This is a genomic window from Streptococcus sp. V869, from assembly GCF_054353515.1.
Genome location: NZ_JBTHHW010000003.1, coordinates 57,672 through 112,814, shown reverse-complemented (window position 1 = coordinate 112,814; position 55,143 = coordinate 57,672). Strand labels below are relative to the sequence as shown.

The following is a 55,143-nucleotide window of genomic DNA, read 5'->3' as shown; positions in this document are numbered from 1 at the left end:
CTTCACTTCATCCATGCTCACATCTTCAAATCCAGAGAGATGAAGAAGGGCGTAGAGGAGCATTGACCCGTGACCAGCTGAAAGAATAAAACGGTCGCGGTTAATCCAGTTTGGTTGAGCTGGATTGATACGAAGTTCTTTAGTGAATAGGCTGTATGCCATCGGTGCAGCTCCCATAACCACCCCTGGGTGACCTGAGTTTGCTTTATTGATAGCGTCAATACCTAGAAAACGAATCGCATTAACAGATAGATTTGACATAGAAATTCCTTTCTCTTTGAGGTGATAAGTATACCACTCATCCTATTTTACTATTATATGAAAAAATACCTAGAATAGCAATAAAACAATTTACTATAAAATGACTCAGCCGATTAAACTAATTTCTAGTCGCTTGATAAAAAGGCAATAATTTTTCAAAAGTTTGGTCCAGTTCATCTAAAACTGTATCCAGAGTTTCTTTATCAATTACTAGAACATCCGCTTTTACTAAAACCTTACGAATCTCCTGACTGGATAATTCTTGCTTCAAAAGTTGCCTATTCTTCTCTGTGGCTTGTACTCTATAACTCTCATCGTTTTTCTGAACCCAATAATAGATTCCCTCAACCACTGGCACATCCAAAACTTTAGCCTGTTTTGATAAGGTAGCTTCATCCTTCTTTCTCTCTATAAAGCTAACTTCTAAAGAGATTCCCCAATTATTCTGACTTCCATACAAACGAAGAGCCATCATGGGGTCCGCAACTGATCCTTCTGCCTGTAAATAAGCCCAAAAATGAGGGCGAAGACGTTGAGCTTGATTCATCCATTGACTGGTTGGGTGTAATTTCCAATCGGAATGCCTAGCTTGAAAACATTCAGCTAGGTGAGTAAATGACTTTCGTGCTCCCTGCCCTTTGCTACGCATGGATAACATTTTATCTCTTTCAACTCCTGCTTTGTCAGGGTTCCGGTACTGTTCTCCTTGATAAGCAAGATAATCTTTGATTTCTTTCATTTGATTCCTTCTTTAGTTAGAAAAAAATCAGGAAAACCTGATTTTTCATTTATCTTATTCTGTATCAACTACAACGTAACGGTTTGGTTCATCACCTTCCGAGTAACTCGTTACACCTTCCATTCGTGAGATGATGCGATGAATAATTTTACGCTCGCTACTTGACATTGGATCTGTCATCTGACTACGTCCTTCTTCCAAGACACGTGTAGCCAATTTTTGCGCATAGCTCTGCAACACTTCTGCACGATGTTCCACATAGTCATTCACGTTAATAGTGATGTAGAAAGTTTTTGAATAACGGTTATAAAGGTAATTTTGTGCCAAAAGTTGAAGAGATTTCAAAACTTTACCATGATAACCAATAATACGACCTGGCTCATTTGTATCAATTTGCATATTGATAGAGCGACGGTTAGAGGTACTAGAAATAGTTCCCTCAACATCCATATCATCGATGATTGCTTGAACATAGTCCGTCACTTCTTCAACAACCTTTTCAGTGTCATAAGTTGGTTCGACTTTCAAACCAAGGTTTTCTAAATCACTACTTTGCTCTTCGTCATCATTATCTTGAGTTTCTTCAGGTTCCAATTCTTTTAAAACAGCAATATGCCCTGTTTCCTCTAAAATCGTACTTGCTTCTTTATCGTTTTTAAGAATTTCAGCCTTGACTTCTTCAGAAATTTCTTGACCTTCTTCTTCAATTTTCTTGATAGCTGCAACTACATGCCCTAAATCAACTGTCGCTTCACTGACTGTTTTAACTGGGTCATTTTGATCATTAATTTCTTTTGGAACGCCTTTGATAGCCTGCTGATTTGCTTTTACAACAGTAGTCTCACTAATTGCTTCGATATCAACTTGAGCTGGTTTCTTTCCGAAAAGCCCAAAAAATCCTTTTTTCTCTTTCGAAACAACCTTGATATGAGCTTTCATTCTCGGAATATTTAATTCATTCAATCCTTTTTGGATTGCTTCTTCAACAGTTGAACCTGTAAATAATACCATTATCAGATTTCTCCTTACTTTTTCTTTTTCTGTGCTTTCTTCAGAGCTTTTCTTTTCTTAGCTTCTAAATCCTTCTTAGCCTTCACATCCGCTTCACGCTCTTCAATGATTTTGAAGGGGTTGTTCAAAAGGTAAGTTTGCAATACTTGATAAGCGTTTGAAACCGTCCAATAAAGAGCAACACCGCTTGGTGCAGACATTGCAAAAAAGAAGATGATGACAGGCATTCCATACATCATAGCTGTCATTGCACCATTTTTTTCAGGCAAGGCTTTGTTTGAAAGCCAACTACTGAAGAAAGTGAACAGGGCAGCTAAAATTGGCAATACCAAGGTCGTGTCAACTCCACCTAGATTGAACCACAAAAAATGGCCAGTCTTCAAAAAATCAACGTACGATAAGGCTTGGAAAAGAGCCAATAGAATTGGCATTTGAATCAAAAGTGGCCATAATGATGCAGACTGCTTAATCCCTAATTCTTTAAATAATTTACGTGTTTCCTGATCTAGCTTAGTACGACTTTCCATATCGCGACCAGGATAACGTTCGCGCAATTCCTTTATTAGCGGTTGCGCTTCTTGCATTTTTCTGGATGCTACCATTTGTGTTTGAAAGACCGGTAATAAGATTGTTCGAATCAAGACTGTGAAAATAATGATCCCTAAACCAATACTTACATTAAAGGACAAAAAACGAATGGTTTCAGCAAAAAAATAAACAAGTTTACTCCAAACATCTGACGAATCAGCAGAGACTTCACTAGTTGCACAAGCAGTCATTACCAACAAGGACAAACCTAACAAACTAGTCAATTGTAATTTCTTCTTCACTCCTATTTCCTTCCTGGTATATCTTTGCTAATTTCAAAACATGAAGTAAGTTTTTTTCGATTTCTGCATATTCTAAAGTTTCAACGCCTTTTCGAGCAATAACAACAAAGTCTACATTATCAACTATCTGGTTACTATTTTCAATCAAAACATGACGAATTCTTCTCTTGATTTGATTTCTTGTTACAGCATTTCCTAACTTCTTGCTAACTGATAACCCTACTCGAAAATGTTGTTGCTGGTTTTCTAATCGATAAATAACAAATTTTCGATTAGCTACACTTTTCCCCTCTTTAAATATGGCATCAAAATCTTTCTCTTTTTTTACACGAAAGCTTTTTCTCAAAAATCATACTCCATCTAATAAAACTATTACTATTATACCATAAAATTTCAAAAAGCCAATCATGGCAAGGTTTCGGGCTATTTGTGCCATAAAAAATGGCCATTTAAAAAATGAATGACCAGAATTCAGCGAAAATTTACTACTGTTTTCAAAATCAAAAACAAAAGTCACTCTTACGAGTGACTTTTGTCGGAGATTATTATGAAAAAGTTTAGGATTCTATTAAATAAAGTTAGGAGGTCTTTATTTAATGATTGTAGTATATACCGTTTTCCTTAAATTGAACTTAAAGCTTCACTTTTTTCTCTAATTTTTAAAGCTATGGATTGGAGCAGGAATCTGACCCCCACGAGAAATAAAATCAACAGATGATGCTTTGTTTACTTTCATAACTGGAGCAGTTCCTAAAAGACCACCAAACTCGATCATATCCCCTTCTTTACCTTTAGGAATAATGCGAACTGCAGTTGTTTTCATATTGATAACCCCGATAGCAGCTTCATCGGCAATCATAGCCGCAATGGTTTCAGCAGGAGTATCCTCAGGGATAGCAATCATATCTAAACCAACCGAACAAATAGCTGTCATGGCTTCTAATTTTTCAAGATTAAGAGAACCATTTTGCACAGCAGCAATCATACCCTCGTCCTCAGATACTGGGATAAAGGCACCGGATAAGCCACCAACTTGGTTACAAGCCATAACTCCACCCTTTTTAACCTGATCATTCAACAGAGCTAAGGCTGCAGTCGTCCCATGAGTCCCAACAGTTTCCAGCCCCATTTCCTCGAGAACTCGAGCTACAGAATCACCTACTGCTGGAGTTGGCGCCAAGCTCAAATCTACAATTCCGAAGTCAACTCCAAGACGCTCGCTAGCCATTTGTCCAACTAGTTGACCGATACGGGTAATCTTGAAAGCTGTCTTTTTAACAGTTTCAGCAACTACATCAAAACTTTCCCCACGAACCTTTTCCAAGGCACGTTTAACAACACCCGGACCAGAAACACCTACATTGATGATAACATCTGCTTCACCAACACCATGGAAGGCACCCGCCATAAAAGGATTATCTTCGACTGCATTGGCAAAAACTACTAGCTTCGCAGCTCCCATTTCTGAAAGTTCAGCTGTTTCCTTGATAATTCGTCCCATATCAGCTACAGCAGTCATGTTAATTCCTGACTTGGTTGAACCGATATTGACAGAGGAGCAGACCTTATCCGTTTCAGCCAAAGCACGAGGGATAGAATTTATGAGAATTTCATCACCTTTTTGGTAACCTTTTTGTACCAAGGCAGAAAATCCCCCAATAAAATCAACACCTATTTTTTTAGCAGCTCTATCCAAAGCTTTTGCTAACACTACATAATCTGTCGCATCTGTTGCTGCTCCAATCAAAGAAATAGGCGTTACCGATACGCGTTTGTTAACGATTGGAATCCCAAGTTCAGCTGCAATTTCATCCCCGACAGCAACTAAATTTGCGGCCTTGCTAGTTATCTTATCATAAATTTTATCTGCAGCCTTATTAATATCTGGATCTATACAATCTAGAAGTGAAATTCCCATGGTAATTGTTCTGATATCAAAATTCTGCTCTTCAATCATTGAGATTGTTTCAGTGACTTGTCTAATATCCATACACGCCTCCTAGATATTATACATAGCATCAAAAATCGCAGCACTCTGAATATTGATTTTGACATTCAAAGTCTGACCAAAAGCCTCAAACTCATTTCTCAAATGAGTAAAATCTTGTTTTTCTTCACTAGATACCACAGCCATCATTGTGAAGAACTCGTCCAAGACAGTTTGTGAAATATCATCAATATTTAAGCCTAATTCAGCAATCTTAGTCGCAACACCTGCAACAATCCCACCTTTATCTTTACCAACAACAGTTATAATAGCTTTCATATCAGCCCTCCATATTTGAATCCATAGAAAAACAGTCTAACTACATTTTTCTTTTTTCTCAGTATAGCATATTTACAATAAAAAAACTAAAAAACGCCTGCTTACGAAATTGTTCTTAAAAGAAAAACAATTTCGTAAACAAGCGTCTACCCGATCACCTTATGATGAGTGTTCCCGCTAGGACAAAAGTCCTAGCGGTAGACCAGAGCTAGACTAAGAGCACAAGGCTCCATCATCATAACACTCAACAAAATTGATGATTTTATACTAATTCGATGATCGCCATTGGCGCTGCATCACCACGACGTGGTTCAGTTTTAAGGATACGAGTGTATCCACCGTTACGGTCTGCGTAACGAGGTGCGATTTCTGAGAACAATTTTTGAAGTGCTGTAGTAGAAGTATACTTATCAGTTGCTTCATCATAGTTTTCAGATGCGATTTCATTACGTACGAAAGCAGCAGCTTGACGACGTGCATGCAAATCACCACGTTTACCTAGAGTAATCATTTTTTCAACAGTTTTACGGATTTCTTTAGCACGAGCTTCAGTTGTCACGATTGATTCGTTGATCAAAAGGTCAGTTGTCAAATCGCGAAGCATTGCTTTACGTTGTGAGCTAGTGCGTCCTAGTTTACGGTAAGCCATGTATTCCTCCTTTATTTATCTTTTAATCCCAGACCCAAATCAATGAGTTTGAGTTTCACTTCTTCCAAACTCTTGCGTCCAAGATTTCTTACTTTCATCATCTCAGCTTCAGATTTTTCTGTCAAGTCATGCACAGTATTGATACCAGCACGTTTCAAGCAGTTATATGAGCGTACAGACAAGTCAAGTTCCTCAATCGTACGTTCCAAAATACGGTCGTCCGATTCAGTATCAGCTTCTTTCATCACTTCTGCAGTTTTAGCAATCTCTGTAAGATTTGTAAACAAATCAAGATGTTCTGTCAAAATGCGTGCTGAAAGCCCTAAAGCATCTTCCGGAATAATAGTTCCATTTGTCAAGATTTCAAGGGTTAATTTGTCGAAACCATCATTGCTTCCTACACGAGCAGGTTCAACTTGATAGTTAACTTTTGTGACTGGTGTATAAATAGAATCTACAGCAAGTGTTCCAACAGGAGCATTATCTTTCTTATTTTCATCTGCAGGTACATATCCACGACCACTGTTTACAGTCATTGTCGCTTTAAATGAAGCACCTTCTCCGATTGTGAAAAGATAATGATCTGGATTTACGATTTCGATATCACTGTCAGTCAAAATGTCTCCAGCTGTAACTTCAGCAGGACCTTCAACATCAAGTTCAATAGTCTTTTCGTCTTTTACATAAGATTTAACTGCGATACCTTTAATGTTCAAAATGATTTGCATCACATCTTCGCGAACACCAGGAATTGTATCAAACTCATGTAATACTCCATCAATATCGATAGATGTAACAGCTGCTCCTGGAAGAGAAGCAAGAAGTACACGACGAAGAGAGTTACCAAGTGTTGTACCGTATCCACGTTCTAGTGGTTCGATGACAAACTTGCCATAATCTTTATTTTCATCAATTTTTGTTATATTTGGTTTTTCAAACTCGATCATTTAGTTACTCCCTCTTAAACGAAAAGCAGTGTAAAGGTAATGATTATACACGGCGACGTTTTGGAGGACGAGCACCATTGTGTGGCACTGGAGTCACATCACGAATTGCTGTTACTTCAAGACCAGCGGCAGCAAGAGCACGAATAGCTGACTCACGACCAGAACCTGGACCTTTTACAGTAACTTCAACTGATTTAAGACCGTGTTCTTGTGCAGATTTAGCAGCAGCTTCTGAAGCCATTTGAGCAGCAAATGGTGTAGATTTACGAGAACCTTTAAAACCAAGAGCACCAGCTGATGACCAAGCAATTGCATTACCATGCACATCAGTAATCATAACAATAGTGTTATTAAATGTAGCGTGAATATGAGCAATACCAGATTCGATATTCTTTTTCACACGACGTTTACGTGTTGGTTTAGCCAAGACTTTTACCTCCTATATTATTTTTTCTTACCAGCAATCGCAACAGCTTTACCTTTACGAGTGCGAGCGTTGTTTTTAGTGTTTTGTCCACGGACAGGAAGTCCACGACGGTGACGGATACCACGGTATGAACCGATTTCCATCAAACGTTTGATGTTCAAGTTCACTTCACGACGAAGGTCCCCTTCAACTTTAATTGCATCCACTTCACGACGGATAGCATCTTCTTGATCTGATGTAAGGTCACGAACACGAATATCTTCTGAAACTCCAGCAGCTGCCAAAATCTTTTGAGATGTTGCAAGTCCGATACCATAGACATAAGTCAATGAGATAACTACGCGTTTGTCATTTGGAATATCAACTCCAGCAATACGAGCCATGTTTTCTCCTTTCTATCTTATCCTTGACGTTGTTTGTGTTTTGGATTTGCTGGGCAAATTACCATAACACGACCATTACGACGAATTACTTTACAGTATTCGCAAATTGGTTTGACCGATGGTCTTACTTTCATTTCTTATCCCTCCAAGTTTTTCGATTATTTAAAGCGGTAAGTGATACGTCCACGTGTCAAGTCATATGGACTCATTTCAACAGTAACACGATCTCCCGCTAAAATACGAATATAGTTTTTACGAATTTTACCAGAAACTGTTGCTAAAATCTGATGTCCATTTTCAAGTTCAACCGTAAACATTGCATTCGGCATTGTATCGACTACTTTGCCTTCAACTTCAATCACATCGTCTTTTGCCACGCAAAAGTACCTCCCTAAATTTCGATTTGATGCCTCTAGACACAGAGACAACAATTATAAGTCAGACTAACTCAGTATAACATTTGTCAAGACATTTTGCAAGTCTGAAAAACGCTTTTATTTCAAATTTGTCAAGACATTTTCGATATCTTTAAAGACATCATCGATATCTTGGTTACCTTCGATATCATGTACAAGACCTTTAGCACGGTAGTGAGCAATGATTGGTTCACCTTGAGCAATATTAACATCCAAACGACGTTTTACTGTCTCAGGTTTATCATCTTCACGTTGGTAGTAATCTTCCTCTTTGTAATCAACTGGTGGATTGAATACTTTATGGAAAGTCTCTCCAGTTTGACGATGAATGATACGTCCACTCAAACGCTCTAAAAGACTATCTGGATTTACTTCGATGTTGATGACACCTTCTAGCTCAATACCAAGTTCAGCCAATGTTTTATCTAAGGCATGAGCTTGTTCAATCGTGCGTGGGTAACCATCCAACAAGAAGCCAGTTTCTTTAATATCATCTTGAGAAAGACGTTCTTTAACGATTCCGTTTGTAACTTCATCTGGAACCAATTCGCCTTTGTCAATATATGACTTCGCTAACACACCCATTTCAGTTTGGTTAGCCATTGCTGCACGGAACATGTCACCTGTTGAGATGTGAGCAACATGGAATTGTTCAACAATTTTTGCTGCTTGTGTTCCCTTACCTGCCCCAGGTAAACCCATAATCAAAAGATTCATGATTCAAACTCCTTTTTTTATTTTTAAATAGAAGCAAAAATTCATTTCAACTCCTATTTAAAAACAAAATAGAAGAGAGGAGATAAAAATCTGACTAGGTCTTTGATTTTTACACTCCACTCTCTGAGCAATAGTGAATTTTATTTTCTATTACAATTATTCTGTTGTATCTAAGAAACCAACATACTTACGTTTCAATAGATAACCTTCCAATTGTTTAATTCCTTCTATACCTGTAGAGATAATGATTAGCAAACTTGTTCCCCCAAAAGCGACAACTTCTGAAAGACCAAATAAATCTTTAGCTACAATAGGTAGGATAGAAATCACACCTAGGAAGATCGATCCGACTGTTGCGAGACGACGAAGAAGTTTTGACATATATTCTTCTGTCCCTTTACCAGGACGGACACCATGGATATAAGCTCCACTCTTTTGTAAATTTTCTGCCGCTTTCTCTGGATTGATCTGTACAAATGTATAGAAGAATGTAAAGAGAATAATCAACAGAGCATACAAAGCAACACCTGTTGGGGTTGAAGTAGATACCAACTCTTGAGCTGTTTTTACCCATTCCCAATTAAGACCAGACGCACTTACAAATTGTAAAATTGCTGCCGGTGCTGCTGTAATAGAGCTAGCAAAGATAACTGGGATAACCCCAGCAGGGTTAATCTTCAATGGAAGATAGGAGCTTGACGGCGCACCTTGAGCTACCTTTGTATACTGAATTGGAATCTTGTATTTAGCTTGTTCAACGTAAGTTGTAAAGTATACAATTAACAAAACAGCAATGATTAAGATGGCAACGAAAATGAGAGACGATGTCAAACGACTGCTTGGTACATTGACAAAGTAATCCACATAGATGCCTTTAATCATATCAGGAATTGAAGCAACAATCCCTGCAAAGATAATCATTGAAACACCATTCCCGTATCCCTTATCTGTGATTTGTTCTCCCAACCAGGTCACAATCATGCTTCCTGCGGTTAAAATTCCACCAATTATAAGGAATACTTGTGGTGTAAGTGGTACAGTCAAAAGTTTAGCTCCAGACAGAGCGTTAAAACCAGCAGTAATCCCCACTGATTGAACAAATGCAAGCACAAGGGCAATGTATCGAGTCGCTTGATTTAACTTTCTACGACCAACTTCCCCCTGTTTGCCCCACTCTACAAATTTTGGCAATAAATCCATTTGCAAGAGTTGGACGACGATTGAGGCTGTGATGTAGGGACTAACACCAAGTGCAAAAACTGAGAAGTTTTTCATGGCATTCCCTGACACCAAGCTCAACATATTCAAGAAGGATAGTCCACTCAAAGCGTTCAAGCTATTTGCATTTACCCATGGTACAGTAATGCTTGTACCGATACGGAATACAAATACGATAAAAATTGTAAATAGAATTTTTGATCGAACTTGTTTAACTTTGAATGCTTCTCTCAATAATTTAAAAAACATAGGTCACCTCACTTAGATGACTTCAACAGAACCACCTTTAGCAGTGATAGCTTCTTCAGCTGATTTAGAGAATTTAGCTGCTTTAACAGTCAATTTCTTAGTCAACTCACCGTTACCAAGAACTTTGATACCTGATTTTTCAGATTTAACAATTCCTGATTCTACAAGTACCACTGGAGTTACTTCAGCACCGTCATCAAAGGCGTTCAATTGATCAAGGTTTACAATAGCATATTCTTTAGCGTTGATGTTAGTAAATCCACGTTTTGGAAGACGACGGAACAATGGAGTTTGTCCACCTTCAAAACCAAGACGTACACCGCCTCCGCTACGAGCTTTTTGACCTTTTTGACCACGGCCTGATGTCTTACCGTTACCTGATGAAGTACCACGTCCAACACGGTTACGTGACTTACGAGAACCTTCTGCAGGTTTCAATTCATGAAGTTTCATTTATTTTTCTCCTCTTTTGTAAAATGCTAGCGCCGATAAAGGAGAAAAGGTTGTCTCCTTTATCAACTCGCCTATACTGTGTCATCTAAGATGACTATACCTAGTTTTAGGGGATGGTCATATGCACATCCCCTAAATAATCATTAGTTTACTTCTTCAACTGTTACCAAGTGAGATACTGCAGTGATCATACCACGGATTGCAGCGTTATCTTCTTTAATAACAGAGCTGTTCAATTTGCCAAGTCCAAGTGCTACAACAGTTTTACGTTGTGATGGAATGCGTCCGATTGGAGACTTAGTCAAAGTAATTTTAATTTGAGCCATTTTATCCCCTTTCTTATGCCAAATCAGAAACTGAAATACCACGAAGGGCAGCAACTTCTTCAGCGCGTTTCAATTGTTTCAAACCTTCAACAGTTGCACGAACAATGTTGATTGGAGTGTTAGAACCAAGTGATTTAGATGTAATATCTGCCACACCCGCCAATTCCACAACGGCACGAACTGCACCACCTGCGGCAACTCCAGAACCTTCTACAGCAGGTTTCAACAATACTTTAGCTCCACCGAATTCTGAAAGAACTTCATGTGGAATTGTTGTTCCGACCATAGGAACTTCGATCAAGTTTTTCTTAGCATCTTCTACTGCTTTGCGGATTGCTTCTGGAACTTCTTGAGCTTTACCAGTACCAAATCCTACACGACCATTGCGGTCACCAACTACTACAAGAGCTGCGAAACGAAGACGACGTCCACCTTTAACAACTTTTGTAACACGGTTAACAGCAACTACGCGTTCTTCAAGTTCTACTGCATTGTCTTTAAATGCCATTTTCTAGTGTCCTCCTATTAGAATTTCAATCCGTTTTCACGAGCTGCATCAGCCAAAGCTTTCACACGTCCGTGATATAGATATCCACCGCGGTCGAACACCACTTCTGAAATACCTTTAGCACTTGCACGTTCTGCAACGAGTTTACCGACAGCAACGGCTTGTTCAGTTTTAGTTCCTTTTGAAACTTCCTTGTCAAGAGTTGAAGCACTTGCGAGCGTTACACCCGCTACGTCATCAATCACTTGAGCGTAGATGCCTGTATTAGAACGGAATACGTTCAAACGTGGGCGATCAGCAGTTCCAGAGAGTTTTCCGCGTACACGACGGTGGCGTTTTTGGCGGAGTTTGTTTTTATCTGGTTTAGAAATCACAGTTTTCACCTCTTTAATTTTAAATCATGTGCTATGCACAAAGTTGGTAATGAGGTTGGTGGTTGACAATCAACCACTCAACATTATTTACCAGTTTTACCTTCTTTAAGACGAACATATTCGCCAACGTAACGGATACCTTTACCTTTGTATGGTTCTGGTGAACGAAGGCTACGTACGTAAGCAGCTGTTTGACCAACTTTTTCTTTTGAAATTCCGCTGATAACGATAGTCGTTGGGTTTGGAAGTTCAAAAGTAATTCCTGCTGGAGCTTCAACTTCATCTGGATGTGATTTACCAACAGCCAAAACAAGTTTGTTTCCTTGAAGTTGAGCACGGTAACCAACCCCACGCATTTCAAGTTCTTTCTTGAATCCTTCTGAAACACCAATAACCATGTTGTTCAAAAGTGCACGAGTAGTTCCGTGGATAGTTTTCATTTCTTTTGAATCGTTTGGACGGTGAAGAGTTACTTCAGTACCTTCCACACGGATTTCAATATCTTTTGAGAACTCACGAGTAAGTTCTCCTTTAGGTCCTTTTACAGTTACAACGTTGTCATTGTTAGTGATTTCAACACCAGCAGGCAACACGATAACTTTATTACCAATACGTGACATGTTTTTATTCTCCTGTTAAATTGTCAGGCCATAAAGGCCAGTTTTCACGGGGTTTAAGATACTTATTTAGTTCAAGAGCTGAACTGAACACGCTCTAAGAACTGTGCAAAATAGATAAGTTGGCTTGTTTGTCAACAAACTGCTCCAACTTCCTAATTTTGCTTTGTTCTTTACGAGCTTTGTATCTTGATTTTACCAAACGTAAGCGATAACTTCTCCACCAACATTCTTTTGGCGAGCTTCTTTATCAGTAAGCAAACCTTCTGAAGTTGAAAGGATAGCAATTCCAAGACCGTTAAGTACTTTTGGAAGATCTTCACGTTTTTTGTAGACACGAAGTCCTGGTTTAGAAACGCGTTTCAAGTTAGTGATAACTCGTTCACCGTTTGCTCCGTATTTAAGGAATACACGGATGATGCCTTGTTTGTCATCTTCGATGATTTCTACGTTCTTAACAAAACCTTCGCGTTTAAGGATTTCAGCAATCCCTTTTTTGATGTTTGATGCAGGTACTTCAAGTACTTCGTGTTTTGCTTGGTTAGCGTTACGAATACGAGTTAGGAAGTCTGCGATTGGGTCAGTCATAACCATTTTATTTTTCTCCTCTTACTAGTAGTTTGCAAGTTGCACTTGCTAGTTAATGTTTGAGCTAGGCTCAGAAAGTTTTGATACTTGCAAATGAGAGTATACTCATTTGAACACGAGCTACAACCTGGGCAAAAAGATAGATTTGTCTTGGAGCATCGCTCCTGCACTAAATCTCCTATTTTTACTGGGGTTGTTACGCTCTTTGTATCATGATATTACCAAGATGCTTTTGTTACACCAGGGATTTGACCTTTATATGCCAATTCACGGAAGCAAACACGGCAAAGTTTAAACTTGCGGTAAACTGAGTGTGGACGTCCACAACGTTCACAGCGAGTGTATGCTTGAGTAGAGAACTTCGCTGGGCGTTTGTTCTTAGCAATCATAGATTTTTTAGCCATTAGTTATACCTCCTATATTATTTTGCAAAAGGCATTCCAAGGCCTGTAAGCAATGCACGTGACTCTTCGTCAGTGTTAGCAGTAGTTACGATAACGATGTCAAGACCGCGAGTTTTGTCAACGTCATCAAAGTTGATTTCTGGGAAAATCAATTGCTCTTTCACACCAAGTGTGTAGTTTCCGCGTCCGTCAAATGATTTTGTTGGTACACCGTGGAAGTCACGTACACGTGGAAGTGATACTGAAACCAATTTATCCAAGAATTCGTACATACGTTCACCACGAAGGGTAACTTTTGCACCGATCGCAACACCTTCACGAAGACGGAAGCCGGCGATAGATTTTTTAGCTTTAGTGATAAGTGGTTTTTGACCTGAGATAAGCGCCAATTCTTCAGCAGCTTTTTCAAGGCTTTTAGCGTTTGATACTGCTTCACCAACACCCATGTTCAAAACGATCTTATCCACTTTAGGAACAGCCATCACTGATGAGTAGTTAAATTGTTCTGTCAAAGCAGGAACTACTTCATTAAGATATTTTTCTTTTAAACGATTTGCCATTATACTTCTCCTTTCCTTCGTGATTAATCAAGCACTTCGCCTGATTTTTTGTTGTAGCGAACTTTTTTACCGTCTACAAATTTGTAGCCAACACGACCAGCCACACCATTTTTGTCCAAAACTTGAACGTTTGATACGTGAATAGCTGCTTCCTTCTCGATGATACCACCTTGAGGAAGTTCGTTAGTTGGACGTTGGTGTTTCTTAATGATGTTAACACCTTCAACGATAACTTTGTTTACTTTTGGAAGGGCAGTAAGGACAACAGCTTCTGTTCCCTTATCTTTACCAGCGATTACGCGAACTTTGTCGCCTTTTTTTACAAACATTTTTTTCTCCTTTTATTCTTACGCCCAATGGGCACCCTGGCTAGGCCAGGGGACTGTGTTTGTTTTTATTGATTAAAGTACTTCTGGAGCAAGTGACACGATCTTCATGAAGCCACCTTCACGCAATTCACGTGCAACTGGGCCAAAGATACGTGTTCCGCGAGGAGTTTTATCGTCACGGATGATAACTGCTGCGTTTTCGTCAAATTTGATGTATGAACCATCAGCACGACGAGCACCTGATTTAGTACGAACGATAACTGCTTTAACAACGTCACCTTTTTTAACCGCACCCCCAGGAGTAGCTTGTTTTACAGATGCCACAATAACATCACCGATGTTCGCAAATTTACGTTTAGAACCACCAAGAACTTTGATAGTCAAGATTTCGCGTGCACCGCTGTTGTCTGCGACTTTCAAACGAGTTTCTGTTTGAATCATTTCAGTTTTCTCCTTTCAGGCTTGATTAGATGATAACCGCTTCTTCAACAACTTCTACAAGACGGAAACGTTTTGTAGCTGAAAGCGGGCGAGTTTCCATGATACGTACGATATCGCCTTCTTTGGCAACATTGTTTTCATCATGTGCTTTGTATTTTTTAGAGTAGTTAATACGTTTACCATAGACTGGGTGGTTACGTTTTGTTTCAACTACAACTGTGATTGTCTTGTCCATTTTGTCAGATACAACACGTCCAACAAGAACTTTACGATTATTGCGTTCCATTGAAATTTCTCCTTCCCTAGTCTATTATTTCGCTTCAGATTGAACTGTTTTGATACGAGCGATTTGTTTTTTAACTTCTTTCAAGCGAGCTGTTTGTTCTAATTGACCAGTAGCAGCTTGGAAACGAAGTTCAAACAATTCTTTTTTCAATTCGTTTTCGCGCTTCGCGAGTTCTTCTTGAGAAAGACCACGAAGTTCTTTAACAAATTCTTTTACTTCATTAAGTTTCATGCCTTCTCCTTATTCTGCTTCACGTTTTACGAATTTACATTTAACTGGCAATTTGTGGCTTGCAAGACGAAGCGCTTCGCGAGCGATCTCTTCAGATACACCAGCAACTTCAAACATAACTTTACCACGTTTAACTGGTGCTACCCAACCTTCAGGCGCCCCTTTACCAGATCCCATACGAACCCCGATAGCTTTAGCTGTGTATGATTTGTGTGGGAAGATTTTAATCCAAACTTTACCACCACGTTTCATGTAACGAGTCATGGCGATACGAGCAGCTTCGATTTGGCGGTTAGTGATCCAGTGGCTAGTTGTAGCTTGAAGACCGTATTCACCGAATGCTACTTCTTTTCCACCTTTAGCTTCACCGCGCATTTTACCACGGAATTCACGACGGTGTTTAACACGTTTAGGTACTAACATTGGTTATTTACCTCCTTTAGTGTTTTTACGAGCTGGAAGAACTTCACCACGGTAGATCCATACTTTAACACCAAGTTTACCGTATGTAGTATCTGCTTCTTCCCAAGCGTAATCGATATCTGCGCGAAGTGTGTGAAGTGGAACTGTACCTTCAGAGTATCCTTCTGCACGGGCGATATCTGCACCGTTCAAACGACCTGATACTTGAGTTTTAATTCCTTTAGCTCCAGCACGCATAGCACGTTGGATTGCTTGTTTTTGTGCACGACGGAAAGCAACACGTTGCTCCAATTGACGAGCAATTCCTTCACCAACAAGGTGAGCATCCAAATCAGGTTGTTTGATTTCGATGATGTTAATGTGTACTTGTTTTCCAGTCAATTTGTTAAGTTTAGCACGAAGTGCATCAACGTTAGCACCACCTTTACCGATAACCATACCTGGTTTAGCAGTGTGAAGTGAAACGTTAACTTTATTTACTGCGCGTTCGATTTCAATAGTTGAAACTGCTGCGTCAGCAAGTTCTTTTTGAACGAATTTACGGATTGCAAGATCTTCATGAAGGTAATCCGCGTATTCTTTTTCAGCATACCATTTGGCATCCCAATCACGGATGATGCCGACACGCATACCAATTGGATGTACTTTTTGACCCACGATTTTACCTCCTTATTTTTCTGCAACAGCTACAGTGATGTGAGCTGTACGTTTGTTGATTGGTGAAGCTGAACCTTTCGCACGTGGACGGAAACGTTTCATAGTTGGTCCTTCGTTTGCGAATGCTTCAGATACTACCAAGTTAGCTTTATCCAAACCAAAGTTGTTTTCAGCGTTAGCTACAGCTGAGTTCAACACTTTCAAGATGATTTCAGCAGCTTTGTTTGGAGTGAATGTCAAAATTGCGATTGCATCGGCTACGCTTTTACCACGGATGTTGTCAAGAACAAGACGTGATTTACGAGGTGAAACACGTACTGTGCGAGCCATTGCTTTAGCTGAAGTAATTTCTGCCATTTATGTTCTCCTTATTTTCTACGTGTCTTCTTGTCGTCTGCGGCGTGACCTTTGTAAGTACGAGTTGGTGCAAATTCACCAAGCTTGTGACCCACCATGTCTTCTTGGATGTAAACAGGTACGTGTTTACGTCCATCATAAACTGCGATAGTGTAACCAATGAAACTTGGGAAAATCGTTGAACGACGTGACCAAGTTTTGATAACTTTTTTCTTCTCGTCGTTAGCTTGAGCTTCAACTTTTTTCATCAAATGCTCATCGACGAAAGGTCCTTTTTTAAGACTGCGTCCCATTTTAATATTTTCTCCTTTAAATATAGTACCACAGCGGCTTGCGCTCACGAGGAGCGCTACCGAGCTGGCGGATTATCTAGCACTTAAGCGACTAGTTTAAAATTATTTCTCGTTGCGACGACGAACGATAAGTTTGTCAGATTTCGCTTTTTTGTTACGAGTTTTAAGACCAAGAGCAGGTTTGCCCCATGGAGTAGATGGCGCTTTACGACCAACTGGTGCTTTACCTTCACCACCACCGTGTGGGTGATCGTTAGGGTTCATTACAGAACCACGAACTGTTGGGCGGATACCTTTCCAACGGCTACGTCCTGCTTTACCAAGGTTTACAAGTCCATGTTGTTCGTTTCCGACAACACCAACTGTTGCACGACAAGTTCCAAGAATCATACGTACTTCACCTGATTGAAGACGAACAAGAACGTATTTACCTTCTTGACCCAAAACTTGAGCAGAAGCTCCAGCAGCACGTACCAATTCTCCACCACGACCTGGTTTCAATTCGATGTTGTGGATCAAAGTACCAACTGGGATGTTAGCAAGCGGAAGAGCGTTTCCGACTTTGATATCTGCTTCAGGACCTGAAACGATACGTTGACCAACTTCAAGACCTTTTGGAGCGATGATGTAAGCTTTCACACCGTCAGTGTAGTGTACAAGAGCAATGTTTGCAGAACGGTTTGGATCGTACTCGATAGTTTTAACAACTGCTTCAACGTTGTCTTTGTTACGTTTGAAGTCAACCAAACGGTAGAAACGTTTGTGTCCACCACCTTGGTGACGAACAGTGATACGACCGTTGTTGTTACGACCAGCCTTATTCTTCAAAGCAACAAGCAAAGTTTTTTCTGGTGTGCTTGTTGTGATTTCAGCGAAATCCAAAGAAGTCATATTACGGCGACCGTTTGTTGTTGGTTTATAAACACGAATTCCCACGATATTTCCTCCTTAGATTATTCAGCTTCAGCAGCAAACAACTCGATTGCTTTTGAATCAGCTGTAAGAGTGATGATAGCTTTTTTAGTTTTGTTAGTAAAACCAGTGTAACGTCCAACACGTTTAGCTTTAGGTTTTACGTTGATTGTGTTAACATTTGCAACTTTAACACCTTCAAAAGCAGCTTCAACAGCTTGCTTGATCAAAAGTTTGTGTGCACGAGTGTCAACTTCAAATACATATTTTCCTGCTTCAAGTTGAGCCATTGAGCTTTCAGTGATAACAGGTTTTTTGATAACATCATACAAATTCATTATGCAAGAACCTCCTCGATTTTAGAGATAGCTGCTTGAGTAACAAGAAGTTTGTCACTATTTGCGATGTCAAGAACACTTGCAGTTGTAGCAGTCGCAACTTTCACATTTGGAAGGTTACGAGCTGAAAGAGCTGCGAATTCGTTTCCTTCTTCAAGAATAACAAGGACTTTAGAATCGATGCTCAAAGCTGCAAGAACTTTTGCAAATTCAGCAGTTTTTGGAGCTGTAAATTCAAGAGAATCAACGGCTACAAATTTGTTTTCAGCAACTTTTTCTGAGTAAACAGATTTAAGTGCAAGGCGACGAACTTTTTGAGGAAGTTTGTACGCATAGCTACGTGGAGTTGGTCCGAAGACGATTCCACCACCACGCCATTGTGGTGAGCGGATAGAACCTTGACGAGCACGTCCAGTTCCTTTTTGACGCCATGGTTTGCGTCCGCCACCTGAAACAGCTGAGCGGTTTTTAACTGCGTGAGTTCCTTGACGAAGGCTAGCGCGTTGGCTGATGATCACATCAAACACAACAGATTGGTTTGGTTCGATACCAAAGATTGCATCGTTAAGAACAACTTCGCCCGCTTGTTTACCAGTTTGGTCGAATAATGTTACATTTGCCATTTTGACTGTGTTCCCCTTTCCTTATTATTTACCAGCTTTAACTGCTGACTTGATAGTGATAAGAGATTTCTTAGCACCTGGTACGTTACCTTTGATAAGGATAACGTTCTTTTCTGGAACAACTTGTACAACTTCAAGGTTTTGAATTGTTACGCGGTCGCCACCCATACGTCCTGCAAGGTTTTTACCTTTGAATACGCGGTTAGGTGCAACAGGTCCCATAGAACCTGGACGACGGTGGTAACGAGAACCGTGAGCCATAGGTCCACGTGATTGTCCGTGGCGTTTGATAACACCTTGGAAACCTTTACCTTTAGATGTACCAGTTACATCAACAATGTCTCCAGCTGCGAAAGTTTCAACTGTGATTTCAGCACCAACTTCCAAGCCTTCAACGTTTTTGAATTCACGAATGAAGCGCTTAGGAGCCGTGTTAGCTTTTGCTACATGTCCTTTAGCAGGTTTGTTGCTCAATACTTCGCGTTTGTCATCGAAACCTACTTGGATAGCGTTGTAACCATCTGTTTCAACAGTTTTAACTTGAAGAACAACGTTTGGAGTTGCTTCGATAACTGTTACAGGGATCAATTCGCCAGCTTCAGTGAAGATTTGAGTCATTCCCACTTTTTTCCCTAAGATTCCTTTTGTCATGAGAAAATAGTTCCTTTTCTATATTTTTTATTCAAAAAGTTTTTAACGAGCGTTTTTTATGCTCAAGGTATCAAGCTTTAAATTAAAGTTTGATTTCTACGTTTACACCACTTGGAAGATCCAATTTCATCAAAGCGTCAACTGTTTTTTGAGTTGGGTTGATGATGTCGATCAAACGTTTGTGTGTACGCATTTCGAATTGTTCGCGAGAATCTTTATATTTGTGAGTCGCACGAATGATTGTGTAGAGGCTACGCTCAGTTGGAAGTGGGATTGGACCCGCAACTTGTGCACCTGTACGAGTAGCTGATTCTACGATTTTTGCAGCCGCTGTGTCAAGCGTACGGTGTTCGTAAGCTTTCAAACGGATACGGATTTTTTTGTTTGCCATCTTTTTCTCCTTTTCGTCTATTTAAGATAATAGGCTAGCTCCACAAGAAAACCGACGCGCGTTGCGTGGCAATGCAACCGAGCGTGTCGCAACCTCTTGCATCAAAGCTAAGGCTGTAATTTACAGCACCATAATAGAATAACACAAAGCCCCTGCGATTGCAAGGGATTTGACAGGATTTTTTTAATTTTTTAGATGAAACTGTTTTCGTACACTTCTGAAACAAAAAAGACAATCTATTCTCAATTTATATATATCTTTTCCTATTTAAATTGTTCTTTAATAGTCCTTTTCTATTTTAAACTGATTTTGAGAGTGGTTAATTAACACATCCGCCTCTTTTTCTGTTTCTTGATAATAACGGCGATATTGTCCACGTCTGATTTGATGAGTCTCACGAACAAACGAGGCTTCGCTTTTCCTCACAGTGGTATCTCTTCCCAGACGACGCTCCAACTCAGTTTCCTCATCCGTGTAGAAACAAATGGTTTTGTCAAAAAGTTCCTTGGGTAGAAAACCCACAGACATCCCTTCGACTATCAGAATCGGTTTTGCTCCCGATAATACCTCACTAGCCTTCCAAGGTTCTTCGATTGTCAAGATATCCATACCTGCCTGCAGGGCGAGAATATCTCTCTGTAAACTTGCCAGCTCATGCGCTACCGGTAAACATGCTGTCACTTTTTGGTCTGGTGTCTCTTTAGGTACCACTAAATGTCGTCCCGAAGTAATGTAGGGATCTGTCTCTAGTAAATTTACCTTTTGGGAATCAAGTTCTTGGTACAATTCTTGAGCAAAAGTTGATTTTCCTGAAGCTCCATGGCCGTAGATACCTAGCGTTTTTACTTTTCCCGACTCTATTTCTGATGCTAGTCTTTCTATTAACTCTCTTTTCTTCATTCTCTCTTCACCTGTTCATAGCTTTCTTTTCCGTCATTAAGCTTGTCCCAAATCATCACTTGCCCACTTTTGAGGGATTTTTGTACATCGATAATTCGTTGATTGGAAGAGCCACGGAATTGAAGCATGAGATTACGCTTGCTTTTATCATACCGTCCATCAACCAAGATATCAATCAGTGACAAGAGCTCCAGTTTATCAGGTGTTTCCAACATCATCTCTTCCCATGTGTATCCCGTCCAAGCCCAGATATCTTTATCTGGCAATTCTTTCCGTATACGTTTGACGAGAGGCAAGAGAATACCCGTATTGAGGAATGGTTCTCCTCCTAGCAGGGTCAAACCCTGAACATAGGGTTGGGCCAGATCTGCCATGATTTGTTCTTCTAACTCTGGCGTGTACGGAATCCCTGCATTAAAGGACCAGGTTGCTACGTTGTAACAGCCCTCACAGTGAAACATACAACCTGCTACATAGAGAGAATTGCGCACGCCTTCTCCATCCACAAAGTTAAAAGCCTTATAGTCAATGATACGACCCTGACTGAGCTCCTCACTCTTCCATTCACCTGGTTTTGGTGTATTCCAAGTCATCCTTCTACTCCAACTCTATCCAGTAGCGCTCTGTTCCGTTTCGAACATCCTCATAAACACCACCGTTAGCTAAAATAACAGCACGGCTGGCAGGATTTTCTGTGCTACAAGTCACAAGCGCTCGTTTGATATTCTTTCCCTTAGCAACTTGTAGACCTTGTCGGAGGGATTCTTTCGCATAACCCTTACCTCTTTCAGATGGACGAATGGAATAGCCAATGTGGCCAGCATAATTCAGCAAGCCATCATTCAGTCTCAATCGCAGATTCAAAAATCCTAGAGCTCGACCTACAGCATCAAATGATACAAATTGAATAGAAGGAACACGATTTTCAGGCAAATTTATTCCCATTTCTTTTTGCATATTTGTCTCCAGCCACTCTTCGTAAACAAAACCCTCAGCATCCCAAAATCCACCATCGTGGGCTGATTGGTTCTTTTCAAACTCTGACATCATCTCTAAAATTGTTTCTTTATCTGCCAATCCTGGTCTGCGTAGTTCCATATTCCCCTCCCCGCTATAAGAAAAGTGAGAGGCAACTCTCACTTTTTCTTGTTTTTGTTTAAAAATTGTTCTCTAAGGCTAGCTACTCGGTCTTTTTTATTGACTCCACCCTTTGAATGTTTTTCGTGGAATCGTTGAACCAAAGCCTTGCCTTTATCATCTAATTGATATTTTCCCATGCTATCTCTTTCTAATTTCTTACTTCATGCCCTGCTGATTTAATAGTAGAGCCATTCATGTGTTTAACACGCGCAGCAATTTCCTTGTGACGTCCATTAACCATCGGACGCGCTTGCGGATTTCCAAGATAGCCACAGGTCCGTTTAACAACATCGACTGTTTTAGGATCACTATTGCCACAGTTAGGACAGGCAAAACCTCTCTCGGTTGGATTAAAGTCTCCTTCAAAATCACACTTGTAACAGCGGTCAATTGGAGTATTAGTTCCGAGATAACCTACACGGTCGTAAGCATAGTCCCAGACAGCTTCCAAAGCCTTTGGATTTTGTTGGAGAACAGGATACTCACAGTAGTGGATAAAGCCTCCTGATGCACCTGCTTCTGGATAAACTTTCTCGAAGTCCAACTTTTCAAACGGTGTTGGATTTTTTCGGACATCATAATGGAAGGAATTTGTGTAGTATTCTTTATCAGTAATGTCTGGAATAGATCCAAATTTCTCTGTATCCAAACGACAGAAACGGTCCGTTAAACTTTCAGATGGTGTTGAATAAATTGAGAAGTGATAGCCATATTGGTCTGACCATTCTTCTACTCGATGTTTCATGTCTCTAATGATATCAAGGGTGAATTCTTTGGCTTCTGGATTATTTTCCCAATTGTTGCCAAAGAAGACTGTCGCCACTTCATAGAGCCCGATATAGCCAAGCGAAACAGTCGCACGACGATTCTTAAAGAGTTGGTCAACACTTTCTTCCTTACCAAGACGACGGCCGAAAGCACCGTATTGATAGAGGATAGGCGCATTAGCTGGTGTCGCTTCCTTGGTTCGCTCTACACGGTAGACCAGTGCATCTTCTGCGATATTCATGCGCTCATTGAAGATTTCCCAGAACTTGTTCAAGTCGCCTTCAGATTCAAGGGCAATACGAGGAAGATTGACCGTTACCACACCTAGATTCATACGACCTGAATTGACTTCTACTCCATTTTCATCCTTCCATCCTTGAAGGAAAGAACGACAGCCCATCGGTACCTTGAAAGAACCTGTCAACTCGATAATCTTATCATAAGATAAAACATCTGGGTACATCCGCTTGGTTGCACACTCGAGAGCCAATTGCTTAATGTCGTAGTTAGGAGAGCCTTCCTCTAAGTTAAGACCTCTTTTAAGGGTGAAAATGAGTTTAGGAAAGATTGCTGTACGATGTTCTGAACCCAGCCCCTTGATTCGAATATTCAGGATTGCCTTTTGAATTTCGCGTTCAAAACGACTAGTTCCTAGACCAAAACCAAGGGAAGTAAATGGTGTTTGCCCGTTTGAGGTAAAGAGGGTGTTAATCTCGTACTCTAAAGATTGCATGGCATCATAGATGTCTTTTTGAGTTTTCTTCCAGGCGTATTCTTCGCGCTTGTCAGGTAGGACCCATTCCTCTGCATCTTTAAGGTGTTTTTGATAATTTTTCTCTGCATAAGGAGCCAAAACTTCATCAATACGGTCTGCTGAACATCCCCCATACTGACTAGATGCGACGTTTGCGATGATTTGTGAAATCTGTGCTGTCGCAGTTTGGATAGATTTCGGACTTTCTACCTCAGCATTCCCAATCTTAAAACCAATTTCCAACATACCCTTAAAATCAATCAAACAACAGTTGGTCATAGGAGTGTAGGGGCTGTAGTCCAAATCGTGATAGTGGATATCCCCTTTTTGGTGGGCATTTGCCACATGCTTAGGAAGCATTTGAAGTCCGATGGATTTTCCAACAATCCCTGCCGTCAAATCACGCTGGGTGTTAAAGACATCACTGTCTTTATTGGCATTTTCATTGACAACTGCCTGATCTTTGTTGAGAAGTTTATGAATGCTAAAGTTGATGTCTGTCGCTTTTGAGCGCTCAAAATCCCTTTGTGTTCGATAGGTAATATACTCCTCGGCCAAGGCATATTCTTTAGCTTCCAACAACTCGTGTTCTACGATGTTTTGAATTTCATAGATTTTTACACCTTGTGGGAAACGGCTATGAATCTCGTCAACGATACGTTCAACGAGGGTACTAAGTCGCTTTTCGACCAAAGGAGTTACATCCATAACCTTTTCCGCAGCCTTATGAAGCGCTTTGTCAATCTTGTCTACATCAAAAATGACACGTCTGCCGTCACGCTTTTCGACGAATAAAGTCGGATCAGGGACAGCCTTCTCTTCCAATACAATCATATCCATACCCTTTTCTTAAATATAATATTGATTCTAAAAAGTATTATATCACTAAAAAAATAAAAATCAATATCTTGTGTAAAAAAATAAAAATTTTTTAAAATTACACAAGATATTGATAGTTTTTATTTTAATTTATAGAGTTTAAAATCTTTGAATTCACTTGGAACGGCTTGATAATTTTCAGCTAAAAGCTGCTCAACTTCTGTCCAAAGAGATGTTTTTGTATTCACTACAATCATCTTTGGTTGATTATCTCGAAGATCATTTACAAGCTTAGTACGATTTGCATCAAGTCCTGTATGCAATCTAGGAGATAGCAACTGACTTGCTGCTAAACGCTCACTAGCCTTATAACTACTTGTCAGATTATCCCATACATAGATACGTTCTGTAGCCTGTGTTTCACTTTTAATCTTAGCCTCAATACTAGTGCGCTCTTTATATTGTTCTGCATGAAGCACATATCGTGAAACTACAGGAGCTAAAAATAGATAAACGAGAGCTAAAATTGGCAGATAGGCATTTCCTTTCACAAAAGTGCCCCATGGTGACGTTTCTTCTCTGCGTCTTCTACGACGGCTGGCTCCCTCTAATTCCCACGTGCGAATTCGAGTTAACAATAGAATAGACAAGAAGGGTAACAATTCAACCATACGACTACCATTGATAAGATCTGTAGAGAAAATTTCTAAAACTAATACCAAAATAACAGCTATTGCAGCAGAGATTGATAAGACTGATTGTTTCAATGGTTTAGATTGGAAGAGACCTGTGAAAGCCAACGTCAATGCTCCAAGAGCAATTGCCAATAATCCATAGAAGAGGATGTTGTCGAGTAACCCCGAGTTAGAGGTGAAGTTCAAACTATCTAATGGATAGAGGATTTGACTAATGGCATTTCCGAAGCTACCTTTATAAGCTGTATAGTAGCCAATTGGATAAAAGAAGATTGAAAAACCAAGACCCGCCGCAAAGAATTGATAGAGGCCATGAGTCAAGTTGTTGCGCCCAACATTAAAAGCAGTTACTGCAAAAAATAAGACAAATGCATATAAAATTGTCACCAAAGGTGCAAAGAAAAATGCTAGGGCCAGGCTAATCCCAATACGTATGAAACCTTTATCATGATCTGGTTCTGCAAAGTAAGCAATCGCTAAACTGAGAGCATAGAATAAGAACGGAAGGGCAAGAATAGTCGCATAGCCACCACCAAAACTAAGAGCACTGGCGAGGATATAAAAGACTGTCAGCACTTGTTGAGATTGTTTGTTTTGTCCCGTCAAGTTATAAGCCGAATGAAAAAGAAAGAATCCTGCACCTATTAAGGCTAACCAATTAAAGACTGCAAACAATAGACTGCCTTTGGTTAGATACTGTAAAAAGTAATAAAGGAGACCACTAGTTCCAAAGTAGTCAGAGTAGATATCTCCGCTTTGATGCATGGCCCATCCGATATAGAAATCCTGAGTCTGTTCTGGACTTAGCAAGCCTAATAAAAAGGGTAGGACCACAGACACAAGTACTACTAGCGTACTCAAAATTAGGATATTAAAAAATGGTAAGCGAGCAGGCTGACGAGTTTCAACCTCGAGTTGCTCCTCATTTGTTACTGGAGCTTCCTGACTTCCCACCCAATATGGATTCGATTCATCTTCTAATCTGCCATATACGTTCATTCATTCTCTCCTATATTTTAATTTGTTCTAGTATATCAAAAAGTCTAGTTCTTGTCAGCCTGCGGCGGACGTTTGCGTAACTTTTCAGATAAGAAAACAAAGCGTTCAATCTCATAAAAACGATGATAAGAAGCTTTTTTATAGTAGTCTAAAAAAGTTTTTTCCTCTACTGTCAGCATGGTTACCCCTCCTTTTCTCTTCATTCGAAAAAAGGAGAAAAATCTAAAAAAGCTGAATTCTCAAAAAGAGGATTCAGCACTTTTTAATCAGTTTTCTTTTCTAAGTTTTTTGAAATGCTACGATTTTTACCTTCCAGATACACCATCAAAATAGAGATATCTGCTGGGTTTACCCCAGAAATACGGCTAGCCTGACCAATGGTTTCTGGATTAATGAGTTTGAACTTCTGGCGCGCTTCTGTCGCGATAGAGTCAATATCATCCCAATCGATGTTGACCGGAATACGTTTTTCTTCCATGCGTTTCATCTTGGCAACCTGATCCATAGCTTTGGAAATGTAGCCTTCGTACTTGATTTCTGTCTCAATCAATTCGATAATCTTGTCATCCAATTCTTCGGCAGCAGGTCCGATGAAGGCAACCACATCTTGGTAAGAGACTTCTGGGCGACGGAGGAACTCCTTGGCAGTGACTGCATCAGTCAATGGTTTGAACCCCATTGCTTCAATCTTAGCGTTAGTTTCCTTGACTGGTTTAAGTTTGATGCTGTCTAAACGCTTCATTTCATTTTCAAATTGGTTTTTCTTAATCTCAAAATGAGCCCAACGTTCATCATCCACAAGGCCAACCTCACGCCCCATCTCAGTCAAACGCATATCAGCATTGTCATGACGGAGAATGAGGCGGTATTCAGCACGACTAGTCAAGAGACGGTAAGGTTCAATGGTTCCCTTAGTTACCAAGTCGTCAATCATCACTCCGATATAACCGTCGCTTCGTTTCAGAATCAACTCAGGCTTACCTTGGATTTTCAGAGCCGCATTGATACCCGCGATAATCCCTTGGCCAGCAGCTTCTTCGTAACCTGACGTTCCATTTGTCTGTCCAGCAGTGAAGAGACCTGAAATTTTCTTGGTTTCAAGTGTTGCACGCAATTGATGCGGCAAGACCATATCATACTCGATAGCATAGCCAGTTCGCATCATTTCTGCATTTTCCAAACCTTTGATAGAATGAACTAGCTCACGCTGTACATCTTCAGGTAGACTGGTTGAAAGACCTTGGACATAGACTTCTTCTGTATTGCGACCTTCTGGTTCTAGGAAAAGTTGGTGGCGTTCCTTGTCTGCAAAACGTACAATCTTGTCCTCAATCGACGGACAGTAGCGAGGCCCCACTCCCTTAACCACACCTGTGAACATAGGCGCACGGTGGAGGTTGTTTTGGATAATCTCATGACTGGTACCATTGGTGTAAGTCAACCAACATGGCACTTGGTCTTTGACATAATCTTCATCACGTGAAGTGTAGGAGAAGTGATTTGGTGTTTCATCTCCTGGCTGAATCTCTGTCACATCGTAATTGATAGAAGAAGCCTTGACACGTGGAGGTGTCCCTGTCTTGAAACGACCGATTTCAAGCCCAAGTTCCTTGAGATTGTCAGCGAGGTTAATAGAAGCCAGACTGTGGTTAGGTCCTGATGAGTACTTGAGGTCTCCGATGATGATTTCCCCACGGAGGGCAGTTCCTGTCGTCACGATAACAGCCTTGGCAGCATACTCTTGATGGGTGGCTGTACGAACACCGACAACCTTGCCATCTTCCACCAAAATCTCATCAATCATGGTTTGACGAAGGGTCAGATTCTCTTGATTTTCAACCGTCTTGCGCATTTCCTTAGAGTAAAGCTCCTTGTCAGCCTGCGCACGAAGGGCACGAACAGCAGGTCCTTTCCCAGTGTTGAGCATCTTCATCTGGATGTAAGTCTTATCAATGGTCTTGGCCATTTCACCACCGAGGGCGTCAACTTCACGCACTACAATCCCCTTGGCAGAACCACCAATAGACGGATTACATGGCATGAAGGCCAGCATTTCAATGTTGATAGTCGCAAGCAAAACCTTGCAACCCATACGGCTTGCAGCTAGGGATGCTTCCACCCCTGCATGCCCCGCACCAATTACAATAATATCGTATTCTTCTGTAAAATTATAAGTCATCTTCTCTCCTATTCGTTAAGATGGATGTGTCGTAATTGTCCGTCCCAATTTGGTAAGGTAGTTTTTAAAAATGCTGGCTTCAGATTAACAGTATATAGATCATCTAAAGCAAACCACCGGCAAGGTAAGGGCTTCGCATCTTCTTGCATGGTTAACGGTGCATCTTCCAGCAAGTCCACTAAATAATGGAACTCGATATTATGATAGTGGACTCCAGCTTGTTCAAAGCGATTTTCAACAATGAAAGCTAACTGAACAGCTTTAGATGCGACACCAAGTTCTTCCTTTACTTCTCGAACCACAGCATCTTCAGTAGCTTCATCCACTTGAATGGCACCTCCAATTGTATAAAAACCATCCTCATCTTCTACAACTAACAAGCGATTGTCTTTTACAATCAAAGCGGTCGCTCTTACACCAAAAACTGTTTGGTTTGACTTGGTCCGAAAATCTTGTTCTTGCATGTAACCTCCTTTCTTAACGACACAAAAACAGTCAAAACTCCAAAGAAGTGCAGGACAAAAAGCCTGCAACATCCATGAGCTTTGACCATCATTTCTATTGCTTTTATTATTGTAGCAAATTGAGAAAATTTGTCAATCTATATGTACTGACAAACCTTGCCATCACGGTAGGCATTGTCAATCAAACCACCACCGAGACACTCTTCACCATCGTAAAAGACAACTGCCTGTCCTGGTGTAATGGCGCGTTGCGGCTCCGCAAAGATGACCTCGGCCTTGTCTCCTTTAACATGAACAGTTACCTTAGAGTCAGGCTGACGGTAGCGGAATTTAGCCGTACATTCTAGCGTAAACTCCTCTGGCATGTCACGAGTAAAGTGGACTTGACTGGCTTCTAGGCTTGTTGACATGAGCGCTTCATGATAGAAACCTTGTCCGACATAGAGGATATTTTGGCTCAGGTCTTTGCCAACAACGAACCAAGGGGCATTGTCCCCTCCGTGTTGACCACCGATACCGAGTCCGCCACGCTGACCAATCGTATAGTACATAAGGCCTGCATGCTCGCCCATATCGCGACCATCCACAGTCATCATTCGACCAGGTTGAGCTGGTAGGTAGTTGCTGAGAAATTCTTTAAAGTTCTTTTCTCCGATAAAGCAAATTCCTGTCGAGTCTTTCTTCTTAGCAGTCGCAAGTCCAGCTTCTTCAGCTATTTTACGTACTTCAGGTTTTTCCAAATGTCCTAGTGGGAACATGGTTTTTTGGAGTTGTTCTTGAGAAAGTTGACTGAGGAAATAGGTCTGATCCTTGCCATTATCCACGCCACGAAGCATGTGAACGATGCCATCCTCATCACGCGCCACTCGAGCATAGTGCCCAGTTGCTACATAGTCTGCTCCCAAGGTCATGGCATAGTCCAAAAAGGCCTTAAACTTGATTTCTTTGTTACACATAACGTCTGGATTTGGCGTGCGTCCTGCACGGTATTCCGCTAGGAAATACTCAAAAACGCGGTCCCAGTACTCTTTTTCAAAATTGACAGAGTAGTAAGGAATGCCAATCTGGTCTGCCACCGCAGCCACATCCTTGTAATCTTCGGTCGCTGTACAGACGCCGTTTTCATCTGTGTCATCCCAGTTCTTCATGAAGATACCGATCACATCGTAGCCCTGCTCCTTGAGCAAGAGAGCCGTCACCGACGAATCGACACCACCACTCATCCCCACGACAACACGTGTTTTAGAGTTATCACTCATGGTAAGTCTCCCATCTATTCGTTTATTCACGATTGAAGGTCGTGTGTGCTTCAACGATTGAAGGTCGCTTGAGCAAGATTCATTATAGCATGCTTTAAAAAAGATGACAAGGAAGATGGAGACAAATCTATCAATCTCTTCTGTAAATACATAAAATTAAGAACTCAAAAAAGTAATTCATGCCTAAACCTCTATTCACTTTAAAAATTTATTTTTAAAATCAACTAAAAATGATATACTGTAATGAGGAGGAATGCGCACATGATTCCATACATATACCTTTATCCACGTGCGTAGAACTATTGTGAACAACTACAAAGATATACTAAAATCAAAAAATACCATTTTTGCTATTATAATTATTGCAGGTTTTGGACTTTTAACAGCCTTAGTCATTCATCAAGAACATGTTCAAGCAGAGAGAGGAAACATTGCTCTCATCAAACAACAAAAAAATCAACAAGATGTTGAACAAGTAAAAAATGCTATTAAAGACTTCAACATCGATTCTGAAAGCATAATAGATGATTGGAAAAAGATTCAGGAATTGAAACCAACCACTGATGCGGGTAAAAAGACACTAACAGACTTTCTTACTTCTACTGCCGATAAAGTCACAAAGCATTATACTGAAAAAGCTTTAAAATTAGATATAAAGGACTCTGATAGCCAGTTTCAAGATAAACAAACACTTGAAGCAGGCATCACTTCTTTACAAAAAATACTAGAAATCATTAAAGATATTAACTCTACTAACGAACAAACTTCCATTGAAGAGAAAATAAAACCAATTCAAGAACTGATTTCTAAATTCCAAAAACAAGTTGAATTCTTGACTAAAAAAGAAGAACAAAAATCTAACCAAAACGAAACAGAAACAGCTAGTAAGACTCAGGTAGTAGAATCCTACAATTCAGAAGATAGCAACTACAGTCCAACCTACACTGAATCATATGAAAGCATAAATAATTCTCAAACACCTGCAGCTGAGCAATATTCATCTGATAGTACTGGCAGCGAAGGGAATCATGGCGTTGATACACGAGATCAATCTTCTAATTCTTCCGGTTCTCAGACAGAGGCTAATAGACATAATAATTAAACTAGAATTCGCGATTTAAACAGTTTAACTTACTAATTCGGGTGGAAAAATTCTGTAAAATCATCAACCTGAACAAATCTTCCGTCACTATTACTTAAAAATTGCCTCTCATTAAAAGGTACACAAAAAGAGCCATTCAAGGCTCTTTTTTTATTTTTTTAGTACCAACCGTTATTAAGCCAGAAGTTCTTAGCTTCAGTCCATGAACCATAGCGTCCTGCTACATAAGCGTCAGCTACACGTTCTTGGTTTTCTGCTGAATAGTCACCGTTCAAGTATGAATCTGTCAATTGGTAACGTCCGATGTAACGTCCGTTTGTAGCTGTATAGCTACCGCCTGATTCTTTTTGGGCGATCCATTCTTTAGCTTCTGCTTCTGAACCACTTACAGTTGAAGCTGGAGCTGAATAGCTTTCTTCAACTACAGGCGCTGCAGGTTTGTAAGTAGCCTCATATGTAGTTTCTTCTACAACAGTCTCAGAAACTGCTGGAGTTTCTTTGACTTCTGCTACAGGAGCTTCTGTTGTAGTTGAAGCAGCTGGAGCTTCACCGTCGATAACCAATACTTGGTCAACATAGATGAGGTGAATGTTTTTAATGTTGTTCAATTTAGCCAATTTTTCAACTGTTGTGTTGTGAGTTTCAGCAATTTCTGAGAGAGTATCTCCAGCTTTGACTGTGTAAGTTTTTGATTCTTGTGCAAAAGTTAATGATGGTGCTAGGAAAGCAAGTACTACTGCTAATCCCGCAAATTTAGTTTTAATGTTTGATTTCATTTAAAAAAGTTTCTCCTTCTTTCTTATACTACCATGATACCCTTCTATTATTACTATTTGTTAACGATTTTGTGTAGAAATGTTACAGAACTGTGATTTATTTACCTAGAAATAGCCTTTTTTGTTACAAAAGCCTCGTTATTAAAGGCTTTTTGGCAATTTTTGAGATTTCAGAACGGAATTAAGCACTTAAATCTAATCTTTGATATAATAGGTTAAGAATCTTTTTAAGGGGAAACAGATGCAATCACTTCGTTTTCAATCTGTCTTTGATATCATTGGTCCAGTTATGATTGGTCCATCTAGTAGTCATACAGCAGGAGCTGTTCGTATCGGAAAAATCGTTTCATCAATCTTTGACGACACTCCTACTGAAGTCGAGTTCCAACTTTTCAATTCTTTTGCCAAAACCTATCGCGGACATGGGACCGATCTTGCCCTCGTCGCTGGAATCTTAGGAATGGATACAGATGACCCTGAAATTCCTAACAGTCTGGAAATTGCCCACAAACGTGGTATCAAAATCGTATGGACTATCCAAAAGGATAGTAATGCTCCCCACCCAAACACCACGAAAATCACTGTGAAGAACGATCGTAAGACTATCAGTGTAACAGGAATCTCAATCGGTGGTGGTAACATCCAGGTGACAGAACTAAATGGCTTTGCCGTATCTCTCAACATGAACACCCCTACCATTATCATCGTTCATCAGGATGTCCCTGGTATGATCGCTCATGTGACAGAGGCCTTATCGCGCTTTAATATTAACATCGCTCAAATGAATGTAACTCGAGAAAAAGCTGGTGAGAAAGCCATTATGATTATCGAAGTTGATAGCCGCAACTGTGAAGAATCTATCGAAGAAATTCGTAAAATTCCTCATTTGCATAATGTCAATTTCTTTCAATAGGAGAAAATATGTTTTACTCTATCAAAGAATTAGTCGAACAAGCCGACTTAGACTTTCAAGGAAATGTTGCTGAACTCATGATTACGACCGAGTTTGAGCTAACTGGGCGTAAACGTGAAGAAGTTCTTCTACTCATGGAACGTAATCTTGAAGTCATGAAGGCTTCTGTTGAACTCGGTCTCAGCGAAAAGAAATCTCGTAGCGGTTTGACAGGTGGTGATGCTGCAAAGCTCGACCACTACATCAAAAAAGGAAAGACGCTGTCTGACTTCACTGTCCTATCTGCAGCCCGTAACGCTATCGCCGTTAACGAACACAATGCCAAGATGGGATTGGTCTGTGCAACTCCTACTGCTGGTAGTGCCGGTTGTCTTCCCGCAGTCCTCACAGCTGCTATTCAAAAGTTGGGTCTAACTCATGAACAACAACTAGACTTCTTATTTGCTGCGGGTGCTTTTGGTCTCGTCATTGCGAACAATGCTTCTATCTCAGGTGCCGAAGGTGGTTGTCAAGCCGAAGTTGGTTCAGCTTCAGCCATGAGTGCAGCCGCCCTGACCCTAGCTGCAGGTGGAACTCCTTATCAAGCGAGCCAGGCCATCGCCTTCGTTATCAAAAATATGCTTGGTCTTATCTGCGATCCCGTTGCAGGTTTGGTTGAAGTTCCTTGTGTTAAGCGAAATGCTATGGGAGCCAGCTTTGCCTTCATCGCAGCTGATATGGCTTTAGCTGGTATCGAATCAAAAATCCCAGTTGATGAAGTCATTGATGCCATGTACCAAGTGGGCTCTAGTCTCCCAACTGCCTTTCGTGAAACCGCCGAGGGTGGTCTCGCAGCCACGCCAACAGGCCGTCGCCTTCAAAAAGAAATCTTCGGTGAATAATTTCAAATTACTAGGAGAATCAATGTCATCTCTATCAGCCATCTTTTTTGATTTAGATGGAACCCTTGTAGATAGCTCAATCGGTATTCACAATGGGTTCACCTATACTTTTGACCAACTGGGAGTCCCTAGTCCAGATGCAAAAACCATCCGTGGCTTTATGGGGCCACCATTGGAAACAAGTTTTGCTAGTTGCCTCCCAGTAGATCAAGTTGAAACAGCTATCCAGCTTTATCGTTCCTACTATAAAGAAAAGGGAGTTTACGAAGCTCAGCTCTTTCCACAAATCAAAAACCTGCTAACTGAACTAGCTCAACAATATCCACTCTATATCACTACGACGAAGAATACACCAACTGCAATTGATATGACAAGCAACTTTGAGATCAATCAATTCTTTGATGGAATCTATGGTTCAAGTCCTCAAGCCCTGCACAAGGCAGATGTTATTCGTCAAGCTTTAACAACACATGACTTAGCTCCAGAAAAAGTGGTTATTATCGGAGACACCAAGTTTGATATGATTGGCGCCCAAGAAACTAGCATTCGAAAACTAGCGGTTACTTGGGGGTTTGGCGACGAGGAAGAACTCATGACCTATCAACCTGACTGGGTTGCTCATCAGCCAACTGACATTTTACGTCAACTACAATAGAAGATCTAAACAAAAGCACTCCAATTAAATTGGAGTGCTTTTTAACTTGTTGGTAACAAAATACAAAAAGTTCAAACAAGATTCAGATGGAAAACTAGACTCTCTTAGTTCTTGTCAGAATCTTCAAATGGTGTCACCTCGATGACTTCTTCAACATTAACTGCTTGAGGTTCACTATAGTTGACCACTTTAGTTTCTTTTGTTGGCATAGCGTGCAAGATCAAAAGGGCAATCCCTCCCATTGGGGCGAAGCGAAGGAAGATAAAGGCCCAGTGGAATCCAGCATCACGCAAACGACGAACCGACAAAGCTAGTGTTGGCACTAAGATTGCTAGGTAGAAAACTGCATAAATAATGGCAACTAAACCAAAAAACATGAAAGCAGCTTCGCTGGCTGAATCGCTCACTGAATCCATCGCAGTACTAAGATATAGAACGTAGAAATAGATGATCCAGAAAGGAATAGAAAGGATGAAGTTTCCTAACCAAACCCACCAGAAATCTGGACGCGTCGAACGCCCAGTGAACTCTGCATAATTCTTAAAAAAATTTTTATACGCATTAATCATAGGATACTCCCATTTTTTATTTTACTAGTAGATACTGTACAGTTATAGAACACTCCCAAATCTAGTAAAAGACCTGGGAGTGTTAGCAAATTGTTCAATAATATTCAAGAAGTCCTATGCAAGATTGAAACTTCTTCGTTCCGGTATCTTTCTTCAGACAGTTGAACTTATCGTTAGTCCTTTGATGGCATAGCTAGTAGCACCATAAGGGCGATACCTCCAACAAATGGAATAAAGGCAACGAAAATGAGTGCCCAGTGGAAACCTGCGTCACGTAGACGACGAACTGTCAATGCAAGGCCAGGCAAGAAGAGTGCCAAAGCAAAAATGAGATAAACAAATCCGATTAAGCCCAAAGCCATAATAGCAGCTTCGCTATTTGGATTTGCCATTGCACTAGCGTATACCATGTAGAAAGGGATAGAAAGGATAATGTTTGCCAACCAAATCCACCAGTAATCTGGGCGTGTTGAACGTCCAGAGAAATCTACATAACCTTTAAAGAAATTTTTAATTGCGTCAATCATAAAATACTCCTATTTGCTTTTATAGTTATATTTTACCATAAGTGTAAACACTTGACAAGCAAGCACCTGATTCACAGAAGCTCACTCTAAGTTAAAAAAGATACTATCTGCTCCTTCTCTAAAAGAAGTCGCGGATAATATCTTATCTATTTTAGTCAGCATGAGTTGTTTCGTTTGCAAAGCTGATAATGGCTCTCTTCAATTCAGCACCCTGCATAGTCCGGAATTCTTCAATCTTCTGATCAATCATTTCAAGAGGCATCACATTTACTTTACCAACAAAGATCTTGTCCATTACTTGATTGTCCACTAATTCAGTTGATACAAGCAATTCTTCATATAGTTTTTCACCTGGGCGGATCCCTACTTCTACGATTGGAATTTCATTTTCAGTATGACCACTGAGTAGAACCATTTTCTTAGCCAAGTCGTAAATGCGTACAGGTTTGCCCATATCAAGGATAAAGACTTCCCCATCTTTGGCATAAGCACCCGCATGAATCACCAAACGACTAGCTTCTGGAATGGTCATGAAGTAACGAGTCATGCGGAAGTCTGTCACCGTTACAGGTCCGCCTTCAGCAATCTGACGTTCAAAGACAGGAATCACACTACCACGACTACCAAGTACATTACCGAAACGAACCGCACAGTAGGTTGATTGGCTACGTTGATTAAATCCAGTCACAATCAACTCAGCAACACGTTTAGTTGCTCCCATTACGTTTGGTGGATTAACGGCCTTATCTGTCGAAATCATGACCATTTTTGGAACTCGAGCAGCGTCAACTGCCTTAGCAACATTATAAGTTCCAAGGATGTTATTCTTGAAGGCTTCTTTTGGATTACGCTCCATCATCGGAACATGTTTATGGGCTGCAGCATGGTAAACAATAGCTGGTTCGTACTGCTCAAAAACTTGAAGCAAACGATCGTAATCTTGAATATCAGCAATGACAGGAACAAAATCAATTTCCTGGAACTTGCGAATCAATTCATGGTAAATAAGATAAATAGAGTTTTCTCCATGACCGAGCAGAATGACACGTTCAGGATTGAAACGACTAACCTGACGACAGATTTCTGAACCGATTGATCCTCCAGCACCAGTCACCAGAATCGTTTTACCAGTGATTTCAGATCCTAGACGTGATTCATCAAGTCGAATCTCTTTACGTCCCAAAAGGTCTGTGATATCAATCTTCTGGAAACCACCAATTGGAGGCTGAATACCTTGCACGACTGACTCAATCATAGGCATCTTATAGCATTTCAAGCCGATATGGTTACACATTTGCAGAATGCGTTCATACTCAGATGGATCTAGAGACGGAATCGCAACGATAACTTTTTCAACTCTGTAGCGTTTAGCCAATTCTGGCAGGTCATCATAAGAACCCAAGACTGGGATTTTCCCAAGCTTTTGACCTTTTTTCTTTTCGTCATTATCCAGAATCCCGACCAATTCAAGGTCACTGGTAGGATGCTGGTAACTGTTCATAAAGAGCGCACCACCATCTCCGGCACCAATCAAGAAGGTACGGCGGTGTTCTCCTTCTCCATTACCCTTTTTACGTCTTGAGTAAATCAACTGCCAAGTGATACGAGGAAGTAGAATCAAGAAGGTTGTTAATAGGATAAAGAGTACGATAAAACGGACAGAAAAGAGTGGTAAGAAAGCATAGCAAATAATATAAGATAAAATACTACTGATGGTTACTCCGAAGAAAATCTTCATGAAATCTGTAATCTTGCTGTATCGACTAATACTAGCATTAAGACCCCAGAATCCAATCATCAGTTGGTAGAAAAGGAAGGTTAGACCTGTGTAAATGACATAGTCTACCGGGGCTGGATTGATTAATCCATAAAATAGAATATAGGAAACAATAATTGATAAGACCATACTGGCAATATCAAAAAATCCCCAAAAAATTTGTTTCTGTTGTTTATTTAATACTTCAACCAGATCAATTATATAATCTGTCATTTTTTTATTCATGTGAATGGTATCCTCCTACACAGAGAAATTTTTGGTATGAGAGTATTCTCAACTTAAATATTGAATGTCGTAGCTGTAACTTTTTTTCCATTTGAAACCTTTGATTAACCCAACCAATGTTCCTATCCCATAGGCAAAATGGATTGAAAATAACATAGCAGGCATTAACAATAATACTTCGTTTTTATGTTTCAATAAAGCAAGTATCGTCAAAGATGTTACAAGTAGGCTATATACTGCAAAAAGAAGCACTAAAAACAATGGTGAAAAAGGTAGTAACATAGCACCTACAAAAATGCTTAACACAAAAGCAAAGGGAACATAATGAAAGATTGATAGGCATCTTGGTTTAACATGAGTTGTCAATCCAATCCATAGACCATTTGAATACTTTTGGTGGAGCATCTTTTTAAATGTTGGGCGAATATATTGATAAGATAAAACATTGGGACTAAATCTTATCTTATATCCGTGTTTTCTGATACGATAATGAAGCTCATTATCTTCCGTTCTTCCGAGTTGTTCATCGACTAAACCAGCTTGCTCAAAAACTCCTCGACGGTACATACCATGAAAAATAGAAGAAACATATCTGTCTTGAGAGCTGTTTCGATAATCTGCGATGCTGCTTCCAAACATATTTTCTTCAACAATATGTAAAGCTTCTGACCATTTACCCTCATCTTCAACAAGCGTTGGTCTAGGCCCCCCACAGACATATTCCCCTTGATTGATGAGTTCAACATTATTCTTCACAAAATCCTCTGTGACTTTGGAATGCGCATCAATCTTCAAAACAACGTCTCCATTAGAGTTCTTAATCCCTAAATTAAAACCACTTGCTTGATTCTTTTTAGGGTTATCATACAATCTAATTGACCTAAATTCAGTATCCTCAGAGATGAATCTCTGAATAATATCGGTTGTCTTATCAGTAGACATTGCATTAATAAATAGAATTTCAATATTTTCTTTACTGTATGTCTGTCTTTTTAAATCTTCAATTAAGCCTGGTAAGTACTTCTCTTCATTATAAGCACTAATCACAATAGAGACGATTAAATTATCGATTTGTTGAATCACTTATAGTCTCCTAAATATTTTCTTTCACTATTTTATCACAAATTCCCAGACTTTCCTATTTTTATTTGAATTGCAGAAAAAAACTAGTAAATCTATCTATCTTTCTTTTTTCAATGATTTCAATTCTCTAAGTAGTGGATTTCCTCACTCTATCTTGACATCTATAAGAAAAAGCCTTAAAATAAGCTGTTATCAAAATCAGTTTGTTGAGGTTCACATGAAAAAACGATCACTCTTTTTTATTCTAGGAATCATCTTAATTGGGGCAGTCTTAAGATCTCCTTTTACTGCCTTACCAACTATTTTAGGAGATATCGCCCAAGGTTTAGGAGTTGAGGTCAGCTCGCTTGGTATTTTGACGAGTCTTCCTCTCTTGATGTTCGCCCTCTTCTCCTCTTTTGCTAGCCGCTTGGCTCAAAAGATTGAACTCGAGCATCTTTTCACCTATAGTCTTATCGTCTTGACCGTCGGTTCAGTGATTCGTATCTTCAATCTCCCTCTGCTTTATCTGGGAACCTTACTTATCGGAGCAAGTATCGCTATTTTCAACGTACTTCTTCCTAGTGTCATTCAGGCAAACTACCCACAAAAGATTAGCTTCCTGACAACGATTTATGTGACGACTATGGGAATTGCCACTGCTCTTGCTTCCTATCTCTCAGTCCCCATTACTCAGGCAACATCCTGGAAAGGCTTGATTCTCTGCTTATCCTTGGTCTGTCTACTAACCTTATTGGTCTGGTTCCCCAACCATGGTCACAATCATTTCTTAGAAGGACATGAGAAAAAACAAGCGAAAGAAAATATCTTAAAAAACAAGCAAGTTTGGGCTATTATTGTATTTGGGGGGCTTCAGTCCTTACTCTTCTATACCTGCATGACCTGGTTACCAACCATGACAATCAGTGCCGGACTGTCTCATACAGATGCTGGTCTACTGGCTTCAATCTTCTCACTAATTAGCATTCCCTTCTCGATGACCATTCCAAGTTTAACGACGCGTCTGTCTAATCGTCACCGTCAAATCATGTTAACAGTCATCTCTCTGGCTGGTATGTTAGGAATCGCCATGCTTTTATACCCAAGCAACAGTTTCTTATACTGGCTGGTGGCGCAACTCTTGATTGGTACAGCCTGCAGTGCTCTTTTTCCTTATCTCATGGTCTGTTTCTCCATCAAAACCAGTTCTCCTGAAAAGACAGCTCAATTATCTGGACTTGCCCAGACCGGTGGTTACATTCTAGCCGCCTTTGGGCCAACTCTATTTGGCTACAGCTTTGATATGTTCCATTCTTGGGTTCCAGCGGTATTGGCTCTTCTAGTTATTGATATCATCATGACAACTGCCCTCTTTATGGTGGATCGAGCGGATAAAATCCTCTAGAAAGTTTTTAGAAGTTACCACAAATAAACACACTTTGAAAGCCAGACTGAGTCTGGTTTTTTTGATGATTAGTGATATAGAATCGTCATAGATATGCTAGTAGAATAACCTCGTTTTTGATATAATAAAATATATAGAAACTAATTGTAAAAATATATATTAGTTTAACTACCAATATTTACTGTTAAAAGCGAGGGGTATAGTATGGATGATCAGAAAAACTATTTTGAACGGGCTATAGAAACGTTAGACAAATTCGTTGATTTATCAGCTAAGGAAAAAGATAAAGATACTTGTGAAGCTCTAGCTGAAAAGGCAAGAATTATTTATGAGCAATACCCTAAATCAGAAGACATTGGGGGTTTTTATGCTAAGATCTTATCCAATGTATCACTCAAACAGACTAAAGTCGATGAACTTAAGAAGACTGCTGAAAAATTAGAAAGACTTCATGAAAATTTCTCTGAATCTCAACTTATTGCTGAAGCATTTGCTAAGATCTTATTCAATGTATCACTCAAACAGACTGAGTTAAAAGAATTGGAGAGAACTGCCGAGAAATTAGAAAAACTTCATGAAAATTTCTCTGACTCTCAACTTATTGCTAAAGCATTTGCTATGTTCCTATTCAATCTATCACTAAAACAAACTAAATTAAAAGAGCTGGAGAGGACTGTCGAGAAATTACAAATCTTGCAACAACATTTCCATGATTCCTCGGATATAGCTTTGCTATATGCTAAGATCTTATCCAATGTATCACTCAAACAAACTAAAGCCGATGAACTTAAGAAGACTGCTGAAAAATTAGAAAGACTTCATGAAAATTTCTCCGATTCTCAACTTATTGCTGAAGCATTTGCTAATATATTATTTAATTTATCAATCGAGCAAACTGAAGCTAATCAACTGGAGAGGATTTCTGAGAGGTTACAAAAACTTCTTGAAAAATTCTCTGACTCTCAACTTATTGCTGAAACATTTGCTATGTTCCTATTCAATGTATCAACCAAGCAGACTGAGTTAAAAGAATTGGAGAGAACTGCCGAGAAATTAGAAAAACTTCATGAAAATTTCTCCGAATCTCAACTTATTGCTGAAGCATTTGCTATGCTCCTATTCAATGTATCACTCAAACAGACTGAGTTAAAAGAACTAGAAACTACTGTTGAGAAGTTACAAATCTTGCAACAACAATTCCATGATTCCCCTGATATGGCTTTGGCATATGCCAAGATTTTAGTTAATTTATCAACCGAACAGACTGAGTTAAAAGAACTAGAAACTACTGTTGAGAAGTTACAAAAGCTTCTTGAAAAATTCTCTAACTCTCTGCCTATTGCTGAAGCATTTGCTAATATATTATTTAATTTATCAATCGAGCAAACTGAAGCTAATCAACTGGAGAGGATTTCTGAGAGGTTACAAAAGCTTCTTGAAAAATTCTCTGACTCTCAACTTATTGCTGAAACATTTGCTATGTTCCTATTCAATGTATCAACCAAGCAGACTGAGTTAAAAGAATTGGAGAGAACTGCCGAGAAATTAGAAAAACTTCATGAAAATTTCTCCGATTCTCAACTTATTGCTGAAGCATTTGCTAAGATCTTATTCAATGTATCACTCAAACAGACTGAGTTAAAAGAATTGGAGAGAACTGCCGAGAAATTAGAAAAACTTCATGAAAAATTCTCTGACTCTCTGCCTATTGCTGAAGCATTTGCTATGTTCCTATTCAATGTATCACTCAAACAGACTGAGTTAAAAGAACTAGAAACTACTGTTGAGAAGTTACAAATCTTGCAACAACAATTCCAAAAATCTGAAATAATTGCTTTTATATATTCTATGTCCTTAGCAGGTTTACCAGTTCATCAAGCAGAGTTAGGTGAACGTCTTCAAACCACAGAAATAATTAAAAATCTCTATGAACAATTTTCCAAATTTATGTTACAACATTTTGATGATCTTTTTTTCCATAATGATAATGTTTGTGACAGTGAGGAATTCAAACTATTCAATTTCATCTTAAAAGAGGGACTTTTAAAGAACACTAAATATGCAATCTTAGAAAATTGGGTAAAGTCTTATGATGAAAATTCTGATGAACTCAAAACTTTGCTATCAATTTATCAACTTGTTCAAAAAATTAAGTATCAACTGGGACTAAAAGACGAAGATAAAAATCAGATGCTTAAATTTGGCCACTACACCAAGGGAAGTACTTTCCAAATTATGTTAGATCAAGGGGAGGATGATAAGAAGGATTTTTCAGTATCTGGGAAAACTCGCTTGTATAATGCTAATTATATGAATGATCCTGAAGAAGGAATCGTGATAGAACAGATATTGGGCTTAGATAGACGAGAGGTTTTGGAACCAAGCTCATGGTTTTTAATGAGTTTTACAAACAAAACAGATGATCTAGCCATGTGGTCACAATATGGTGATGATGCTAAAGGCGTTTGTCTGATACTTCGTGAAAATGATTTTTCTAGATTTACTTCCTTCAATGATGTTTCTTGGCGTAAAGAGGGGATCCCCTTAGTAGAGCCAATGAATGAATTAAATAATATTAAACCAACTGTAGCTACTAAAGAGGAAGAAAAAAGATCGAAATCTGAAAAAAACGAGAATGCACCAAAAGGGAATCGTGATTATCTCTACCGAATTGCCTATGTTAAGAATATAGATAAAGATATAGAACTTGAACAAACCGAACTATTTGATAAGTCCGAAATAGAAGATTTAGCAAAAATGTTGAAGAATTTAAAGGGACAACTAGGTAGTGGTTCAAAAATCACAAGCAATAATTTTCAAGATGCTATCTCTGAATGTATCGAAGAAATTCGTTACTTATTTAAATCTGTAGATTACAAATATGAAAACGAACTTCGTATCTTACGCTATGCTAATCTAGACCCAAGTAACGATAAAATAAAAATTGATAAAGAATCTGGAATCGGTAAACTTTATGTAGAACGGGATAATCCAATTCAAATTGAGGAGGTAATTTTTGGTCCTAAGTTTCCAAATCCAGAATATATAACACCTTTACTGAAGCTATTGGATAATGATATCAAATATAAAAAATCTACGATAAAATTCAGATAAATTTCTCAGAAAATCCTCTAATCTTCTAATTTTTGCTGGAAGATTTTTTATATGTAAAATTTTTATACATATTACTTGACAGCGTTTCCATTTAGATGTATGATGTATGTGTAGAATAATTATATATAAAATTTTTACATACTAAAAAAGGAGGTGCCCCATGTATTTTCCAACATCATCGGCCTTGATTGAATTTCTCATCTTGGCCATTCTAGAACAAGGGGATTCCTATGGTTATGAAATTAGCCAAACCATTAAACTCATTGCCAAAATTAAGGAATCTACTCTCTACCCCATCCTGAAAAAACTGGATACTAATCGCTATCTGACTACATACTCTCGCGAATACCAAGGTCGGATGCGCAAGTACTACTCCTTGACAAAAATTGGCGAGGAGCAACTGTTTGTCATTCGAGAAGAATGGACACTCTACACTGACACTATCAACGGCATTATAGAAGGGAGCATTCGCCATGACAAGAACTGAATATTTGAATCAGCTTGAAGCCTATCTGATGAAGCTTCCTCAAGCTGATCGTACCGAAGCCATGGACTACTTCAAAGAACTCTTTGATGATGCTGGTCCAGAAGGTGAGGAAGACCTCATAGCTAGCCTGGGTAGTCCTAAAGAAGCTGCCCATGATATTTTGACAACACTTCTCGATAAAAAAATCAACGAAGAAAATTCAAGTAAGAATAACCGTCAAGTGATACAAATCGCTATCCTAGCACTTCTTGCGGCTCCTATCGGTATCCCTGTAGCAATTGGTTTCCTCATGGTTATCATCGGGATTTTTATCGCTGCGATTAGTATACTTTTAACCTTCTTTGCTGTATCGGCAGCTGGAATGGTGCTCGGAGCTGTCCTCCTATTTGAAAGCTTCTACGTTCTGGCTGAATCTACATCTGCCTTTATGCTGATTTTTGGTGGAGGTTTACTGGCAATCGGAGCTTCGTCCCTAGTTTTGCTAGCAACTTCCTATGTGACCCGTTTCTTTGGAATACTAATCCTTCGACTCATTCAGTGGATTCTTAATAGAGGAAAGAGAGGTGAAAGTCATGCGTAAATTAACAAAAGGATTTCTTATCTTTGGTGTTGTTACTAGTATCATCGGTTTTACCATGATGATCATCGGCATCCAAACCGATGGTGTCAGAAGCCTCCTTGCAATGTCTCAAAATCCAGTCTTTGAGAGTCGAATGGAAGAGCTCACATTTGATCAAGATATCGAAAATCTTAACATCTCACTAACACAACATTCTCTAGTTATTACGGAGTCAAACGATGATAAGATTCACATCCAGTATCATCCAACCATCTCTGAAAAAGAGAATCTTCAACATTCTAGCAAAGAAAAAACTCTTGAGATTTCCGACACCAAGTCAACTACACATCCTTCTGTTGGTTCTAGTATCCAGGGTATCCTCTTTATCGTAAGCGGAGTTTCTAGTCGCAATGATGAAGTTGTTCTCTCATTACCAAGAGGAAAGGACTTAAAAAATCTTACAGCTCAGGTTGACCATCGTATCCTTTCGATTGCCGATGCAAAAATCAGTAATGCTAAGATTCAGTCAAATGGCTATCTTCTTCGGATCACTGATAGCGAGATTAAAAATAGCCAACTAACCACAGCTGGAATTGTCAATGTATTTGAAACCAGTCTGACTGACAGCCACATCCAAGCAGAACATGAACATATCTCTGCTGACGACATCCAAATCCATGGCAGAGTGGAATTAGAGACAGAAAAAGATATGACCCTAAAGCTAACCCAAAAAGAATTTGACAGAATCAATCTAGATCTTTCTTCTGACCATGGTTCCATCTATCATCGTAGTCGGGAAGGATATAATCCAAACGAGGAAAATAAGGAAGATGAAGAGTTCTCTAATCCTTACAAATCAGAGAAAAAAGATACACAAGATTTACTTGTCGCAAAAGCTGGTCGAGACATCAATCTACCAAAAGAGGATGTTCGCTCGCCTTCTTATAGAAATCATGAATAAAAAGTTACTAATCAAAAGGGAGGTCTCATCATGACTCAAGAATGGTTTGAAAGTGCTGATTTCGAGAAAACAGCCAACAATGATAAAAAAGAAAGTCCATCTGACCCAGTCATTCCCGTGGAAGAACTAAAAGAAAAAGAAGAGTTGGCAGTAGTTGAAGAAAATCCTCAAGACAAGCCCGAAGAACAGGATGCTGATTTAGAAAAAGTAGAGACTGAAGAACAAGAAGAAGCTGAAGATAAACTGGCAACAAAGACAGACCAGTCAGAAGAGCCTGTCAAAGAAGCACCTCAGCCTAGCAAATCTTTGGAAAGTCCATTTGTCCCAGATCCTGTACCTACAAAAACGGTAATCTTCAAAGAAGAACTAGCTGACTTTTGGATTTGGTTACAAGGTGCCCTTAAAGAACCGACAGCAAGGTTTGATACAGATAAAAAACACAGTTACACTGCTTTTGCGCTCCTAACCATCTTTTCTGCCACGAGTTTCCTCTTTACAGTTTATCACGCCAAGCAAGGATACTACGGCCGCATGGCAGCCATCGACTCTAAAGCTCTCCAGCATCTCCCTTCACTAAATCTCTTTTCTATCTTCTCCATCCTGGTAGCGACAAGTTTGTTCTTCTTCTCTATCCTCATGGGTGGATTTGTAGTCAAACGTTTTGTCGATCAGGACAGTGATTGGACATTGGAAAGAGCCTTTCAAGTACATAGCAAACTCTTGGCTATCCCAATTCTCTTGACAGGTATTGCTAGCTTCTTTGCCTTCTTTAACGGTCTACGCTTTGCGGCTCTTCTCTGCCTCATTAGTATGGGCATGGTTCTACTTGGTAACCTCTATATCATTTCAAGACCTAGCAAGGACAGTCAAACTGATTCCTTCTATCGCCTTCTCTTGGCTTTCTTGGTCAACGGAGGTGTCCTATTTATCTTTTTCCTAGCAGAAATGACACTTGTTTTCGACTATCTTCGAATCCTTGCTTTCCTATAAATAAAATCCCAGCTACCTAAAAATAGCTGGGATTTTTTTCTTGTTTGGACCATACCTTATGATCTGTCTTGAAGTTTCACAAAAGAGCTATTTGCCTTTTCGTTTAGACTTGTTGAAAACTCCTGTAATATTCGAAAATGCACTTTTGGCAAAATGTTCCACTTTGCCTTCGACCTTCTGAATGGGCTTTGGAAGATAACTCTTAAAAACATCAAATTGAGCATTGAATAGTTTGAAGAAAACTTGTATCGTCATCTTCTTTTGTTCAGATGTTAGACGAGTCATATTATTAACAATGTTGATAATCTTCTTCGGAGTATCAACAGTTATGTCTGCAAATTTGTTGATGCCTGATTCCAAAAAGACATCAAAGATAACATCTGAAAACTCTTGCTTTTCATCATTAGTCATGTTTTCTAACCAACTCGAAATGACCTTGTCGGCATGGATACTAAGCTGAGATTGATTTTCAACTTGGACAAAGTCTAATTGTCCCACCTCCCAAGAGAAAGTATCGTGTTGAAGAAGCAAAATGGCGTTACTCTTGACAACTTGTGAATTCACCGGTGGCTCCAATAAGACGCTCACCATTGAGTCTTGAGGAATGTAGGAGGCGATTCTATCTTTTATTCGGAGAAATCCTTCTGATTCCAAAAGGGACTCATGAAGGCCCGGAGCATCAAATGCATAAATCCCTGTAACAGCCTTTTGTTTTTCTTCGTCAAGTTTTGAGCAGGCATAAATCGCAAGATTACCACCCTTAGAATGACCAGACACAATATACTCTCCAGGAAACTCCGTCATCCGCTTCTCTAAATATTGATGGGCAGACTGTTGGGCTGGAACCTCATGCATAAAGGTCATATGGAAATCTTCTTTCCAACCAACTAGATTCTCATCTGTCCCTCGAAAAACAACCAAATATTTTTCATCTTCGAGACGATAAGTTATAGCTGAAAATTGACGATCAATCTTCGAATCAATTTTATTAATAAAATCGAAAGCTTCGATAGCCCCGTATCGCTCACTGCTTCCAAGAATTCCTAGGAGTTCGATCCTTGGAGTTGTGATAACCGATAAAATTTCTCCCTTGTCGCCATTGATTGCAGTGTAATGCTGCGATATTTTCTCTAATGATATCTCGTCGTCCGTAACAATTTGCTCAAAAGGTAAATAGGCTACTTCTGTCAATGCAAGGACATCTAAATCTTTAAAAAAGACTTTGTCAAATGAGTATGTTTTCAACCCCTGAGCATAATCAATGATGTTCCTCATTCTACTCTCCCTATTCTTTTATTACTGTTCTCTTCCTTATTCGAAATGGATTCAAAAATAATACTTAACGCAAGTAACAATACCCAAAATGGAGCAAACCATAACATTGCCAAATTCAACAGAAACATCAGATACTTCCAGTTGGTTTTTACTAATAAAGTTGGAATTAAAAAAAAGAAAAACAAGAGTCCACTAACAAGTGAAAAGAATATTCCAAAGGATGCTTCTAGAGTATATATTGGAGAAAGGACTTCGTAAGTATTCAAAATTGGGACAACAAGGGCTAGTACAAGCGCTAATAAGACACTCATCACTAAAACTGCAATGTTCACTAATTTTGAATAACTTGCTTTGCTGTTTAACCAGTTATTCCATTTCTGTATTTTTGAACGATCTTCTTTCTGCCTTACTTTTCCTGTATCTGTGTAGGTATAATAATTGGGGATATGTGCCCAGTACATTCTTTCAATCACGGTTGCAAAAAAGTTTGAGCGAGATTGGAAAGGTTGTAAAAGCACATTCTTTTGTTGACCCAGGTGTCTTTTAAACAAAGGTAAAAAACGGAATGGGTCATGATTGGAATAGAAGTTTATGAGACTATCATCATTCTTTAAAAAATGAGACTCTTTCAAAATCTCTTGGCTACGTCGATTAAAGGTCCACCAAGGGGAAGTCGCAGAAAATGTTAGACATCTCTCTATCCCATCCTCAAAGATATATAAGCGTTGGGCAAGCAAACCTCCCAAAGATACACCTGAAACTACAAAGCGTTTGTGGGGATACTTCTTTCTCAAGGAATGATAAAACCCTTGAAGACTATCATACTGATACAGGTGGACCAAGCCCATACTACCTAGAGTCGAGCTATAAATCCAGTCTTGAAAAATCGTTTTGAAACTATCTTCGTCATTTACCTTGGGGATGAAACGAGCATCAGCTCCCGTCTTGCGAAAGAGTTTTTTCCCAATCCCTACATCAGCCCCTCTGACAACGATATAGATAGTATCCTCACCTTCCGTTTCATAAGCTACGGCTTGTAAGCCATTTACCCACGAAGCATTCTCATCAATCGAGGCAAGTTTTTTTACAACTTTATCTTCAAAAACTACACTTCCGTATCGCATTATTTCTGCATTAAATACAATACTTGTCAAGTATACTAATAATCTAGTTTCTTTAATCATTTGCTTTATTTACTGTCAAAAAAAGATAAGTAGTGAGCGGGATGCTTTCCCGTGTTTTATAACACTACTTATCTTTAAACGTTAATCTACTTATCCTTCGTCTGCTTGTTAATTCGATGAAGGTACTGTCATTGTAGCAAGGGCATTATTAATAGCTGCCAAGTTTGCTTTCTTAGTAGCATTGATGATTAGGAACCAATCGATGATTGTCCAGATACCAAAAGTCAACCAAGCCAAAAGAAGTTTTGCAACTCCTAATCCAATCTGACCAATGTAGAAACGGTCAACTCCAAGAGTACCAAGGAAGATTGAAAGGATCAAAGCTGTTGTAGGATTTTTGATGTTTGCAGCAGCAATCACTTGGTTGGCTTGTGAGTCATCTAATTGGCTCAAACGCTGACGAAGTGATGGAAGTTGCTCCGATGGGAAGCTCCCAGTGTTTGCTGACAAGAATGAATCTGTAAAGTTTGACATAATAATCTCCTCTTTATGTTTTCTTCTATTCTAGAGATTTTTTCCCCTTTTGTCAAATTTTCTCTTGGTTTACCGCCTGTTTAGGCCGGTTTTTACTGTCTCTATCATACTTCCTTTCACTCGTGTCACATTTATTCTTTGGCTTCTGTAAACAAAAAATCCTGTCAATCTTTGACAGGATTCTTATATGCAAAAGATATATTTACTTATTCTTCAGTAGCTTCTACTTGTTCTTCAACAACTTCCGCTGGTTCTGCAACGACTTCTACTTTTTCTTCAATGACTTCTACAGTTTCTGGAGTAGCTGTCATTGTAGCAAGAGCTGTATTGATAGCTTCAAAGTTTGCTGCTTTTGTAGCGTTCATGATAAGGAACCAGTCAACAACAACCCAAATCCATGTAAAGAAAAGTGAGAATCCGAGTGTAATGATAGGCAATAGCAATGTAGCCAAGAGCTTACCAATTCCTAGACCAGTATGACCAATGTAGAAACGGTCAACCCCTAATGCACCTAAGAAGATTGAAAGAATCAAAGCTGTTGTAGGGTTTTTAACGTCTGTAGCAGCAATCACTTGGTTTGCTTGTGAATCGTCTAGTTGGCTCAAGCGTTCACGAAGTGATGGAAGTTGCTCTGACGGAAAGTTAGCAGTATTTGCTGACAAGAATGAATCTGTAAAGTTTGACATAATAATCTCCTCTTTATGTTTTCCTATATTTTAGACATTTTTTCCTTCTTTGTCAAATTTCCTCTGTGTTTTCTATGTTTTTCAAAGTCCCAGTTCAATTTAACCAAAAGAAAAACATTCAATACATCTTCCCTTAGAATTCCTTTATTCTACATTTGCCAGTGTTTCAAAATCCTCGCCTGAAACTGGTCCTACTTCTACTTGGTTAGCATCTAAGTTCTGATAGAGTTCTTCTGGCAAAGCCCCCAAGAAGGTTTGATAATCCAGTCTAGCTACCGCTTCATAGTCTTCTGGTTTTGAGCCATCTCCAGAAATTTTTACTAGATCAATTTCCCAGACAAGCTCTTTTCCTACCAACTGTTCAACATAAGGCGCTGGAATCACTGGTTCTTTCGGCAAGATTGTTTTCACTCCCTGAGCCAGGTGGTAGATACCATGAACCTTACCCTCGCTATCTGGATAGAATTTGGCGCTGGCAGGATATGCATCCGACCCTTGAACCTTTTTGACTAATGCTTCAAAACGTGCCAAACCATCTTCTTTTAAGAAGCTTTCTAAATCCTTCTTGTCAAAGTAAACAGGTGATAGAATTCCTTGGCAGAAGCCCAAACGAGCACCCTTATCCGCCAAATAGTTTTTGACAGTATCGTGGAAATAATTTTCCAAATCAAAGTCTGCCAATCCTTCAACTACTTCACCGACCTTACTTGATAAGGCTTGCAAGAGAGCTTCTACAATCTCCCAATCAGCTCTTGTAATCAAGTCAGGGATGATTACTTGATAGCCTTTTTGAGAGTCTAGGTAGCGAACTTTAAAGAGGAACTGAGATCTACCCACGATTCCACACTCGATATACTCGAGGCGATTAAGAGGTTGACGGAGATAGACAGCATCATAACTATGAGATTCCAAGCCATCTACAAGGGCTAAGATTGATTTTGCTGTTAAAATCTCCTGTTGTCCTAGGACACTTTGTTTATTTGGAATAAAAAATGCTTTCACCATACATGGGCTCCTTTGAAATCGTTTACATATAGTATACACTATTTTCCTGAAAGATGCAGAAACAAATTTTAGATTTTTGGGTAAAAAGCATAGAAAAACAGCCCTTTTCCAAGGACTGTTGATACTTTTATATAACTTCAGAATGATCTAGGTTCTCACCAATCACTGCTAAACGCTCAATGACTTGGTCTTGCGTCAATTCATGCTCTAAAACATAGCGATTGCGTGGATGAACACGACACTCGTGTGAGCACCCGCGGAGGTACTTGTCTTCATTCTCTTCAGATGTCAAGATACGACGGTTACAGAATGGATTTCCACAGTTGACATAGCGTTCGCACGGTGTGCCATCAAACCAATCTTTTCCGACGATGGTTGGATTGACATGATTGACATCGACTGCAATACGCTCATCAAAGACATACATTTTACCATCCCAAAGCTCACCTTGAACTTCTGGGTCTTTACCGTATGTTGCAATACCTCCGTGCAATTGACCAACATCTTTATAACCCTCACGAACCATCCAACCAGAGAATTTTTCACAACGTACTCCACCTGTACAGTAAACCACGACACGTTTATCCATGAATTTTTCCTTGTTATCACGAACCCACTGTGGTAACTCGCGGAAGTTACGGATTTCTGGACGAATTGCTCCTCGGAAATGACCTAAATCATATTCATAGTCATTACGTGTATCTAAGACAACGGTATCTTCATCAAGTAAAGCTTCCTTGAACTCTTTTGGAGATAGGTAAGCACCAGTTGTTTCTAATGGATTAATGTCATTGTCAAAGTCATTGTCTTCAAGACCAAGGTGAACAATTTCTTTTTTGTAGCGAACAAACATCTTCTTGAAGGCTTGCTCGTTTTCTTCATCAATCTTGAACCATAAATTCTCCATTCCTGGGAGACTGTGAACATAGTCCATATATTTTTGTGTTGTTTCGTAGTCACCTGAAACTGTTCCGTTAATACCCTCATCAGCCACAAGGATACGACCTTTTAGACCGATAGATTTACAGAAGGCCAAATGATCTGCAGCGAATTGTTTCGCATTCTCAATTGGAGTATAGAGGTAGTAAAGTAAGACACGAATATCTTTTGCCATAAGATTTGTTCTCTTTTCTATTCTTAAATTTTCAGAATTTTTCATCTAACTATACTAGTATACCGATAAAGAAAAGCGATTGCAATTTATTTGACTGAAAATTAACCTCCTATAACTAGGACTCGTTCTGATTTCCAATCCCACATATGATTTAAAACAATAAAAAATCCTTGGATTTTTCCAAGGATTTATGATTTTAAGCTTTTTTCATTTTAGCCATGTAGAAAAGCTGTAGAAGAATACCAACAAATGCCATACCGATTACGATGAAGAAGGCCATTGTATAGTCTCCTTGGTTGGCTTGGGCAATTCGTGCACCTAGCTGAGGGCCTGCAATCGCAGCAACACCGTATGCAGTAAACATCCAACCGTAGTTTGTTCCTACATAAGTTACTCCCCAGTTTTCAGCAGTAATACCTGGGAAAGAACCTAGGAAACCACCGAATGACAAGGCAACCATCATTACACCAAGGATAGCCAAGATGCTTCCTGGGCCTTTGAATAAGGCTGTGAGCAACAATCCAGCAGCAACTGCTCCAAACATAGCAATAACTGTAGGGTAACGACCAATCTTATCAGAAACTGTACCCCAGAAGATACGTCCAAATGTGTTAGCGATAGATACTAACATAACGAAGAGAGTAGCTTCTCCAACAAGTTGATATTGGTCAGAAATTGCTGCAGCAGAACCGATGATCATCATTCCACCAGTAGCACCAAGAACATAAATCAACCATAGAAGCCAGTAATTTCCGTCACGGAGCATTTCTTTGTAAGTTTTACCTTCTGGTTGAGCAGCTCCAGCTACTGGCGCAGCCGTAGGAGCTTTTTCCATTACCAATGAAGACGTACAAATAACAATTAGAAGAATGATACCTAATACTTTGAATGTTGAGTAAACACCCATAGAAGCAATCAAAGCTTTGGCAACTGGACCGATAATAAGGGGACCCAACCCAAAACCTGCTGCTGTCAAACCACCAGCTAGACCTTTTTTATCTGGGAACCACTTAGTGGCAACTGAAGTAGATGCTCCATAAGCAGCACCGATACCAAGTCCTAGGACAACCCCGTAAGTGAGGTAAAGGATTGGAAGAGAGGTAGCAAATCCTGTAGCAAACATACCAGCACCAAAGAGAATACCACCTAAAAATACAAATTTCTTAGGTCCTACTGAATCGACTTTAGGACCAAAAATAATCATACCAACAGGTACCATTGCAAAAGAAATACTAAAGGCCAAAGAAGTCTGGGCTTGAACCCATCCTTGACTAGCATTGGTTTCTAGCAGTGCCTTTTGAAAGACTGACCAGGCGTAACCAGCGCCTAGAGAGAGATTCGTTAAAATGGCTGCTGCCAAAATTAACCAACGATTGGGTGTTTTTTTCATATGAATAACCTCATGTAAAATTCTTATTCCCAAAGGGAATTGTTGACAAATATTGTCGGTTTTTCACCTACTTATCCTAGATGACTAGTCTAGAAATCAATAAATAGATAAAGTAATTTTCACAATGTTAAGCGCTTTCATTGTCTTGTATATTTATTATAAGCTAGATTCATTTGAAAATCTACTTAATTAAACTAATAGGGGTATTAGCTCAATTAAGCTCTATTCATATATTATTATGAATATTTTTAAAAGGCTATTATAGCCATCTCTTTAGCCTTTTCGCAACAACTATAAAAAAGAATCACTACCCCATCTGGAAATACCCAGACAAGATAGTGATTGCTCTTTTTAGGAATGAATACACGAAATCAATCTATCTTAAGATTTTTTGCTTTTCAAGAATTCATCGTATTGTTTTTGCATTTCATCCAATACTTTTTGGTAAGCACCTTCAGATTTAAGTTTTTCCATCAATTCTGGAATAGCTTTTTCTGGGTCTACAGTACCAGTGTTGATAGCTGTATCGAATTGTTGCATAGTATTAGTGATAGCTGAGATTTCAGATTTCACGTTGTCAGTGTTGAAGATGAATCCAAGCGCTGGAGATTCTTTTGCAGTTTCCAAATCTTTCTTAGATTGTGCAATTTGTTCATCTGTAACGTTTTCGTTGATGTAAAGGATCCAGTTGTTACCAGTGTTCCATCCTGACATGTGAGTGTTTCCTTTGTATCCATCAAGGACACGAACACGGTTTTCTTTACCTTCAACTTTTTCCCAGTTCTTGCCTTCTGGTCCATAAACAAGTCCGTTCAAGAGTTCTGGGTTAGTGTTCAAGAGGTTCAACACTTCCATTGCTTTTTCTTTGTTCTTAGAGTTGTTTGAGATTACAAAGTTTGCAACTTGAGTTGTTTGGTTTTTCTTGATGAAGTTAGTAAATGGTTTGATTTTGATATCTCTGTTAGCAACACGAGAAAGCAAGCTGCTACCGTAGTCAGCTGGTCCTACTGTTTCTTCGCGAACAAGCCAAGTATCTTGAGTAAGGTCATATGAAGTATCGCTTGTTGCTACGTCTTTTGGAATGTATCCTGCTTCATAGTATTTGTGCATAGTCTTCAAGTGTTCTACGAAACGAGGAACTTCGTAACGGTTTACGATCTTAGTAGTGTCGCCTTCAAGGTCGATGACGAATGGAAGACCATTTGCAACTGGGTAGTCAAAGTTTTCTGATGGGATAAAGTTTTTACCAACAGCGAATGGCATTACATCTGGAGCTTTTTCTTTGATTTGTTTCAATACTGGTTCAAGTGTTTCGTATGAAGTTACACCTGAGATATCGATTCCATATTTTTCAAGAAGTGGGCCGTTGAAAGCAAAGTTTTGTGAAGATGCAACGTTGGCTGCAACTGGAACTGCATAGATTTTACCGTTTACAGTGTTACCTTTGATGTAAGCTGGGTCAAGTGCTTTGTAAAGGTCAGCTCCTTCTTTCTTGTACAATTCTGTCAAGTCAGCATAAGCACCTTTTTGAGCGTTTACAACGTAGTTATCTGCAAATGCGATATCATAGTTTTCACCTGATGAAGTGATAACTGACATTTTCTTGCTGTAGTCACCCCAACCAAGGTATTGGATATCTAATTTAGCACCAACTTTTTCTCCGATGATTTTGTTTGCATTTTCTAGCAACTCATCCAAGTTATCTGGTTTGTCACCGATTTGGTACATCTTGATAACAGTTTTGTCACCTGATGACGATGATGATGATTCAGCAGCTTTTTGGTTGTTTCCTTTAAGGTTACCACAAGCTGCAAGTCCAGCAGCCAAAGCTAGAAGGCTAGCTGAAGTAAAAGCATATTTTTTCCAGTTTTTCATGATAAAAACTCCTTTTTTTATTTTTAAATTTAAAACAATTTTAGTGATCTACTTTTCAACAAAGAAAAGTTAGATAGGGTAGAGAAAACTTGTTTCTCAGCGTCTCTTATTCTTTAACACCACCGATAGTTAAACCTTTTACAAAATAGCGTTGGAAGAATGGATAGAGAATCGCAATTGGAACAGTCGCAACTACGACCATGGCCATACGACCTGTTTCTTTTGGTAGGGCAACTGCAAGTTGTCCTGACATCCCAACTGACTTAGCAATGTAATCCATGTTGT

The 55,143-nt window shown here is 39.4% G+C and carries 70 protein-coding genes (2 of these 70 running past the window's edge); 10 read left to right on the top strand and 60 right to left on the bottom strand.

Features of this window, described 5'->3' with window-relative positions:
* The 46 genes from tkt to mnmA form a co-directional block, all read right to left on the bottom strand.
* Positions 1–261: the start of a transketolase gene (tkt, locus tag ACXYSN_RS07840; RefSeq protein ID WP_458636672.1), read on the bottom strand. 1,716 nt of this gene lie to the left of the window's left edge; 261 of the gene's 1,977 nt are visible here — the first part of the coding sequence; the start codon lies at positions 259–261; its stop codon lies beyond the left edge, outside the window.
* A gap of 118 nt (positions 262–379) precedes the next feature.
* A complete protein-coding gene (locus ACXYSN_RS07835; protein WP_235083656.1) occupies positions 380–1,000 on the bottom strand; it encodes a ribonuclease P in 621 nt (206 codons plus the stop codon).
* Between the two features lie 54 nt (positions 1,001–1,054).
* Positions 1,055–2,011 (bottom strand): RNA-binding cell elongation regulator Jag/EloR, encoded by a 957-nt coding sequence (gene jag / locus ACXYSN_RS07830; protein ID WP_235083655.1) that lies wholly within the window; start codon positions 2,009–2,011, stop codon positions 1,055–1,057.
* A gap of 14 nt (positions 2,012–2,025) precedes the next feature.
* Positions 2,026–2,841, bottom strand: coding sequence for a YidC/Oxa1 family membrane protein insertase (locus ACXYSN_RS07825; protein WP_235083654.1), 816 nt, complete (start codon positions 2,839–2,841; stop codon positions 2,026–2,028).
* Positions 2,816–3,187 carry a ribonuclease P protein component gene (gene rnpA / locus ACXYSN_RS07820; protein WP_025170053.1) on the bottom strand — a complete coding sequence of 124 codons (372 nt, stop codon included), beginning with the start codon at positions 3,185–3,187 and terminating at the stop codon, positions 2,816–2,818. Before rnpA ends, ACXYSN_RS07825 begins: the two co-directional genes overlap by 26 nt.
* Positions 3,188–3,493: 306 nt before the next feature.
* Positions 3,494–4,831: a PFL family protein gene (locus ACXYSN_RS07815; protein ID WP_254727303.1), complete on the bottom strand. Its 1,338-nt coding sequence runs from the start codon at positions 4,829–4,831 to the stop codon at positions 3,494–3,496.
* Positions 4,832–4,840: 9 nt separating this feature from the next.
* Positions 4,841–5,107, bottom strand: coding sequence for an ACT domain-containing protein (locus ACXYSN_RS07810; protein ID WP_006151049.1), 267 nt, complete (start codon positions 5,105–5,107; stop codon positions 4,841–4,843).
* Positions 5,108–5,369: 262 nt separating this feature from the next.
* Positions 5,370–5,756 carry a 50S ribosomal protein L17 gene (gene rplQ / locus ACXYSN_RS07805; protein WP_004251124.1) on the bottom strand — a complete coding sequence of 129 codons (387 nt, stop codon included), beginning with the start codon at positions 5,754–5,756 and terminating at the stop codon, positions 5,370–5,372.
* Between the two features lie 11 nt (positions 5,757–5,767).
* Entirely contained in the window at positions 5,768–6,703 is a 936-nt protein-coding gene (locus ACXYSN_RS07800) for a DNA-directed RNA polymerase subunit alpha (RefSeq protein WP_006153389.1), read from the bottom strand.
* Positions 6,704–6,746: 43 nt separating this feature from the next.
* Positions 6,747–7,130, bottom strand: a complete 384-nt coding sequence (rpsK, locus tag ACXYSN_RS07795) for a 30S ribosomal protein S11 (protein ID WP_001118385.1) — start codon at positions 7,128–7,130, stop codon at positions 6,747–6,749.
* A 17-nt stretch (positions 7,131–7,147) separates the two neighbouring features.
* The gene (rpsM, locus tag ACXYSN_RS07790; RefSeq protein ID WP_004251117.1) at positions 7,148–7,513 is read right to left on the bottom strand and encodes a 30S ribosomal protein S13; all 366 of its coding nucleotides are present in this window, start codon (positions 7,511–7,513) and stop codon (positions 7,148–7,150) included.
* 17 nt (positions 7,514–7,530) lie between these two features.
* Positions 7,531–7,647 carry a 50S ribosomal protein L36 gene (gene rpmJ / locus ACXYSN_RS07785; protein WP_001808836.1) on the bottom strand — a complete coding sequence of 39 codons (117 nt, stop codon included), beginning with the start codon at positions 7,645–7,647 and terminating at the stop codon, positions 7,531–7,533.
* A 24-nt stretch (positions 7,648–7,671) separates the two neighbouring features.
* Positions 7,672–7,890 (bottom strand): translation initiation factor IF-1, encoded by a 219-nt coding sequence (infA, locus tag ACXYSN_RS07780; protein WP_001029883.1) that lies wholly within the window; start codon positions 7,888–7,890, stop codon positions 7,672–7,674.
* Between the two features lie 117 nt (positions 7,891–8,007).
* Positions 8,008–8,646, bottom strand: coding sequence for an adenylate kinase (locus tag ACXYSN_RS07775; RefSeq protein ID WP_441348629.1), 639 nt, complete (start codon positions 8,644–8,646; stop codon positions 8,008–8,010).
* A 156-nt stretch (positions 8,647–8,802) separates the two neighbouring features.
* A complete protein-coding gene (gene secY, locus ACXYSN_RS07770) occupies positions 8,803–10,113 on the bottom strand; it encodes a preprotein translocase subunit SecY (protein ID WP_458636671.1) in 1,311 nt (436 codons plus the stop codon).
* Positions 10,114–10,125: 12 nt separating this feature from the next.
* The gene (gene rplO, locus ACXYSN_RS07765; RefSeq protein ID WP_006151070.1) at positions 10,126–10,566 is read right to left on the bottom strand and encodes a 50S ribosomal protein L15; all 441 of its coding nucleotides are present in this window, start codon (positions 10,564–10,566) and stop codon (positions 10,126–10,128) included.
* Positions 10,567–10,709: 143 nt separating this feature from the next.
* Positions 10,710–10,892, bottom strand: a complete 183-nt coding sequence (rpmD, locus tag ACXYSN_RS07760) for a 50S ribosomal protein L30 (protein ID WP_000057241.1) — start codon at positions 10,890–10,892, stop codon at positions 10,710–10,712.
* A gap of 13 nt (positions 10,893–10,905) precedes the next feature.
* A complete protein-coding gene (rpsE, locus tag ACXYSN_RS07755) occupies positions 10,906–11,400 on the bottom strand; it encodes a 30S ribosomal protein S5 (RefSeq protein ID WP_004251100.1) in 495 nt (164 codons plus the stop codon).
* 17 nt (positions 11,401–11,417) lie between these two features.
* Positions 11,418–11,774 carry a 50S ribosomal protein L18 gene (gene rplR / locus ACXYSN_RS07750; protein WP_004251098.1) on the bottom strand — a complete coding sequence of 119 codons (357 nt, stop codon included), beginning with the start codon at positions 11,772–11,774 and terminating at the stop codon, positions 11,418–11,420.
* 83 nt (positions 11,775–11,857) lie between these two features.
* On the bottom strand, positions 11,858–12,394 hold the full coding sequence (gene rplF, locus ACXYSN_RS07745; protein ID WP_458636670.1) for a 50S ribosomal protein L6: 537 nt from the start codon (positions 12,392–12,394) through the stop codon (positions 11,858–11,860).
* Between the two features lie 192 nt (positions 12,395–12,586).
* A complete protein-coding gene (gene rpsH, locus ACXYSN_RS07740) occupies positions 12,587–12,985 on the bottom strand; it encodes a 30S ribosomal protein S8 (protein ID WP_004251095.1) in 399 nt (132 codons plus the stop codon).
* 212 nt (positions 12,986–13,197) lie between these two features.
* Positions 13,198–13,383: a type Z 30S ribosomal protein S14 gene (locus tag ACXYSN_RS07735; RefSeq protein WP_001085699.1), complete on the bottom strand. Its 186-nt coding sequence runs from the start codon at positions 13,381–13,383 to the stop codon at positions 13,198–13,200.
* 17 nt (positions 13,384–13,400) lie between these two features.
* Positions 13,401–13,943, bottom strand: coding sequence for a 50S ribosomal protein L5 (gene rplE / locus ACXYSN_RS07730; RefSeq protein ID WP_000013542.1), 543 nt, complete (start codon positions 13,941–13,943; stop codon positions 13,401–13,403).
* A 23-nt stretch (positions 13,944–13,966) separates the two neighbouring features.
* Positions 13,967–14,272, bottom strand: coding sequence for a 50S ribosomal protein L24 (gene rplX, locus ACXYSN_RS07725; RefSeq protein WP_235083649.1), 306 nt, complete (start codon positions 14,270–14,272; stop codon positions 13,967–13,969).
* Positions 14,273–14,344: 72 nt separating this feature from the next.
* Positions 14,345–14,713, bottom strand: coding sequence for a 50S ribosomal protein L14 (rplN, locus tag ACXYSN_RS07720; protein WP_000616547.1), 369 nt, complete (start codon positions 14,711–14,713; stop codon positions 14,345–14,347).
* Between the two features lie 25 nt (positions 14,714–14,738).
* Complete coding sequence (rpsQ, locus tag ACXYSN_RS07715) at positions 14,739–14,999, bottom strand: 30S ribosomal protein S17 (RefSeq protein ID WP_000440801.1); 261 nt, start codon at positions 14,997–14,999, stop codon at positions 14,739–14,741.
* Between the two features lie 24 nt (positions 15,000–15,023).
* A complete protein-coding gene (rpmC, locus tag ACXYSN_RS07710) occupies positions 15,024–15,230 on the bottom strand; it encodes a 50S ribosomal protein L29 (protein WP_000772918.1) in 207 nt (68 codons plus the stop codon).
* 9 nt (positions 15,231–15,239) lie between these two features.
* On the bottom strand, positions 15,240–15,653 hold the full coding sequence (gene rplP, locus ACXYSN_RS07705; RefSeq protein ID WP_000960948.1) for a 50S ribosomal protein L16: 414 nt from the start codon (positions 15,651–15,653) through the stop codon (positions 15,240–15,242).
* A gap of 3 nt (positions 15,654–15,656) precedes the next feature.
* On the bottom strand, positions 15,657–16,310 hold the full coding sequence (gene rpsC, locus ACXYSN_RS07700) for a 30S ribosomal protein S3 (protein WP_000529936.1): 654 nt from the start codon (positions 16,308–16,310) through the stop codon (positions 15,657–15,659).
* A 12-nt stretch (positions 16,311–16,322) separates the two neighbouring features.
* Positions 16,323–16,667, bottom strand: coding sequence for a 50S ribosomal protein L22 (rplV, locus tag ACXYSN_RS07695; protein WP_000818137.1), 345 nt, complete (start codon positions 16,665–16,667; stop codon positions 16,323–16,325).
* Between the two features lie 11 nt (positions 16,668–16,678).
* Positions 16,679–16,960 carry a 30S ribosomal protein S19 gene (rpsS, locus tag ACXYSN_RS07690; protein WP_000533766.1) on the bottom strand — a complete coding sequence of 94 codons (282 nt, stop codon included), beginning with the start codon at positions 16,958–16,960 and terminating at the stop codon, positions 16,679–16,681.
* Positions 16,961–17,062: 102 nt separating this feature from the next.
* Positions 17,063–17,896, bottom strand: coding sequence for a 50S ribosomal protein L2 (gene rplB / locus ACXYSN_RS07685; protein WP_006144707.1), 834 nt, complete (start codon positions 17,894–17,896; stop codon positions 17,063–17,065).
* A 17-nt stretch (positions 17,897–17,913) separates the two neighbouring features.
* Positions 17,914–18,210: a 50S ribosomal protein L23 gene (locus ACXYSN_RS07680; RefSeq protein ID WP_001055347.1), complete on the bottom strand. Its 297-nt coding sequence runs from the start codon at positions 18,208–18,210 to the stop codon at positions 17,914–17,916.
* Positions 18,210–18,833, bottom strand: coding sequence for a 50S ribosomal protein L4 (rplD, locus tag ACXYSN_RS07675; RefSeq protein WP_000024549.1), 624 nt, complete (start codon positions 18,831–18,833; stop codon positions 18,210–18,212). Before rplD ends, ACXYSN_RS07680 begins: the two co-directional genes overlap by 1 nt.
* 24 nt (positions 18,834–18,857) lie before the next feature.
* Positions 18,858–19,484, bottom strand: a complete 627-nt coding sequence (gene rplC, locus ACXYSN_RS07670) for a 50S ribosomal protein L3 (RefSeq protein ID WP_004251088.1) — start codon at positions 19,482–19,484, stop codon at positions 18,858–18,860.
* An 82-nt stretch (positions 19,485–19,566) separates the two neighbouring features.
* On the bottom strand, positions 19,567–19,875 hold the full coding sequence (gene rpsJ, locus ACXYSN_RS07665) for a 30S ribosomal protein S10 (RefSeq protein ID WP_003009585.1): 309 nt from the start codon (positions 19,873–19,875) through the stop codon (positions 19,567–19,569).
* A gap of 279 nt (positions 19,876–20,154) precedes the next feature.
* The gene (locus tag ACXYSN_RS07660; protein WP_458636669.1) at positions 20,155–20,775 is read right to left on the bottom strand and encodes a uridine kinase family protein; all 621 of its coding nucleotides are present in this window, start codon (positions 20,773–20,775) and stop codon (positions 20,155–20,157) included.
* Positions 20,772–21,368 (bottom strand): anaerobic ribonucleoside-triphosphate reductase activating protein, encoded by a 597-nt coding sequence (gene nrdG, locus ACXYSN_RS07655; RefSeq protein ID WP_458636668.1) that lies wholly within the window; start codon positions 21,366–21,368, stop codon positions 20,772–20,774. The genes ACXYSN_RS07660 and nrdG overlap by 4 nt, the downstream gene beginning before the upstream one ends.
* Positions 21,369–21,372: 4 nt before the next feature.
* Positions 21,373–21,873, bottom strand: a complete 501-nt coding sequence (locus ACXYSN_RS07650) for a GNAT family N-acetyltransferase (RefSeq protein WP_458636667.1) — start codon at positions 21,871–21,873, stop codon at positions 21,373–21,375.
* A 38-nt stretch (positions 21,874–21,911) separates the two neighbouring features.
* Entirely contained in the window at positions 21,912–22,052 is a 141-nt protein-coding gene (locus tag ACXYSN_RS07645) for a hypothetical protein (RefSeq protein ID WP_000521611.1), read from the bottom strand.
* 11 nt (positions 22,053–22,063) lie between these two features.
* Complete coding sequence (gene nrdD, locus ACXYSN_RS07640; RefSeq protein WP_458636681.1) at positions 22,064–24,271, bottom strand: anaerobic ribonucleoside-triphosphate reductase; 2,208 nt, start codon at positions 24,269–24,271, stop codon at positions 22,064–22,066.
* A 125-nt stretch (positions 24,272–24,396) separates the two neighbouring features.
* Positions 24,397–25,950 (bottom strand): damage-inducible protein CinA, encoded by a 1,554-nt coding sequence (locus ACXYSN_RS07635; RefSeq protein WP_458636666.1) that lies wholly within the window; start codon positions 25,948–25,950, stop codon positions 24,397–24,399.
* Between the two features lie 44 nt (positions 25,951–25,994).
* Entirely contained in the window at positions 25,995–26,129 is a 135-nt protein-coding gene (locus ACXYSN_RS07630; RefSeq protein WP_004251068.1) for a hypothetical protein, read from the bottom strand.
* 83 nt (positions 26,130–26,212) lie between these two features.
* Positions 26,213–28,129, bottom strand: coding sequence for a tRNA uridine-5-carboxymethylaminomethyl(34) synthesis enzyme MnmG (mnmG, locus tag ACXYSN_RS07625; RefSeq protein ID WP_458636665.1), 1,917 nt, complete (start codon positions 28,127–28,129; stop codon positions 26,213–26,215).
* 8 nt (positions 28,130–28,137) lie between these two features.
* Positions 28,138–28,593, bottom strand: a complete 456-nt coding sequence (locus tag ACXYSN_RS07620) for an NUDIX hydrolase (RefSeq protein WP_458636664.1) — start codon at positions 28,591–28,593, stop codon at positions 28,138–28,140.
* Between the two features lie 137 nt (positions 28,594–28,730).
* Positions 28,731–29,852, bottom strand: coding sequence for a tRNA 2-thiouridine(34) synthase MnmA (mnmA, locus tag ACXYSN_RS07615; RefSeq protein WP_235083642.1), 1,122 nt, complete (start codon positions 29,850–29,852; stop codon positions 28,731–28,733).
* A gap of 304 nt (positions 29,853–30,156) precedes the next feature.
* Here mnmA and ACXYSN_RS07610 point away from each other — a divergent pair, with 304 nt between their 5' ends.
* Positions 30,157–30,954: a hypothetical protein gene (locus ACXYSN_RS07610; protein WP_458636663.1), complete on the top strand. Its 798-nt coding sequence runs from the start codon at positions 30,157–30,159 to the stop codon at positions 30,952–30,954.
* 158 nt (positions 30,955–31,112) lie between these two features.
* On the opposite strand, the gene apf is transcribed toward ACXYSN_RS07610, so the two are convergent.
* Entirely contained in the window at positions 31,113–31,730 is a 618-nt protein-coding gene (gene apf, locus ACXYSN_RS07605; RefSeq protein WP_006151064.1) for an aggregation-promoting factor, read from the bottom strand.
* A gap of 241 nt (positions 31,731–31,971) precedes the next feature.
* Here apf and sdaAB point away from each other — a divergent pair, with 241 nt between their 5' ends.
* Genes sdaAB through ACXYSN_RS07590 form a run of 3 tightly spaced genes read left to right on the top strand, consistent with a single transcriptional unit; the run spans position 31,972 to position 34,179 of the window.
* A complete protein-coding gene (sdaAB, locus tag ACXYSN_RS07600) occupies positions 31,972–32,643 on the top strand; it encodes an L-serine ammonia-lyase, iron-sulfur-dependent subunit beta (RefSeq protein WP_049526542.1) in 672 nt (223 codons plus the stop codon).
* A gap of 8 nt (positions 32,644–32,651) precedes the next feature.
* Complete coding sequence (gene sdaAA / locus ACXYSN_RS07595) at positions 32,652–33,524, top strand: L-serine ammonia-lyase, iron-sulfur-dependent, subunit alpha (protein ID WP_458636662.1); 873 nt, start codon at positions 32,652–32,654, stop codon at positions 33,522–33,524.
* A 22-nt stretch (positions 33,525–33,546) separates the two neighbouring features.
* Positions 33,547–34,179, top strand: a complete 633-nt coding sequence (locus ACXYSN_RS07590; RefSeq protein WP_458636661.1) for an HAD hydrolase-like protein — start codon at positions 33,547–33,549, stop codon at positions 34,177–34,179.
* 104 nt (positions 34,180–34,283) lie between these two features.
* On the opposite strand, the gene ACXYSN_RS07585 is transcribed toward ACXYSN_RS07590, so the two are convergent.
* The 4 genes from ACXYSN_RS07585 to ACXYSN_RS07570 form a co-directional block, all read right to left on the bottom strand.
* Positions 34,284–34,748 carry a DUF805 domain-containing protein gene (locus ACXYSN_RS07585; protein ID WP_458636660.1) on the bottom strand — a complete coding sequence of 155 codons (465 nt, stop codon included), beginning with the start codon at positions 34,746–34,748 and terminating at the stop codon, positions 34,284–34,286.
* Positions 34,749–34,921: 173 nt separating this feature from the next.
* Positions 34,922–35,275: a DUF805 domain-containing protein gene (locus tag ACXYSN_RS07580; RefSeq protein ID WP_235083636.1), complete on the bottom strand. Its 354-nt coding sequence runs from the start codon at positions 35,273–35,275 to the stop codon at positions 34,922–34,924.
* 151 nt (positions 35,276–35,426) lie between these two features.
* On the bottom strand, positions 35,427–37,277 hold the full coding sequence (locus tag ACXYSN_RS07575; protein WP_458636659.1) for a polysaccharide biosynthesis protein: 1,851 nt from the start codon (positions 37,275–37,277) through the stop codon (positions 35,427–35,429).
* Positions 37,278–37,325: 48 nt separating this feature from the next.
* Positions 37,326–38,360: a glycosyltransferase family 2 protein gene (locus ACXYSN_RS07570; protein WP_235083634.1), complete on the bottom strand. Its 1,035-nt coding sequence runs from the start codon at positions 38,358–38,360 to the stop codon at positions 37,326–37,328.
* A 217-nt stretch (positions 38,361–38,577) separates the two neighbouring features.
* On the opposite strand from ACXYSN_RS07570, the gene ACXYSN_RS07565 reads away from it, so the two are divergent.
* The 6 genes from ACXYSN_RS07565 to ACXYSN_RS07540 all read left to right on the top strand — a co-directional run bounded on the left by ACXYSN_RS07565 (position 38,578) and on the right by ACXYSN_RS07540 (position 45,855).
* Positions 38,578–39,744, top strand: coding sequence for a CynX/NimT family MFS transporter (locus ACXYSN_RS07565; RefSeq protein WP_458636658.1), 1,167 nt, complete (start codon positions 38,578–38,580; stop codon positions 39,742–39,744).
* 204 nt (positions 39,745–39,948) lie between these two features.
* The gene (locus ACXYSN_RS07560) at positions 39,949–42,858 is read left to right on the top strand and encodes a DUF2971 domain-containing protein (RefSeq protein ID WP_458636657.1); all 2,910 of its coding nucleotides are present in this window, start codon (positions 39,949–39,951) and stop codon (positions 42,856–42,858) included.
* A 160-nt stretch (positions 42,859–43,018) separates the two neighbouring features.
* Positions 43,019–43,345: a PadR family transcriptional regulator gene (locus ACXYSN_RS07555; RefSeq protein WP_458636656.1), complete on the top strand. Its 327-nt coding sequence runs from the start codon at positions 43,019–43,021 to the stop codon at positions 43,343–43,345.
* Positions 43,332–43,925 (top strand): DUF1700 domain-containing protein, encoded by a 594-nt coding sequence (locus ACXYSN_RS07550; protein WP_458636655.1) that lies wholly within the window; start codon positions 43,332–43,334, stop codon positions 43,923–43,925. The genes ACXYSN_RS07555 and ACXYSN_RS07550 overlap by 14 nt, the downstream gene beginning before the upstream one ends.
* Positions 43,918–44,865, top strand: a complete 948-nt coding sequence (locus ACXYSN_RS07545) for a DUF4097 family beta strand repeat-containing protein (protein ID WP_458636654.1) — start codon at positions 43,918–43,920, stop codon at positions 44,863–44,865. The genes ACXYSN_RS07550 and ACXYSN_RS07545 overlap by 8 nt, the downstream gene beginning before the upstream one ends.
* A 30-nt stretch (positions 44,866–44,895) precedes the next feature.
* A complete protein-coding gene (locus tag ACXYSN_RS07540; RefSeq protein ID WP_458636653.1) occupies positions 44,896–45,855 on the top strand; it encodes a DUF6574 domain-containing protein in 960 nt (319 codons plus the stop codon).
* A gap of 87 nt (positions 45,856–45,942) precedes the next feature.
* On the opposite strand, the gene ACXYSN_RS07535 is transcribed toward ACXYSN_RS07540, so the two are convergent.
* The 9 genes from ACXYSN_RS07535 to ACXYSN_RS07495 all read right to left on the bottom strand — a co-directional run.
* Positions 45,943–47,130: an Mbeg1-like protein gene (locus tag ACXYSN_RS07535; RefSeq protein WP_458636652.1), complete on the bottom strand. Its 1,188-nt coding sequence runs from the start codon at positions 47,128–47,130 to the stop codon at positions 45,943–45,945.
* Positions 47,127–48,314 (bottom strand): hypothetical protein, encoded by a 1,188-nt coding sequence (locus ACXYSN_RS07530; RefSeq protein ID WP_458636651.1) that lies wholly within the window; start codon positions 48,312–48,314, stop codon positions 47,127–47,129. Before ACXYSN_RS07530 ends, ACXYSN_RS07535 begins: the two co-directional genes overlap by 4 nt.
* A 108-nt stretch (positions 48,315–48,422) precedes the next feature.
* Complete coding sequence (locus ACXYSN_RS07525) at positions 48,423–48,788, bottom strand: TM2 domain-containing protein (protein WP_458636650.1); 366 nt, start codon at positions 48,786–48,788, stop codon at positions 48,423–48,425.
* Between the two features lie 206 nt (positions 48,789–48,994).
* A complete protein-coding gene (locus ACXYSN_RS07520; RefSeq protein ID WP_441348653.1) occupies positions 48,995–49,474 on the bottom strand; it encodes a TM2 domain-containing protein in 480 nt (159 codons plus the stop codon).
* 144 nt (positions 49,475–49,618) lie between these two features.
* Positions 49,619–50,479 carry a DUF4299 family protein gene (locus ACXYSN_RS07515; RefSeq protein ID WP_441348654.1) on the bottom strand — a complete coding sequence of 287 codons (861 nt, stop codon included), beginning with the start codon at positions 50,477–50,479 and terminating at the stop codon, positions 49,619–49,621.
* Between the two features lie 127 nt (positions 50,480–50,606).
* Positions 50,607–51,593 carry an oxygen-dependent tRNA uridine(34) hydroxylase TrhO gene (trhO, locus tag ACXYSN_RS07510; protein WP_006151074.1) on the bottom strand — a complete coding sequence of 329 codons (987 nt, stop codon included), beginning with the start codon at positions 51,591–51,593 and terminating at the stop codon, positions 50,607–50,609.
* Positions 51,594–51,789: 196 nt separating this feature from the next.
* Positions 51,790–52,983, bottom strand: coding sequence for an L-lactate MFS transporter (locus ACXYSN_RS07505; RefSeq protein WP_441348655.1), 1,194 nt, complete (start codon positions 52,981–52,983; stop codon positions 51,790–51,792).
* A 381-nt stretch (positions 52,984–53,364) separates the two neighbouring features.
* Complete coding sequence (locus ACXYSN_RS07500) at positions 53,365–54,858, bottom strand: ABC transporter substrate-binding protein (RefSeq protein ID WP_441348656.1); 1,494 nt, start codon at positions 54,856–54,858, stop codon at positions 53,365–53,367.
* A 106-nt stretch (positions 54,859–54,964) separates the two neighbouring features.
* Positions 54,965–55,143: the 3' portion of a carbohydrate ABC transporter permease gene (locus ACXYSN_RS07495; RefSeq protein ID WP_458636649.1), read on the bottom strand. 742 nt of this gene lie beyond the right edge of the window; 179 of the gene's 921 nt are visible here — the last part of the coding sequence; the start codon falls outside the window, past its right edge — the gene reads right to left on this strand; its stop codon occupies positions 54,965–54,967.

What these genes read in the sequence shown, in the direction of transcription:
- rplP (WP_000960948.1), bottom strand. Translation starts at nt 15,653, where the DNA reads ATGTTAGTACCTAAACGTGTTAAACACCGTCGTGAATTCCGTGGTAAA.
- ACXYSN_RS07535 (WP_458636652.1), bottom strand. Translation starts at nt 47,130, where the DNA reads ATGAGGAACATCATTGATTATGCTCAGGGGTTGAAAACATACTCATTT.
- mnmA (WP_235083642.1), bottom strand. Translation starts at nt 29,852, where the DNA reads ATGAGTGATAACTCTAAAACACGTGTTGTCGTGGGGATGAGTGGTGGT.
- ACXYSN_RS07585 (WP_458636660.1), bottom strand. Translation starts at nt 34,748, where the DNA reads ATGATTAATGCGTATAAAAATTTTTTTAAGAATTATGCAGAGTTCACT.
- ACXYSN_RS07835 (WP_235083656.1), bottom strand. Translation starts at nt 1,000, where the DNA reads ATGAAAGAAATCAAAGATTATCTTGCTTATCAAGGAGAACAGTACCGG.
- rpsM (WP_004251117.1), bottom strand. Translation starts at nt 7,513, where the DNA reads ATGGCTCGTATTGCTGGAGTTGATATTCCAAATGACAAACGCGTAGTT.
- ACXYSN_RS07525 (WP_458636650.1), bottom strand. Translation starts at nt 48,788, where the DNA reads ATGTCAAACTTTACAGATTCATTCTTGTCAGCAAACACTGGGAGCTTC.
- sdaAB (WP_049526542.1), top strand. Translation starts at nt 31,972, where the DNA reads ATGCAATCACTTCGTTTTCAATCTGTCTTTGATATCATTGGTCCAGTT.
- rpsJ (WP_003009585.1), bottom strand. Translation starts at nt 19,875, where the DNA reads ATGGCAAACAAAAAAATCCGTATCCGTTTGAAAGCTTACGAACACCGT.
- jag (WP_235083655.1), bottom strand. Translation starts at nt 2,011, where the DNA reads ATGGTATTATTTACAGGTTCAACTGTTGAAGAAGCAATCCAAAAAGGA.
- ACXYSN_RS07560 (WP_458636657.1), top strand. Translation starts at nt 39,949, where the DNA reads ATGGATGATCAGAAAAACTATTTTGAACGGGCTATAGAAACGTTAGAC.
- rplF (WP_458636670.1), bottom strand. Translation starts at nt 12,394, where the DNA reads ATGTCACGTATTGGTAATAAAGTTATCGTGTTGCCTGCTGGTGTTGAA.
- secY (WP_458636671.1), bottom strand. Translation starts at nt 10,113, where the DNA reads ATGTTTTTTAAATTATTGAGAGAAGCATTCAAAGTTAAACAAGTTCGA.
- ACXYSN_RS07800 (WP_006153389.1), bottom strand. Translation starts at nt 6,703, where the DNA reads ATGATCGAGTTTGAAAAACCAAATATAACAAAAATTGATGAAAATAAA.
- ACXYSN_RS07775 (WP_441348629.1), bottom strand. Translation starts at nt 8,646, where the DNA reads ATGAATCTTTTGATTATGGGTTTACCTGGGGCAGGTAAGGGAACACAA.
- rplD (WP_000024549.1), bottom strand. Translation starts at nt 18,833, where the DNA reads ATGGCAAATGTAACATTATTCGACCAAACTGGTAAACAAGCGGGCGAA.
- ACXYSN_RS07500 (WP_441348656.1), bottom strand. Translation starts at nt 54,858, where the DNA reads ATGAAAAACTGGAAAAAATATGCTTTTACTTCAGCTAGCCTTCTAGCT.
- ACXYSN_RS07590 (WP_458636661.1), top strand. Translation starts at nt 33,547, where the DNA reads ATGTCATCTCTATCAGCCATCTTTTTTGATTTAGATGGAACCCTTGTA.
- ACXYSN_RS07555 (WP_458636656.1), top strand. Translation starts at nt 43,019, where the DNA reads ATGTATTTTCCAACATCATCGGCCTTGATTGAATTTCTCATCTTGGCC.
- ACXYSN_RS07545 (WP_458636654.1), top strand. Translation starts at nt 43,918, where the DNA reads ATGCGTAAATTAACAAAAGGATTTCTTATCTTTGGTGTTGTTACTAGT.
- rpmJ (WP_001808836.1), bottom strand. Translation starts at nt 7,647, where the DNA reads ATGAAAGTAAGACCATCGGTCAAACCAATTTGCGAATACTGTAAAGTA.
- ACXYSN_RS07810 (WP_006151049.1), bottom strand. Translation starts at nt 5,107, where the DNA reads ATGAAAGCTATTATAACTGTTGTTGGTAAAGATAAAGGTGGGATTGTT.
- mnmG (WP_458636665.1), bottom strand. Translation starts at nt 28,129, where the DNA reads ATGACTTATAATTTTACAGAAGAATACGATATTATTGTAATTGGTGCG.
- ACXYSN_RS07680 (WP_001055347.1), bottom strand. Translation starts at nt 18,210, where the DNA reads ATGAATTTGTATGATGTTATCAAAAAACCTGTTATCACTGAAAGCTCA.
- rpsS (WP_000533766.1), bottom strand. Translation starts at nt 16,960, where the DNA reads ATGGGACGCAGTCTTAAAAAAGGACCTTTCGTCGATGAGCATTTGATG.
- ACXYSN_RS07575 (WP_458636659.1), bottom strand. Translation starts at nt 37,277, where the DNA reads ATGAATAAAAAAATGACAGATTATATAATTGATCTGGTTGAAGTATTA.
- ACXYSN_RS07815 (WP_254727303.1), bottom strand. Translation starts at nt 4,831, where the DNA reads ATGGATATTAGACAAGTCACTGAAACAATCTCAATGATTGAAGAGCAG.
- rplO (WP_006151070.1), bottom strand. Translation starts at nt 10,566, where the DNA reads ATGAAACTTCATGAATTGAAACCTGCAGAAGGTTCTCGTAAGTCACGT.
- ACXYSN_RS07565 (WP_458636658.1), top strand. Translation starts at nt 38,578, where the DNA reads ATGAAAAAACGATCACTCTTTTTTATTCTAGGAATCATCTTAATTGGG.
- rpmD (WP_000057241.1), bottom strand. Translation starts at nt 10,892, where the DNA reads ATGGCTCAAATTAAAATTACTTTGACTAAGTCTCCAATCGGACGCATT.
- sdaAA (WP_458636662.1), top strand. Translation starts at nt 32,652, where the DNA reads ATGTTTTACTCTATCAAAGAATTAGTCGAACAAGCCGACTTAGACTTT.
- rpsH (WP_004251095.1), bottom strand. Translation starts at nt 12,985, where the DNA reads ATGGTTATGACTGACCCAATCGCAGACTTCCTAACTCGTATTCGTAAC.
- trhO (WP_006151074.1), bottom strand. Translation starts at nt 51,593, where the DNA reads ATGGCAAAAGATATTCGTGTCTTACTTTACTACCTCTATACTCCAATT.
- rplN (WP_000616547.1), bottom strand. Translation starts at nt 14,713, where the DNA reads ATGATTCAAACAGAAACTCGTTTGAAAGTCGCAGACAACAGCGGTGCA.
- ACXYSN_RS07645 (WP_000521611.1), bottom strand. Translation starts at nt 22,052, where the DNA reads ATGGGAAAATATCAATTAGATGATAAAGGCAAGGCTTTGGTTCAACGA.
- rpsE (WP_004251100.1), bottom strand. Translation starts at nt 11,400, where the DNA reads ATGGCATTTAAAGACAATGCAGTAGAACTTGAAGAACGCGTAGTTGCT.
- rplE (WP_000013542.1), bottom strand. Translation starts at nt 13,943, where the DNA reads ATGGCAAATCGTTTAAAAGAAAAATATCTTAATGAAGTAGTTCCTGCT.
- rplX (WP_235083649.1), bottom strand. Translation starts at nt 14,272, where the DNA reads ATGTTTGTAAAAAAAGGCGACAAAGTTCGCGTAATCGCTGGTAAAGAT.
- ACXYSN_RS07660 (WP_458636669.1), bottom strand. Translation starts at nt 20,775, where the DNA reads ATGAAGAAAAGAGAGTTAATAGAAAGACTAGCATCAGAAATAGAGTCG.
- ACXYSN_RS07540 (WP_458636653.1), top strand. Translation starts at nt 44,896, where the DNA reads ATGACTCAAGAATGGTTTGAAAGTGCTGATTTCGAGAAAACAGCCAAC.
- apf (WP_006151064.1), bottom strand. Translation starts at nt 31,730, where the DNA reads ATGAAATCAAACATTAAAACTAAATTTGCGGGATTAGCAGTAGTACTT.
- rplC (WP_004251088.1), bottom strand. Translation starts at nt 19,484, where the DNA reads ATGACAAAAGGAATCTTAGGGAAAAAAGTGGGAATGACTCAAATCTTC.
- ACXYSN_RS07650 (WP_458636667.1), bottom strand. Translation starts at nt 21,873, where the DNA reads ATGGAACTACGCAGACCAGGATTGGCAGATAAAGAAACAATTTTAGAG.
- ACXYSN_RS07520 (WP_441348653.1), bottom strand. Translation starts at nt 49,474, where the DNA reads ATGTCAAACTTTACAGATTCATTCTTGTCAGCAAATACTGCTAACTTT.
- rpmC (WP_000772918.1), bottom strand. Translation starts at nt 15,230, where the DNA reads ATGAAACTTAATGAAGTAAAAGAATTTGTTAAAGAACTTCGTGGTCTT.
- ACXYSN_RS07735 (WP_001085699.1), bottom strand. Translation starts at nt 13,383, where the DNA reads ATGGCTAAAAAATCTATGATTGCTAAGAACAAACGCCCAGCGAAGTTC.
- ACXYSN_RS07580 (WP_235083636.1), bottom strand. Translation starts at nt 35,275, where the DNA reads ATGATTGACGCAATTAAAAATTTCTTTAAAGGTTATGTAGATTTCTCT.
- ACXYSN_RS07515 (WP_441348654.1), bottom strand. Translation starts at nt 50,479, where the DNA reads ATGGTGAAAGCATTTTTTATTCCAAATAAACAAAGTGTCCTAGGACAA.
- ACXYSN_RS07550 (WP_458636655.1), top strand. Translation starts at nt 43,332, where the DNA reads ATGACAAGAACTGAATATTTGAATCAGCTTGAAGCCTATCTGATGAAG.
- ACXYSN_RS07505 (WP_441348655.1), bottom strand. Translation starts at nt 52,983, where the DNA reads ATGAAAAAAACACCCAATCGTTGGTTAATTTTGGCAGCAGCCATTTTA.
- ACXYSN_RS07530 (WP_458636651.1), bottom strand. Translation starts at nt 48,314, where the DNA reads ATGATTAAAGAAACTAGATTATTAGTATACTTGACAAGTATTGTATTT.
- ACXYSN_RS07620 (WP_458636664.1), bottom strand. Translation starts at nt 28,593, where the DNA reads ATGCAAGAACAAGATTTTCGGACCAAGTCAAACCAAACAGTTTTTGGT.
- rplV (WP_000818137.1), bottom strand. Translation starts at nt 16,667, where the DNA reads ATGGCAGAAATTACTTCAGCTAAAGCAATGGCTCGCACAGTACGTGTT.
- rplQ (WP_004251124.1), bottom strand. Translation starts at nt 5,756, where the DNA reads ATGGCTTACCGTAAACTAGGACGCACTAGCTCACAACGTAAAGCAATG.
- ACXYSN_RS07630 (WP_004251068.1), bottom strand. Translation starts at nt 26,129, where the DNA reads ATGCTGACAGTAGAGGAAAAAACTTTTTTAGACTACTATAAAAAAGCT.
- nrdG (WP_458636668.1), bottom strand. Translation starts at nt 21,368, where the DNA reads ATGACTTGGAATACACCAAAACCAGGTGAATGGAAGAGTGAGGAGCTC.
- rpsQ (WP_000440801.1), bottom strand. Translation starts at nt 14,999, where the DNA reads ATGGAACGCAATAATCGTAAAGTTCTTGTTGGACGTGTTGTATCTGAC.
- ACXYSN_RS07635 (WP_458636666.1), bottom strand. Translation starts at nt 25,950, where the DNA reads ATGAACGTATATGGCAGATTAGAAGATGAATCGAATCCATATTGGGTG.
- nrdD (WP_458636681.1), bottom strand. Translation starts at nt 24,271, where the DNA reads ATGATTGTATTGGAAGAGAAGGCTGTCCCTGATCCGACTTTATTCGTC.